Origin of the sequence: Caballeronia grimmiae (assembly GCF_000698555.1) — a bacterium.
Classification (GTDB): domain Bacteria; phylum Pseudomonadota; class Gammaproteobacteria; order Burkholderiales; family Burkholderiaceae; genus Caballeronia; species Caballeronia grimmiae.
Genome location: NZ_JFHE01000009.1, coordinates 57,672 through 115,342, shown reverse-complemented (window position 1 = coordinate 115,342; position 57,671 = coordinate 57,672). Strand labels below are relative to the sequence as shown.

Sequence of the window (57,671 nt, the reverse complement as noted above, 5' to 3'; positions counted from 1 at the left end):
TGCATGACGATGGTGACATGCTGCTTTGCCGCGCGCGCAAACCCGGCGCTCCGGGCTCCGTGCTAGCGCTTGTGGCTGCGAAGCCAGCGTCGCACAGCATCAGTCGGCTCGAACGCGAGTACGGCCTTGCATCGTTGCTCGATCCGGAGTGGGCTGCACAGCCGCTGGCACTCGACCTCAGCCATGTGCCGCCCGTGCTCATTCTCGACGACAGTGGCGGTGCGCCGTTGAGTCGCTTGCTCAATCGACCTTTAGCGCTTCCGCGGTTCCTGCGCATCGCCGCGAGCCTCGCACAAGCAATCGCGCGGGCGCACGCACGCGGCATCTTGCACAAAGACATCAAGCCCGCGAACGTGCTGGTCGATGCGAGCGACAACGTGCGTCTTACCGGTTTCGGGATTGCGGCTATGTCGCGGATTGAGCGTGATGCGGCCGTATCTTCCACGCTGATTCGGGGCACCCTGATGTACATGGCACCCGAACAGACTGGCCGTATGAACCGGCCTCCCGATGAACGAAGCGATCTATATTCGTTCGGCGTGGTCTGCTATGAGATGCTTACGGGCACGCCGCCATTCTCCGCGTCCGACCCTATCGAATGGATTCATTGTCATGTCGCTCGCCGTCCGGTGCCGCCGTCGGAGCGCGTGCAAGACTTGCCGTTAGTTGTCGAGCACATCGTAGAAAAGTTGCTGGCAAAGAACCCGGAGGACCGCTATCAGACAGCAACAGGGGTGCACGTCGATCTGCTACGTTGCCTATCGGAGTGGGAGACTCAGCATGCGATCGCACCGTTCGCGCTCGGCACGCGTGACGCATCGTACCGGATACGAATTCCAGAGAAACTTCATGGCCGGGATGCGCAGATCGACCAGCTCATCGGGACGTTCGACCAGGTAGCGACTCAGGGCGATACTCAAATCGTTTTCTTGTCGGGCTATGCAGGCGTCGGCAAGTCCTCGATGGTGAGCCATTTGCAGAGCGCGCTCGCGGGCGCACGCCCCGTGTTTGCATCTGGCAAGTTCGATCAGTACCGCGCCGACACGCCCTACGTGCCGCTCGTGCAAGCGTTTCAGTCGCTTGTGCGCAACCTGCTCGTTAGCGGCGACAGGGAACTCGAACAATGGCAGCACGCGCTGACGGAGGCGCTTGCGCCCAACGGCCGGCTGATGCTTGATCTCGTCCCCGAATTGGCGCTGATCATCGGGGAGCAGCCCGCGGTTCCGGACTTGTCACCGGACGATGCGCGCAACCGCCTGTATATCGCGTTTCGACGCTTCCTGGGCGTATTCGCGCAGCCTGGGCATCCTCTCGTGTTGTTCGTCGACGATCTGCAATGGCACGACGCTGCCACGCTCGATTTCTTCGTGCATTTGGCCACGCACCGCGACGTTCGGAACATGCTGCTGATTGGCGCTTATCGGGACAACGAGGCGGGTTCGCAAGTCCGGCTCGCAACGATGATCGATGACATCCGCAAAGCTGGCTCGAAACCGCATCTGTTAGAGCTGTTGCCGTTGAGCATGACAAGTGCTGCGGAGTTCGTTGGCGATTTGCTGCGCTGTCCGGCCGCAACGGCTGCGCCGCTTGCCGAGCTTGTCCACGAGAAGACGGGCGGCAACCCTTTTTACCTGGTTCAGTTTCTCACCGCGCTTGCCGACGACGGTCTCATCGTGTTCGATCATCAGGCCGGCATTTGGACATGGAGCCTGCCGCGAATTCGCGATAGAGAATTGACCGACAACGTCGCCGATCTGATGGCGGCCAAACTATACCGCTTGCCGCATGCCACGCGGGAGGTTCTAAGTCAGCTCGCCATACTGGGCAATATCGCGAACCTGGACGCGTTGGCACGGACACGTGATGAGCCAAGGGCATCCGTGGATATGAAGCTCTGGGATGCTGTGAATGCGGGCCTGCTGCACCGCGTCGGGGACGCGTTCATGTTCGCGCACGATCGCGTCCAGGAAGCCGCGTATGCGCTGATTCCGGAGGCAGACCGACCTGCGGCGCATTTACAGCTCGGCCGGGCCCTCGCATCCGAGGCACCGGCTGATGCGGCGGATCCGGCCATTTTCGATATCGTCAACCACCTGAATCGTGGTGCGTCGCTTATGACGGATGAAGCGGAGCGCCAGCACACTGTTGCCTTGAACTTCGCGGCAGGACGGCGGGCAATGAACTCCGCTGCTTTTGCGTCGGCGCGTAACTATCTCTCTAACGGCGTAGCTCTGATTGCCGAGAATGCCTGGTCGCGCGACTACGATGGCACCTTTGATCTGTATCTGGCGTTCGCCGAATGCCAGTTCGTTATGGCTGATTTTGCCGACGCGGATGCGTTGTTCGACACGATCCTGGGCCGCGCGCGTTCCAATCTGTATCGCGCACGGGTTCATGCCTTGCGCATGGAGCTGTACCAGGTTGCGGGGCGATACGATGAGAGCTTTGACGTGGCGCGCGAGGCGTTGCGCGAATTCGGCGTGCTGCTGCCGTCCGACGACGAAGGCGCCGCGCTGCAATTCGAGGCGGAGCTGCGTGACGTTGCTGCCAACCTGGCGGGACGCGCCATCGATCGGCTTGTCGATGCACCGGTCGCATCGGATGATGCGGCCCGAACCATCGTGGATCTTTTGGTCGAATCGATGCCTTGCGCTTTCATCGCCCGTCCGGCGTTCTATCCGCTCGTTACGCTGAAGGCGGTCAACCTGTCTCTACGTGCAGGTAACACCGACAAATCAAGCTTCGCGTACGGTAACTACGCGTTGATTTTGGTGTCGCGCATCGGTGACATCGTCTCGGCCGTGCAGTTCTCCGAGATGTCGTTGCGTCTCAATGAGAGATTCGACAATCGACGGTTCCAGGGCAAGCTGCTGCATTTGCACGGCAATCACATCAACTTTTGGCGGCGTCATTTATCGACCGACCTGGCGATTCTCGAGCGCGCTAGTGCCGCATGCCTCGATGTCGGCGACCTTGCCTTTGCCGGCTATCTAGCCTTCACCACCGTGTGGCAGACGATCGAGAAAGGCGCGCCGCTCGCCGACGTTCAACGCACTGCCCAAACGCACGCAGCATTTGCGCAGCAAAGCCACAACGATGCGGTCTACGAGACAATTCGCCTGCAACAGGGCTTCGTCGCCGCGTTGCAAGGCCACTCGGGTCATGCGCTCGATGACGATGCGTCGTTAGCAGTGGTCATGCGGGCGAATTTCGGCTGCGGCATCGCGTTCTGCCACATCATGCGAATGATCCACGCCTTCATGGATGGACGTTATCGTGCAGCCCTCGGGGCCGCACGCGAAGCGCAGTCGACGCTAAATGCCGTGATGGCGCTTCCAATCGAGCCTACGTTCCATTTCTTTCATGCATTGACGCTCGTCGCGCTCGATGCCTCGGAAAACGAAAACCAGCAAGCAGAATCGCGCCGCGTCGTTCATGCCGTATGTGACAAATTCGAGTTGTGGGCGAAGCATTGCCCCGCAAACTTTCAGCATCGGCATGCGCTTCTTCGCGCGGAAGTCGCGCGCGTCGAAGGCCGCGATTCGGAAGCGATGCTACTTTATGAAGAAGCGGTGCGCCTGGCCCGTGAGCACGGCTTTATCCACCTGCAGGGGCTCTCGCACGAGTTGGCCGGGCGCTTCTACGCAGAGCGTGGGCTCGGGACGATTGCGGATAGCTATATGCTGAACGCTCGCGCCTGCTACGAACGCTGGGGTGCAACCGGCAAGGTCGATCAACTGGTGCGGCGTTACACGGCCCTCCAACAGGACGCATTCAAATCCGACGGCGCCATCTCGACATCGAGTGAGCAGCTCGACCTTGCCACGGTCGTCAGCGTGTCGCGGTCGCTTTTTAGCGGCCTCGATATGAACGAACTTATACACACGCTGATGAGGCTCGCACTCGAACATGCGGGCGGAAGCCGTTGCGTGCTGATACTGAAACGCCCCAAGGGATTGGTTGTGGAAGCGGAAGCCGCGACGTGCGCTGACGGCGTGAACGTGCGGCTTCCGAAAATCCGTTTCGAGGAGGCGGATCTGCCCGAATCAGTGCTGCGCTATGTGATCCGTGCGTCCGACAGCCTCTTGCTCGACGATGCGTCCGCGGTCACGCCGTATTCCCTCGACGACTATATCCGGCGCCACGGGTCGCGATCCATCTTATGCCTCCCGCTGATCAAACAAGCGAGGCTGGTCGGCGTGCTGTACCTGGAGAACAACCTTGCGTCGAACGCGTTCACGCCGGCACGCACGGCGATGCTCCGATTGCTTGCTACGCAAGCGGCGATGTCGTTGGAAAGCGCGCGGCTCTATGCCGATCTTCAGAATGCCGAAGCGCTGCTTGCAGAAGCGCAGCGGCTGAGTAGCACGGGCAGTTTTGACTGGCACGTGCGAAGCGGCGAGCTTTTTTGGTCGAGAGAGAGCTTTCGGATCTTCGAGTACGATGGCACGACCACGCCGACCATTGCATTGATGCTTGCGCGCGTACACCCGGAGGACGCGGCCTATATGCGGCTTGTGCTCGACCGGGCGACCCGCGACCGGGAGCCACTCGATGTCGAGTGTCGGCTATTGCTGCCGGACGGCTCTGTGCGGCATCTTCAACTCATCGCGCGTGTGGTGGTCGATGCTGACGCGGGGATGCGCGTAGTCGGCGCGCTGAAGGACATTACGACGCGCAAGCGCGCGCATGCTGCGCTCGCGCGCAGCGAACATCGATATCGCACGCTGTTCTTCGATATGCCAGTTGGGCTATGGCAGGTTGATGCCCAACCGCTCATGACGTTGCTGGCGGAACTGCGGGCGGAGGGCGTGTACGACGTGTCCCGTTACATCGACGAACATCCTGGCTGGCTCGATAGCGCAATGGAGCTGCTGCGTGTGGATGAGGTCAATATTCACGCCGCGCAGATGTTCGGCGCACGCGATAGGACTGTGTTGCTCGGGCCCCTGCGTTGGCTATGGCGTGAGCGGCCGGACACCTTTCGGCGCGTCCTCGAAAGCCGATACGGCGGCGCATCGCTGTTTCAGGAACAAACCAAGCTTCCTACGCTCGACGGACGGATCATCGATGTACTGCTGACAGTTGCACATCCCGGTGGCGCCGAAGAATCAGGTATGGTGTTGATCAGTCTTGTCGATCTGACAGAGCGCATTCGTGCTGAGGAACTGCTGCAGCAACTGCAAGCGGAATTCGCCCACGCGGCCCGCGTTTCCATGCTCGGGGAACTGACGGCATCCATCGCGCACGAGCTGAAGCAGCCGCTGGCGGCTATTAGAATGAACAGCTCGCTCGGCAACCGATGGCTAGACCGGTCTGAACCGGACATCGCGGAAGCCCGGCTTGTCAATCAGCACATTACGGTCGATGCGCAGCGCGCCGTCGAGATCGTCGATCGCATTCACGCAATGGCGACGCGGCGTGAATTGAAGCGGGTCGCAGCCCCGCTCGATCCGCTCGTCGATGAGGCGCTGCTTTTCCTGCATCACGAGTTGCATAAGCGGGGCATCGCCATCGTGCGCAAACGCGCGGCTGGTGTGCCGGTGGTAATTGTGGACAGGGTGCAGTTGCAGCAGGTTGTCGTAAATCTCGTCGTCAACGCGATGCAGGCAATGGAGGCCGCAGCGGTCACGGGCGGCCAGATTACTGTCGCGACGCATGCTCTCGATACTTCGTCGGTCACGTGCTCCGTTGAGGACGGCGGGCCGGGCATCGACCTGGGAAACGTCAAGCGCGTTTTCGAGAGCTTCTACACGACGAAGGCGGGCGGCATGGGCATGGGACTCGCCATTTCGCGTTCGATCATCGAAATGCACGGTGGAACGATTGCCGCTGACAACGCGTCTGCGCATGGGGGCGCACGCTTTTTCTTCACACTTCCGCTTGCTGCGTCGTCGGCAGAAGTGAACGAGGGTGCTGTCTAGCGGGGTTCCTTTCGTACGCGGAAGTCATACGTATGGATAGCATCCCAATACCTCGCGACAATTGAAGCACAGCAAAAAAATGCCTGTAATAGAGCCTGATCTCCGACCTTGCGTGTTACGCCGGGTCGTCACCCTCAGGAGCCAAGGCATGCAAACGCGAGCGTTCATCTTTTCCATGGCGGCCGTGACGGCGTTCTCCGCGACGTTGCTGGCGGAAATGCCAACGGCCTTCGCCGCTGATCTTTCTACCACCGGCGTTGATGCGCCTACCAAGAAACAGATCCGCGCGGAAAATCGTGCGCTGAGCCACGCCGTCCGACAGTCCTTCACGCACACGCGCGGACTAGACGCTTCCCGCATTAACGTTGTCTCACGCGGCAGCACCGTCACGCTTGCCGGTAGCGCGCCGGATCAAGTCCAGATCGAGGCCGCCGGCGCTGCGGCGTCAAAGGTGTCCGGCGTGGGTCGTGTCGATAACCGGCTGACGGTGAGTGAGCCGGGTCATTAGTCCGATTCGCAATCAATAGCGTTTGAGCGACAGGCCGTTCTTCATCGACGCACAAGACAACGCAAGCAAGGAGTCAACGATGAACCAGCACAGTCTCGACATGAAGCTCGAGATCGTCGTCATCCCAGTGTCGGACACCGACCGCGCGAAGCAGTTCTATGGTGGTCTTGGATGGCGGCTCGACGTCGACTTCAAAACCGACGATGGCTATCGCGTCGTCCAGTTCACGCCGACCGGTTCGGAGTGCTCCGTTATCTTCGGCCAGAACGTGACCGACGCCGCTCCGGGCTCCGCGCGCGGACATTATTTAGTTGTTCCGGACATCGTTGCCGCTCGTATGGAACTCCTGAGTCGCGGAGTTGAAGTTAGCGAGCTGTTTCACGATGCAGGCGGTGTCTTTCACCGAGCCGACGGAAAGGGACGTTCAAGCGGCGCGAGTCCAGGTCGGAAAAGCTATGGCTCGTTCGCGATGTTCAGTGATCCGGACGGCAACCGCTGGGTCCTTCAGGAGGTCACGGCCCGCCTGTCGCCTGATGTCGAGCCGGGCGATCAACGATTCAGCAGTCAGATTGTCGAGGTGCTCCATCGTGCGAAGAGCGCGTGACGCTCAAACCGGAGAAAAGAATGGCCGATCTTTCTTATTGCGCTGAGCGCACAGGATTATTGCTGATCGATCCGTACAACGATTTTCTTTCTGACGGCGGCAAGATCTTTCCAATGGTCAAAGAGATTGCCGAAGACGTTGGCCTGCTGGACCATATGCGCGCGATTGTCGCCGCTACGCGCCGCGCGCGCGTGCAAGTACTGCACGTGCCGCATCGGCGATGGCGACCGGGCGATTACGAGAACTGGAATCATCCGAATCCGACGCAGCGGCGCATTCAGCAGCGCCATACGTTCGAAGAGGGAACGTGGGGCGGGCAATGGCACCCAGATTTTTTGCCAAGTGCCGATGACATCATCATAAAAGAACACTGGGCGCAGAGCGGCTTCGCTAACACGGACCTTGATTTTCAACTGAAACAGCAGGGCATCACGCATGTGATTCTGATCGGGCTGCTGGCCAACACCTGCGTTGAATGTACGGGCCGCTTCGCGATGGAACTGGGGTATCACGTCACGCTTGTGCGCGATGCGACCGCCGCCTTCACACGCGAGATGATGCGTGCCGCGCACGAACTCAACGGGCCGACGTTCGCACACGAGATTGTGACGACGGCGGAACTGATTGCGGCACTCGAAGCCACGCACGGCGCGTAATCGGTTGCTTACGGTCCTACACTGCAGCAAAGGAGCTTGCATGCTCGACGACAACTTCCTCCGAACCGCTTCACGCCGAGGCTTCATCGGTGCGGCAGCGGCTGTGCTCGCTGCGGGTGCATGGAGTCGCGGGGCGTTCGCTGGTACGACGGCCGCGCCCATGGTGCAAATCTCGCAATCCCCAGCCGACGACAAAGCCGGCCTCCGCAAGCTGCGCATTCACGCGAGCAACGCGGAGCTGGCCGACTTGCGACGCCGGGTTCAGGCGACACGGTGGCCGACGCGCGAAACGGTGAACGATTCTTCGCAGGGCGTTCAGATTGCGACGATGCAAAGTGTCGCGCGGTACTGGACGACAGCATATGACTGGCGCAAGGTCGAGGCGAGATTGAACGCATTGCCGCAGTTCGTTACCTCGATCGACGGGCTGGATATTCACTTCATTCACGTGCGTTCAAGACAGCCAAATTCATTGCCAATCATCATCACGCATGGATGGCCTGGCTCCATCGTCGAACAGTTGAAGATCATCGGGCCGCTGACCGATCCGCTCGCGCATGGCGGGGCGGCCGCCGATGCCTTCGACGTCGTGATCCCCTCGCTACCCGGCTACGGGTTTTCCGAGAAGCCGATCACGACGGGCTGGGACCCCGTGCGCATCGCGCGCGCGTGGGTCGTCCTGATGCAGCGCCTTGACTATTCGCGGTACGTTGCGCAAGGCGGAGACTGGGGCAATGCCGTCACCGAGCAGATGGCGCTGCTGAAGCCCCCTGGGCTGGTCGCAATCCACACGAACATGCCTGCTACGGTCCCCGACAATATCGCGAAGGCGCTGAAGTATGGAGAAGCTGCGCCGCCCGGTCTCTCGCCAGACGAGAAGCACGCGTTTGATCAGCTGGATTTCTTCTACAAGCACGGACTCGGCTATGCGCTCGAAATGGCGAATCGACCGCAGACACTCTACGGCATCGAAGATTCCCCAATTGGGCTGGCTGCATGGATGCTCGACCACGATGCTAGCAGTCAGGCCTTGATCGCCCGCGTGTTTGAGGGGCAGCAGGAAGGGCTTACGCGCGATGACATCCTCGATAACGTAACGCTGTACTGGCTTACGCGCACGGCGATCTCGTCCGCGCGCCTGTACTGGGAGAACAAGCTCAACTTCTTCGAGCCAAAGCATGTTTCGATTCCAGTAGCGGTCAGCGTCTTTCCAGACGAGATTTACGCGGCCCCGAAAAGCTGGACCGAGAATGCATACGTCAATCTGATTCACTACAACCGCCTGCCGAAGGGTGGTCACTTCGCGGCGTGGGAACAACCACAAACCTTCGCTGAGGAAATCCGCGCGAGCTTTCGGTCGGTGCGCTGACGGAAGTTCGCTTATGCAATGCGCTCATGCGTTGCGCTCATGCGTTGCGCGTGCGTCGCCAGGTCGTAACGAATGTCGATGGAGTAGGAGCACCACGGAGCGAATTATCGTTTCCGTGAAACTGGAGGAACTTGTGATGAAACTCGTCAAGAAATTCATTATCGCGGCGCTCATCGCCGCGCCCGCGCTTGCGTCGGCTCAAACGAGCGATCAACAAGCGGCGGGCAATTCCGGGTTAGGTTCTGTCGGCGGTGCGAGCGGCAGTATGCAAACGCCTTCGGGTTACTCCACTCCGGACGACTCCGTGATTGGACTGGGACCTATCTACAAGAATCCTTAATGAGCAATGCTCGGCCACAGTTGCACTGACGCAACGCAGCGCGCCCGCTGCAAGGAGAGTACGCATGGACTTCACTGGGAATCTGTTTATCGGCGGTGACGAAGTACGCGGGACGGCCGGGACGATGAAAGCCTTGAATCCAGCAACCAACGCGCACATCGAACCGTCATTTTCTCTTGGCGGTGCGGCTGAAGTTGACCGCGCCGCGCGGTGCGCCGATGAAGCATTTGACACGTACAACGCCACGACCCTCGAACGAAGAAGTTCGTTCCTCGCGCGCATCGCCGATGGGCTGGAGGCGATCAAGGAGGAATTGGCGCAACGCACGTCGCTTGAGACGGGCTTGCCAATCGCTCAGCTCGAAGCGGAAATTATCAAGTCTGCGACAGTCTTCCGCCAGTTCGGCGCGCTGGTCAGGCAAGGCCGGTTCCGTCAGGCGACGATCGATCCCGCGTTGCCCGAGCGTCAGCCGCGAGCGAGGATGGATCATCGCATGCAGAAGATCGCGCTCGGGCCGGTTGCCATTTTTGGCGCCAGCAATTTTCCAATCGCCTACTCGGTAGCAGGGGGGGATACGGCATCCGCCTTGGCCGCTGGCTGTCCGGTGATATTGAAAGCGCACAACGCGCATCCTGGCGCATCGGAACTCGAGAGTCGCGTGATTTTGCAGGCAGTCAAGGATGCGGGCCTGCACAGCGGCGTCTTCTCGATGGTGCGTGGCGGCGGCAACGAAATCGGCGAGGCGCTGGTGGATCATCCGCTCATCAAGGCGGTCACGTTCACTGGGTCAGAGGCTGGAGGCATGGCGCTATTCCAGCGCGCACAGCAACGTTCGGATCCTATCCCCGTCTTCACAGAAATGACGAGCGTCAATCCGACTTTCGTCTTGCCGGCGGCGCTTGCCGCGCGGGGGGCTGGCATCGGAGATGGCTTCGCCGAACGCATGCTCGTCAACGTCGGGCAAGCGTGCCTCAAGCCTGCAATCCTGCTTGCGATTGCCGGTGCCGGCTTCGACGAGTTGCGGAACGCGATGATAGCGCGCGTGCAGGCAATGCACGCGCGAACCATGCTGACACCAGCGATAAACGTGGCGTATCGGAAAGGCGTCGAGCGGCGCGCAGGAACTGGAGCAAAGCGCATCGCAACAGGTGGTGACGAACGAGGGCCGTGGGAAGGGGAAGCGGTTCTCTTTCAGGTCGAAGGAGCGCAATTGCTCGACGTGCCGTCGCTTTCGGAAGAATTGTTCGGCCCGGCAGCGCTTCTGGTTCGCTTAACGGATTTCGGGCAAATGGAAGAGATCGCTAAGCAGCTGCGTGGACAGTTGTCCGCGACCATGCACATCGAGCCCGCCGATTATGCGCTTGCCGCACGTCTTCTTCCGGTACTCGAACGACGGACAGGGCGTATTGTCGTCAATGCATTTTCGCATCCGCAAGAAGTGTCGTATGCCTCGATTCATGGAGGGCCTTTTCCGGCAACGTCGGATTCACGGTTCACGTCCGTCGGCATGAGCGCGATCGAGCGCTTTCTTCGGCCCGTGTGCTACCAGGGATTTCCGGACGAGCTGCTGCCGGAAGCCCTTAGAGCGGCGAACCCTGCACACGTGCCCCGGCTGATCGATGGGGAAGTCCGATAAATGTGGGATCACGTCACGCCTATTGCGAGAGTGACCTGAACCAGACGTTGCTGGCTGGACGGCTGATCTGTTCGGCGGTTGACCGGACCTTTGCATGAGCGGCACTTGGAAAGGCGCGCAGCCGTGTCAGATAGAACGGTGCGACGGTCATGGATGCATGGACGCCGATGCAATGGGCCTGCCCGTCCCGACCACCTAAGAACGCCCCAATGACGGCGGCTTCCCATGTTGATGGCGCTTAACGGGCGAATTGATGGCTGCGGCGGCGCAGGCATAGCGTCCCGCCTCAATGCCTGCCGAATCGGCTCACGCGCGTTCTAACGATTCTTGAATGAGGACTAGAGGATGCCAACAGGCACGAAGACGCGAGACCCTTGGTCGCGAACCATCGCGATGATGCGTGCATCGTGGGATGGCGCCGCGCTCACTGTATCTGTGAAGGCGAATCAACAAGGTCCGGGCGCGTTCGGCGATTCCCTTCTCATCAGCGTTGTGGACCGCCCGACAGCCAGCACCGCGACGCTCTACTGGCGAGATGCCACGCGTTGTTGTTATCCAGACCAGGCATGGAGGACAGCAGTTGCGCGCAGAACGGGGCATTGTGCGATGAGCGGGCTGCCGATAAGCCGAGGTGACGCCGTCTACGTGCCAAGACGAAGCGCCGACGTATCCAATGCAAACGCGATGATCCTGGCATCGGTGCTCGAGCGCCTCACGGTGGGAGTGATGGCCTCCCCTTAGGACGGTGCATGTCGTTTGTCGAACTGACACACAGAGGAGCGAAATACGATGCTAGTGCGATATCGGTCCATCAAGGTCGAGAACTTGTCGGTTTTTTATCGGGAGTCGGGCTGGGACAATCGGCGCGTATTGCTCCTGATGCACGGCTTTCCGTCATCGTCACGAATGTATGAGCCGCTGCTTCGAAGGTTGGGTGACGAATTCCACCTTATTGCCCCGGACTACCCGGGTTTTGGTCACAGTGACGCCCCCGATCCGCGCGAGTTCTCTTACACGTTCGATCATATCGCCGAGGTCATGAGGGGGTTCGTCCAGGCGCTCGGTCTGGGTTCGTACTCGCTCTATCTGCAGGACTACGGTGGACCAGTCGGGTTCCGGCTCGCCCTTGCTGATTCCAAGCGGGTGCAGTCGCTGATCGTTCAGAACGCGGTAGCCCACGAGGCCGGACTCGGGCCACTGTGGGAAACTCGCCGCGCGTTCTGGCGCGACCGGGCAGCGCACCAGGCTGCCATCGAACAGAACCTGATGTCGCTTTCGGCGGCACGGTATCGCCACGTTGGGACAAGCCCGAATGCCGAATTCTACGACCCCGACTTGTGGACCGACGAGTACGCCTTCCTATCGCGTCCGGGGCAGCTCTCAATACAGAGCGACCTCTTTTACGACTATCGGAACAACGTCGCGTCGTACCCAGCGTGGCAGGCATGGCTCAGGGCGCACCGCCCCCGTCTGCTTATTCTCTGGGGACAATACGATCCGTCTTTCATGTTAAGCGAAACGCAGGCGTATTGCGCCGATGTGCCGGACGCCGAAGTCAATGTTCTGGAAGCAGGGCATTTCGCGCTCGATGAAAAAGCGGACGAGATTGCGCGCTGCGTACGTGCATTCTTTCAACGTTGGCTGGAACAGTAAGGCATGCTGAATTGCTTCGAATCAGCTTGCCATTCCTATTGGAAACATTGCGAGAGTCTCCTGTTGCAGCGTATCGTTGATGCGGTTGCGCGCAGTGGCTCGTCGTTGTCGCAGCGATACTAAGCGTCATCAGAAGACTAACGCTGGTTGCTCGTCGCCACTGCGACCTTGCCATCGTGCTGACGCTGCGGGCGTGGTGGAGCGGACCTGCGTGGTAGCAGCAAGCCGTGAACGCGCATGATCCGATACACGCGTTTGGCGTTCACGGGGATGATGCCTCGGCCCTCCCGCTGACGACGTAACCTGCCCCAGACGCGGCGATAGCCTGCAAAACTCAAACCCGTCTTCAACTTATTGGGGAAGGTCTGCAATCGCGCTTTGTGTCCCCAACTGTTCAATCTCGACCCGCATGTCCAAGGCCTGCATACGGCGAGATCGACGCGAAGCACGCCCCGCGGGGGTCGCCCGGTGCGGCTCGCCGTGCATGCCGTGGCGAAGCCAGCATCGATGTTCTCCTTGCCGCGAGTGATGGCAGGCTCAACTCAACGAGGCGCGGTCCTCGCAGCGGCACGATGGCTCGATCTCGAAGCGACGATAGACAGGACGGCGGAAACGGTCAGACTGCCGCCGACGCACACCATTGCGACGACCAGTGCCCTGGCCAAGGTCAGCGCATCCGGTGACCTCCCTGCGACACTGAAAAAGACGCCGCCGATGACCGCGACACCCAGTGCTGCGCTGATTTGCAACGCCGAATTCGTGATGCCCGCGATCATCCCGGAACCGGTCGCCGGTGCGCGATTGATAACCGAGCGCACCAGCGTCGGCAGCGCCCAGCCCTGACCGAATCCCAGGATTGCTACCGCTCCGGTCAACGGAAACCGAGCCGGCATCTGTCCGGGCGCGCCGGCCACGAGGGCGGCGAGGAGTATGCAGCCGGCAACCTCGAGCATCATGCCGATGGCGGGGACGCGGTCGCCGAAGAGGCGGATCGCCAGTGGGGTCGTCAGCGGCCCAATGAAGGCGCCGACCCCGAACGGAAGGAAAACCAGCCCTGTCTCTAATGGGCTCATTCCCAGTGCCGCCTGGAGGTAGACGGAGAACGTCAGGAAGAAAGCAGAGACGACGTAGAAGAAGAGGACGCCCGTAAGCCCGCTCATCAGGCCAGGCCTCCGGATCAGTTCCACGCTGATCAGGGGCACGCCGCCTCGGCGGGCGTAGGCCACCTCGTATCGGCAGAAGCCTACTGCAGCGACGGGGCACGCGATCAGCATGGCGCAAGCCCACCACGGCCAATTCAGCTCGCGCCCTTCGACCAGCGGCACGATGAGCAAGCCCAGCGTGAGCGCGCAGAGCAGCACCCCGATCCGGTCCACAGGTGCCGGGCTGTCACCGCGGACGTCGGGTAGCAACGGCAGCCCGAAAATCAGGACGGCGGCGACGACGGGCAAGTTGATGAGAAAGACGACGCGCCACTCCAGGTGAAAGATGTCCGCAGAGATCAACGCACCCCCGAGCGCCTGCGCGGCTACGGCGGCCAGCCCCACCGCGGCGCCGTAGAGGCCCAAAGCGCGCGCGCGCTCCTTCTCCGGGAACAAGGCGTGAATGGAGGCCAGTCCTTGCGGCGCCATGGCGGCGGCGCTCAGGCCCTGCAGCACGCGCCCGAGGATCAGTATGGCGGGTGACGATGCGAGGCCGCAGATCACCGATGTGAGTCCGAAGCCCGTGACGCCGATCAGGAAGATCCTCCGCCGGCCGAAGAGATCGCCTAGCCGTCCTCCTGTGATAAGGAAGACCGCGTAGGCCGCGGCGTATCCGGAAATGACGAGTTGCAGCTCTGCAGCGCTCGTGTGGAGGGTGCTCTGGATCGACGGCAGCGCGACGTTCACGATGAAGAAGTCCAGCGGAGGCAGAAATGCTCCCACCAGCAATACCGCGAACGCCGACCATCGACGCGTAGAGGAGGTTGTCGTATGCATAGGTTTCGGCGGCGGCGGACCGCGTCAGGCCGGACGGCCGAAGCGTTCGGTTCCTGTGATGGGGTGCCAGTTCTGGAGCGGCGTGGCGTAGTGCATGGTGAAGGTGCGCTCCAGGAATGCCCAGCGGCCTTCGCGTCGCTGATAGACGTCGCGGTATTGGCCGCTCACCTGGAGGGTGCCCTTATCGACGTCGTAAAAAAGACAGTCCGCCGCCACCAGGCCGTGGCCGTTGTCACCGTCCACCGTGATCAGGGCATTCGCCATCCAGTGATGCATATGTGGCATGCGCTTCATGTTGATGCGTGCTTGCGCCAGGATGGCCTCCAGGCCGTCGGAGTTGCCGTTTGCGCCCAGGTGCAGTCGCGATTCGGGATGCCAGAGAGTGGCCAGCAGCTCGATGTTCATGGTGTCGAACGCCTCGGCGTAGTTAGCGATCAGCGCATCGATGGCGAAGCGGCTTTCGATGGCGTCAAGGCGTGCTTCGAGATCTTTGGACATTTGGTTTTTACGTACCGATTGGTATACAAATAGCGAAAAATGCGGGGTTCGTGTGGTGACCCCGCGCTGCTCTGGCTTTACATACCGAGTGGTACAAATATAAGCGCGCTTGAAAGGCCGTGTCAACTGCCCTTTTGTACGGCCCGGTGCCATGCGCGAGAGGTTGTAAGTCGCGACTTGCCCAAATATTGTGTATCGACTAGTATATAAACTTTGACTGACGGAGATGTTCATGGTTCAGCGGGGTCGGCCACGCACGTTCGACCGCGATGCGGCGATCATTTCGGCGATGCACCTGTTCTGGGAGCATGGCTATGAATCGACGTCCTTGTCGCAGTTGAAGGCGGCGATCGGCGGGGGCATTTCCGCGCCCAGCTTCTATGCGGCCTTCGAGTCCAAGGAGGCGCTGTACAAGGAGGCGCTGGAGCGATACATGGAGATTTACGGCAAGGTGACCCGTAGTCTCCATGACACGTCGATTCCGCCACGGGAGGGCGTGCTCCTGGCGCTGCTCCGGTCGGCAAGGATGCAGACTGAAAGCGGCCACCCGAAAGGCTGTATGGTCGCGCTGGGCGTTGTCGGGGCCAGTTCCACAGGCAGCGAAGCCGTCACCCAGTTGCTTCGTGAGGTGCGCAGTCGCACGCGCGCCGGCTTCCGCGCCTGCGTAGCACGGGGCATCAAGAGTGGGGAACTGCGCAGCAGCACGGATCCGGCATCACTGTCCATCGCGCTCGACTGCTTTTTCCAGGGACTGTCTGTACTCGCCCGCGATCGTGTCCGGCATGCCGTCATCGAGAAGGCCGTGACCGACGCGATGGGGATCTGGGATGCCGCAGCGGACCAGCCGATGTCTAAGGAAGTCTGAAGAACCTACTACGGACCTTCATTGCCTGAGGGCACCTGAGCCGCGAACATCGAGCCCATCAAGCAGATCAGCCTAAGGGCAATGTTGCGATATCCCTAGCCCTGAGGGTTGGCAGTCACGTCTTGGACGCCTTTCAGGTAGGCGTGTGGTTCGTGCCAACGAACGTAGCAGACACATGATGGCTGCGGCTCGTTCGAGTTATTGCGCGCACGTCGGTTCAGCCGCCAGTTCAACCGGTTTGTCGGGCGCTCGCCCGTCAACGAGGCGCGAGACAAGCGCGCCTCGTTTGCGCTGTCGGCCGGTGCGCGAATGACGGATTCAGCGCGTCTCGCTGAGTAGGCAGCGGGCTGCCTTCGAGGACGCGCTCATCGCCAGCGCCGCAGCCGCTTCGCTCGCAAGCGTGAGTGAGCATGGCGGCTGCTTCGCATGGCAGGCGATTCAGTCGCCGGAGCCGACGGAAGGCAGCGGCGCGAAGATCAGGGAGCCGTCGGCGACGATGCCAAGACTCACACCGACCATCCGGCATTCCGTAACGAGGCCGAGCGTCGACGTCTGATAAGTGCAGATCGAACGTTGATTCGGAAGACCGCCCAGCGGCGTGATAGTCGGGCTGCTGAAATCGAGGCCTGCCGAATCGTAATCGGGCGCGTCCTGTCCGGCGACGAGTTGCGTCGGGTCACCGTCCTTCTTCTGCGTCTTGTAGACGAAGAAAATGCCGTTTGCGAGCACGGAATACATCGTGCGCGCAAAGACGGTCGTTGCGCGATTAGCGGCCCAGTTGATCGCGGCACGGCCGAACTCGTTACGCACGACGGCGCCCGTCATCACGAATGAAAAGAATTCGCCGCGCACACTCATCTCAACGCCGTAAGCGGCGACTTCGCGCGCCGTCACGCTGAACATTGCGCGTGCGGCGAGCGCTTCCGGGCCGGCTGTGCCAAGGCTCACGGCAGTCAGGATAACCGTGCCTGCCGCCATCGCGATTTCCAGAGGATTCCCGACACCGCCCGAACCCAGCGTCTGCGTTTCCTCGATGTCATTCGATCCGACCTTCGTGCGGCTCAGCGTCCACGCGCTACCGGGCGGATCGGAGAGCACGTAGTGACGCTGGCTGAGCTTGTTGCCCGACTTGTCCGTGAGCGTGATGTCGAAGCCACGCGACGACGTCTGGTCTTTGCAGCCGCCCATCAGGTTCGCGGACGTCTCGCCCTTGAACATGACCATGTTGACTTTGGTCGTCTGCGTCGCAGGGCCCAGGTTGATGGACGTGTTCATCGGATAGGCAGTGATCGTCGCGAGGTCGGTCAAGCCAAACGAATTATTGAACGCCGTCATGTAGCTGAGGTAGCCCTTGTCGGAGACCGCGCTGCGGCGATAGTAGCCAAAGTACTCCTGCACGCGGCCATCGTCGTCACCCGTCGTGTCGTACCAGCAGGTGTTGTCGCCCGGTGTGAAGTTCACGGTGACGTTGTACGGCGAGAAGTTCGCGAAATGAACGACGGTATCCATGCCCGCATTCGCGCTCGAGGCGAAGGTCGCGGCCAGCACCGCCAAAGCAATCTTTTTCACAATCATTTCCTGTGATTCTTGTTGAGCGATCAGGACGCGTTGGCGACGAAGATGATGCCCGCGGGATACATCATCGTGTTGCCCGCGCTTCCGGCTACGCACGACGCGATGACGCCGCTTGCGTTGATCGAGCAGGCAGCAAGCGAGTTGTTCGCGAGGTTGGTCACATAGGCCGTGGTGCCGTTCACGCTGATGTCGATGGGGGCGGCCAGATTCGTGGTGTCCTGCGTCTTCGTGCATGCGCCAGGCGTGCCGTCGTTGCCGATCGCGCAGCTGGTGATCGAGTTGTCGCCCGTGTTGGTGACGAAGAGCCGTTTGTTCGCGACGGTGATGCCCGTCGGCGCGTTGAAGGTCTTGCCGCCGTCGCTCGTCGTGCAGCCGGAGAGCGAACCGTCCGAGCCGATGCTGCATGTTGCGACCGTGTCGTTCTGCTGGTTCGCGACATACACGTACTTCGCATCGGCGACCACGCCGACGGGACCGTTGAACGACCCGTTCGCGGCGGGCGCCTTGCAGCCGTTCAGCTGGCCGCTGTCCGCGCCGGAGCAGACGGCCACGGTGTTGTTCGCGTTGGTGAGGTACACATACGAGCCGGATACGGCCACGCCCATCGGGCGATTGAGCGCGCCGTTGCCTGCAAACGTGGTGCAGGCGGGCGTCCCGCTGTTCGGCCATGTGCAGGCCGCGACCGTATGGGTGCCGAGATTCGACACATAGAAGCGTCCATTCGCGGCGTCGATGCTGCCGGGAGCGGAAAGACCCGCAGCGATCTGTGCGACGCATCCGCCAACGGTGCCGTCCTTGTTGACCGTGCAGGATGCTAGTGAGCCGTCGCCGTTGGTGATGGTCAGCGTGCCGGCACGCGTGACAGGCGCGTCGACGACCGCGTTGGTGTTGTCGCTGCCGCAGGCGGCGAGCGTGGCCGCGAGCGCGAAGGCGACGCTAGCGCCCAGGGTGGCGCGCGCGAAACTGGCGTGCCGTCGACGCGCATTCGTCGATTGCTTGTTGTTCATTGCGTTGTGTCCTTTCTTGTTCCGATCTTTTTCCGATGCGCGCGTGCGTGTGCACCCGCTTGGCACCGTGGAGTGCCGGGATTGCATCGTGCTTGCGTTTGCATTACGGCTTGATGCCCAGGAACTTGAGGCGTCAATGCGTCACGTGCAGACACACGACGTTCAGAACGAACGCGTTGCCGGTGCCCCCACGTGAGATGGATGTGAAGCGCCGCCGTTGGGCGGCGCAGTTGGCGTGTTACCTGGCGGCCGTTGTGGAAGCGGTCGCGGCATCGAGCGTCTTTGTCGCGACGCGGTAGCACGTCGGCGTACCCGTTGCGCCGGAGACCTGATAGACGAGCTTGTGTCCCGCCGACGAATCACGCGACTGCTGCGAGCTCAAGGTGACCATCTTGCTGAACTGCCCCTGCTTCGTCGCTTCCTTGGTAATGATGAGGGGTGCGAGGTCGGGATCGCTGCGGGCAGAGTCGGCGTCGATAATGCGGCGCACATTCGACAGGCTCGTTACATACCAGTCCGCACCCAGCTTCGACGTCTTCTGAATGAACGGGCGATACGCGGGCCCCGCGAAGTGACTGTCGATGATCATCCACGGGTCCATGTCGGTCGTACCCAGTTGCGACAGATCGACCTTCGTCTTCGAACCGTCAGCGCGCTTGAAGTACTTCGCGAAGTCGCCGCCGAGACGGGAGCCGAGCTGACCGGCCGTCGCGGGATCGTAGTACTGACCTTCCGGTCCGTTACGCAGGTCGCTGAAACGCATCCCCGTCCATGTCACCACATGCGAGACTACGAATCCGGACGCCACGTTCGCAGGTGCAGATTTCGGCAGCGCGGATTCCGTGATGTACAACAGGTCGCCCGGTCGCAAGTGATCGACCAGTTGCTCGATGTTGTCCTGGTTGATGTCGAGGAGGACGCCCGCCTGATCGGTGACGGACACCAGCGGGTCGGTGCCGATCGAACATGCCTGCGTACCGATGCCGGTCTGCAGGTTTCCGGTTGCGTGCGTGACGCCCGCGAAGTTGTAGGCCCACGACGTGAAGTCCGAGCAATCGACGCCTTGCCATTTGGTATCGGCCTTCGCGAGGGGCGTGGTCGTCTGTACACCGTTGCTCTGACGATTCGGCGCGCAGGTCATCTTCGACGAGTGCAGCGTCGAGTTGAAGTACGAGGGCTGGCTGGCGGGCGGCACCCAGCCAGGAATGTGATGGTGGCAATAGTTGAGGTTCTGGTCGACCCAGTAGTTTTCGACGGCCATCAGCAGTTCGCGCTGGAAGGTGGGGCCGTCGGCGGCGCACGAACTGGTCGCGATGGCGCCGTATTGCGTGGCGCGCGGTCCCCACGAACCTGCGTCCGCGAAGCTCGCCCAGTTGTCCGACGTCAGGGTGCCACCCAACCGCGCCTGCACATCGTCGCGGCGGGCCGTGAAGAGCGCGCGCTGTTCGCTGTAGAGCGCGATGCGATCGTGGCACGCCTGGCTGCTCACCGTAATGTTGGCGGCCCTGCCCGGAATGATCTGCTTGAGCGCTGCGAGCGATGTGATGCCCGAACGATTGCGCGAATTGCCCATGAAATCCACCACGCCCGTGCTGAGCGCACAGTTGGCGCCGGCGGGCGCGGCGATCGTACCGTCATCCGACGGATTGCCCGCGCCTGCGTTGCATTCGGCGAGCGTGTCGCCGTTCGCGGACTGGCTTACGATGTTCTGCGTGCTGTCGGCGATGGAAACACCCGTCGACGTCCGGCTCTGCGATTCCGCGCCGAGCGCGAGCGCCATCTTCGCGCCGTTCGATACGCCAGCCGATCCGCTCGCCGCATTCGCCGTGACGAAGGAAGGAGCCGTCTGCTGCACGTCGATGTCGCCAGCGAAGGCATTCACGCGCGACATCGCAGCAGCGACGTTGCTGGCAGTGAGGCCACCCGCCGCACGCGCATCCGCGACCACGGCATTCGAATAGGCGGAGACGATCATCTGTGACGGCGTGCTGAGATACACGGCGTCGATCTCGCCCGGCATCGTGGCTGTTTCGCCCGTCGATTCTTCTTCATAGGCGCCGCCTGTCACCCGAATGAGCACGGGGTAGCGTAGATTGCCGAGAAGAGAAAACGTGCCGTCGCTGCGAGTCGTGCCCGTCGCGAGCGGCGTGTCGGCCACGGAGCCGTCCGGTGCGATTGCAAAGGCGCTCACGGAAGCATTGGCAACGGGTCCCAAATACACGGCGCCCGAAGTGGACGGTGAGGTGCTTCCGCCACAGGCGGACAGGAAGAGGGCGAGTGCCGCGCTTGTCGCGGCGGTAAGTTGGACTGGTTTCACCATAACCTTGCAGAAAGCGGGCTTAGGCTGTTGTTCATAACAGCGCGCGATTGACCGGTGCTGATTGCAACGACACGCACCGATACTCGCAGGTTAGGCGAAAGTGACAGGTCCCAAAGTTCCGATCATGTTGGGGAATAGTGGCCTTTTCGTTGAATTGACAAGGAAGGCACAGGCGAGGACAAGCAACACGAACGCGATAATCGAGTGGGTGACGAAGGCATGGCGGGGACCTGTGCGTTTCTACGTGCGCGCGTTTCGGCAACGGATGAACGCTGGAATGTCCGTTTATTTTTTCTCTAGCGCGTGTGTCCGGTCCATTGAATTCCTAATGCGTCCGCTCTGCAGCCTGCCATAGTGCTGACGTCCAAAGGAGCCTCGTCGACCGATTGATAAGTGCGAGGCGCCAGAGAAGTCGAGTTTTGCTTCTCGCCACGCAGCAATAACGGAGCGGCAACTTTTGCCGCCAACTTGAGACGCCCGTTCCCGGTCGTCTTGCCGACGGCGAACGCTAGCCACTTTTAGCGCGTCGCGTAATCAGCGCGCCTCGAATCGGCTCCCGGCCGCGCGGTTGAGTCAGCTACGCATGTCGGAATGCTTTGCCGACCAAGCTGTCATAGTCGGCCGGGTCGGTCCGAACGATGGTTACGACCATCTGGGCAACCGCGGAATCGGGTATCAACTCGCTTGCCAATACACGTGCGGTATGCAGCGAAACGACGTTGCGTACGGGCTGCGTATTCAGCTCGTCGCTGATCGAAAATATGAATCGAAGAAGCTCGCCCGACTCCGGTTCTACGGCTTCGTGAGCGAGGATCGTCGCTAACACCTGCATCGTGACTCCTCTGAACCCTTGAAATCGACACAGCCGCAGCATAGACGATTGTTGGACATCACGCATTTTGACGAGCAACCGGTCGATGCAGTGCCTCTCGCGACCGCGTTCCGCAATGTCGGTGACAGCACGGAAGCGGGCCGATCCTTCTGATGCGGTGACACGGAGCCGTGGATGCATACGAGCGTCGAGGCATACGGGGCTAGTCGCTGTCAGCGTGTCTCCGAACAGAGACACCCCCTTGGAAGAGGCAAGACATTTTCCTTACTTCACAGGCTCTCGCGGTGTCTATACGAATGCCAGGTACGTTGACCGAGCCGCTTAGCCCCTTTACACCGTCTCCGCAGCAAGTCGTCCAAAACATGCGCCGTCAACACGTAGCGTCAAAAGAGTCCGATGGACATGCACAGCAGTGCTTAGGACAGCCGAAGCTCATGGAAGAGACTTGCTGAAGGAGTCGCGATGTTGCGCGTAGTGGGCTCAGTGAGAATGCTTTGGGCGAGCCGTGCGGTACTGCACACGATTATCTCGGCGAAGCCTCGCGGACGAGACGGACAGCACTTAGACGAATGCGTGGGCGAAGTACCGATGCATTGGATTCACAATGTGGTTGGCACGCGTGGATAGCCAGACATAGCACGTCGCGAATAGTGAAAGTGTTAAGCCCATGCTCGAACACGACGCCTGTCCGCTGGCGTCCAGCGCATGGACGCGCCCCACAGGTTAGGGGGCGTCCTACAACCCTACACAAGAGCGGTCATACTTAGTAGAGGACAATGCGATGCTTATCTTGCAACTTGCCATGGCAGGACGTATTCAGATTGTCAGAAAAAACGTGCGTCCCGTGCCGGAGGAGCATCTCCGTGTGGGAGAAAGGACTCCACATGATGCAACGTAATAGGCGTGACCAACCTACCGCCGCGGAAACATCTGGTGCCGAGCTTGGACTTGATCGCTTCGAGGGATTCAGCGACGCGGTCTTCGTAATTGCGCTGACCCTGCTGATGGTCGAGGTCAAGGCACGGGCGATCGTGGAGATCGCGAAGCAGCGTTCCGAGCAGGGAATCGCCGCCCGACATGCGATCGTGACGAAGATCGCTGAGTGAATTCGACGCCAAGAAGCTCCAGTCCCGAAGCGGGGTGACCAAGTCGGCGTACCACGCGTCCTTACCTTCGCGAAGCGCCGCTCAGTCGGCGTTTGGCGGGTAAAGCTTCTCGACGTGGATGAAGTCCACGATCACGATACAGTCGTCATGGACCTCACTCCTCAAAATCTCAAAAGCCGGACAGCACAATCTTGCCGCGCGCCTTGCCGCTCTCGATCAAGGCATGGGCGCGGCCAAGATTGGCCGCGTTAATGGTGCCGAAATGGTCCGCCAACGTCGTGCGCAGCACGCCGGCGTCGACCAACTCGGCGACCCGGACCAGAATATCGTGCTGTTCGATCATGTCCGGGGTCTGGTACATCGAGCGGGTGTACATCAACTCCCAGCGCAGCGAGATGCTTTTGGGCTTGAGGATCGGCACGTCGAGCGACACGGGGTCATCGATCAGCCCAAGCTTCCCCTGCGGCGCCAGCATCTCGGCGATTTCAACCAGGTGCTTGTCGGTATGGGTCAGGCTCGCCACGTAATCGACCCCGTCAATGCCAAGGCCGCGCAGTTGCGCCGGCATCGGCTTGGTGTGGTCGATCACATGGTGGGCACCAAGCTCGCGTACCCACTCCTGGGTTTCCGGCCGCGACGCCGTGGCGACCACGGTAAGGCCGGTCAGCTGGCGCGCCAGCTGGATCAGTATGGAGCCGACGCCGCCGGCACCGCCAATGACCAGCAGCTTTCCGATAGGGTCTTTGCCTTCGGGCACTTGCAAACGGTCGAATAGCAATTCCCACGCCGTAATCGAAGTCAGCGGCAGCGCGGCCGCTTCCTCGAAGCTGAGGCTCTTCGGCATCGGGCCGACGATGCGCTCGTCGACCAGGTGCAGCTCGCTGTTGGTACCCGCCCGCAGCAGCGAACCGGCGTACATGACGGGATCGCCGGGCTTGAACAGGGTTACTTTGTCGCCCACGGCCCGCACCACGCCGGACGCATCCCAGCCCAGCACCTTCGGTACCACCGGGGGCGGCAGCACGCCGCCACGGATCTTGGTATCGACCGGGTTCACCGAGACCGAATGAACTTCCACCAACAGGTCGTATCCGGTGGGCTCGGCCTCGGGCAACGTGGTGTCGGTCAGGGCATCCGGCGATCCGAGCGGAACCGACTCGTTATAGACAACAGCTTTCATATGCACTCCATAAAAATGACAGCTTCAGTTACAGCGGCAAGGGTTGTTGGAATCACCAATAAGTCAGCAACGCATATGCCCCTTGCCGTATCTGTTAGTGGCGCAGGTTGACCATCGTATAGGTGAGTGTCCTGGAGGTGGAGTAGACCGACTCAGGCGCTGCACGGGCTATGTTTCTCGCTAAACATAGGTATCGGATAGTATGCTCGAATTGAGCGTTCACGGTTCCACCGTGCGCGGCGGCGACGGGTTTGTTAAGTATGGCGCGAGGACATGCCGCGCCATCTGATGTCTTCACGTGGCGAAGAACTGCCTGATCGGGCCATAACATGAGGGAGACACCTGCGTGCGACGTGCATCGCGAAAGTCACACATGCCGTTTTCGCCTGCGAGTCGGCTGATGGCTTCTATGAGCGGGTAGCAAGGGGTCGATTCCCCTTGACGCTGGCCTTTCAAATGGCGACATTTATATACGCTGTGCGAATGCCGCCCGCCGGATGACCGCCGTCGATGGAAACTCCGCCACACTTCCAGCGTGTAGTAACACGCGCTCGCGCCCCGAAGGCCAATCAAACGTGCCGTCTGCCCAGACGCATGACTCTCAGGGCAAACGGCACATCAGCACGAGATCGTCCGTCAACTATCAACGGTCGACGAGGCGACCTGCGGCGAGCTTGACGGTGGCCGCCCTAAGTCAAGCGTCTCCCATCATTTCCGGATCCTGTGCGAAGCGGGCTTGGTGCGCACGCGCGTAGCCGGCACCGTGCATCAAAATTCACTGCGTCGCGCTGAGTTGGATGCCCGCTTTCCCGGCTTGATGGAGGCCGTCATCAAGCAGATCATCAACAACCAGCATTGAGCGAATCGGCGTGAAAGTCGGCTGAAGGTCGGTGGACGAGCCGCAAGCGCAGACTGCGCCTCACGGATATGGGTTTCATGGCACTATTGAGCGCACTTAACATCCATATCAGGAGCGCAGCGCGATGGCGACTTACATTGTATTTACAAGGGAAAGCACGCAAGATCAGCGGGAGCTCGATGCGTACCAAAGCAAGGTAAGCGACACCTTCCAAGGTCATCCTGTCAAGATCCTGGCTGCTTACGGACCACAGCAGGTGCTGGAAGGGGATGCGCCGGAAGGGGTCGTAATCGTGGAGTTCCCGTCTACCGCCGCCGCGCGTGCGTGGTACGACAGCCCGGCCTATCAAGAGGTTGCGCAGCACCGGTTCCGGGGTGCGCAATATCGCGCCGTTCTCGTCGAAGGCGTGTGACGCAAGCCGTCAACGCCACGAGACGACTCGGTCGCCGGATGGAGCGATGCCGGCCACTTGCTGCCTCTCACGGGTAGCGGTAAGCGGCCGTTCCGCTGACTCCCGCCGCCGGTCAATTCGCTTTTCACTTCCCGAGCCCTTGGTTAGACCGCGACGGACGTGCGACTCTACTCGTTGACGTAGTCATGCGAAATTCTTCCATACTGAAGCGTGATGTCGGCAATGAGATGGACGGCTCGCAAGACTCACCTCACGGGCAAATCAGCCACCGGCGCGTTGACGTGCGGAACAAGAACTAAGCGCGCCGGGCCGGACCATGCTCCCTTCACTTGAATGTCCGACAGGTTATAGCGGCTGTCGGAAGTGGCAGATCGTCCATTAGCACCATCTCTTCGCAACAGGCCCTGATAGCACAGCCACGCATCGTGACTAAAGAACTTGCGGTGTGGCTCATGGCTAGTCTCCCGCGATAGCGCTGTCGTGCGGGGGGTCGTGACGCTGACGTGGGACGTTCAGGTATCTGAGACTGAGGAAAGCATAACAAATCACCGCAGCGGTAAGACCGCCTAAGATGTAACCGGTTCTGGGCAATAGGAGGGCAAACCCGGTCAACACGAAGACGATCAGGGTGTTGACGACCAGTTGGCGCCGCAACTCGGGCCGCTCCATGAAATAGCCGTACTGCTTGCCAATAAAAAAGCAGACCGCGCCGATGACTGACAGTACCCGGAAATCGGATACCACCATGTCGTCCAGCGTCGCGTGCCGGATCAGGCTCGCTTCAATCGACAGGCTGATGAAGACGAAAAAGTGCGAGTACAGGACCGAATGGCCGGTCGTGAGCTTCTGTTTGGTCAACAGGTGAAAACTGTCAAAGTAGACCCACCAGATGCCCGATATCATCACGAAGCCGGTGGCGGCCGTCAGCAGCTTCTCTACAGTCCAACTGATGTTGGCCAGTCCCGTGGACAGGCTGCTAACGGACTCTCCCAGCATGATGATCGTGAGCAGGCCCACACGCTCGATCAGGTGCTCGGTATGCACTGGGATGACCTGGAGACGACGCGGCAGAAAAAGGATGAACGCAGCCAGATCGAACACTATTCCAAGGTAAAACACGACATATCGCTGTGGCTCCGGGAACAGGATCGAAGCGAGGCTGATGGTGGTGCCAGCGACGATTACCCAGCCAACTGTCGTTGTGAGTGCCTCGCTTTTCTTATGCCGGTTTTTCGACACGAAATACATTATGGCGATGATGTATTTGGAAGCGGCGTAGCAGACGATGATCGCCTCAAAACTGGCTAGGAATCGTCGGTCGATCAGGCCCGAGATGATAATCAGCAGGAACATGATGAACAGGGTTGCCAGCCGATGCTTCCGGTCATCCGCGTCGAACCGGTTGGCATACATCGTGTGGCTGACCCAGATCCACCACAAAGGGATGAAAATCAGGACGAATTTCCAGAACTGGAGTGGGTCAAGATGACCCTCGTGCGTGTGGCTCAAGATATGCGTTACGTCAGCGATCGTCACAGCAAAAATCAGGTCGAAGAACGCCTCGAGCCAGGTCGTATGGCGATTGGAATCGAAATACTTTATGTTGAGCATACGGCCTCATTGTCGTGTTTGCGCCGGGGGCACGTCCACGCGTTGCGTCGCGATACAAATGGCAGGACGAGGCGGCTCATATCTATATAGGATTGCTTATATAATGATCGAATTGAAGTGCCGGCAACAGTTTCCTGTGCCTGCGTCAGCCCATTCCTAGCTACACGCCATTTCGATGCCCTACAGGCGGCCCCCACCACGCCGGACGCATCCCTGACCAGCACTTGGTGCTACTGGGGCAGCAGCATGCCGCCACGGATCTTGGAATCTACCTGGTTCACCGGGACCGAATGTACTTCCGCCAACAGGTCATACCCGGCTGGTTCTGCCCCGGGCAACGTAGTGTCGGACAGGGCATCCGGCGAACCGAGCGGGACCGGTTCGTTATAGACAATGACTTTCATACGTACGCCATACAAATGACGTTTCAGTTACAGCCCGCGATGGTTGTTCAACAGACTAGTATTGTCAGGACGCGTATAGCAATGATGTTCCTTTTCTGGGCGCCTCGCGTCATGGTTGAACCACGTGCTTTGCACTGACGCACAGTAGTACTGGCGCAGGTTGAACATCGTCTAGGAAATTGTCGTGGATGCGTAGTGGATCGGCACAGGCGCTACATAGGCGGGAATCGGTGCAAAAAGGCACGCGCCTATATGACCGGGGACTTGCGCCGTTGTGGCGCTTGCAGTTCAGCGCCGAAGGAGCGTCGCTTTGGTGATTATCTGCTGATGCGCCGCAGTCGTGACGAGAATGCGAGCATGCGTATTCCGTCGTCTACGCGCCCCGCAGCAAGATCACCCCCGGACTTTGCTCGACGTCGCTGGCAGGCGATGGGCGATCGAAGTCGGCTTTGAGGCCGCCCAGGGTGAATGCGGCCTCGACCAATATGAGGTGAGTCGCTGGCAGGGCTGGTATCGCCACGTCACTCTGGCGTCGCGCTGTGCCCCTGGTTGGACAAGCGAACGTGTAAGAGGTCGGTCGGAAGCGTCGGCGACTCTTACGACGACGCTCTGGCCGAAACGATCAACGGCTTGTACAAGGGCGAAGTTGTGCATCGGCCTTCATGGCGTACGCTCCAGGATGTCGAACTCTCCCCGCTCGAATGGGTGCACTGATACTAGCGCTATCGGTTGCTCGCCCCGCCCGGGTGAGTGTCGCCGGAGGAAGCTTACGATCGGAACCCGGTGCGTTCCGCTCGCGCGGCGTAGCGCCAAACCCGGCGGTCACCAACAAAGCGGGGGCGGTTCAACCGCGGCATTCACGCAGCGCTGGAAACTTACTCAGGTCGATGCCAAACCCATTGAGGCGCACCATTTTCGACCGCAGTCAGCGTGCGTTATAGGTTCGGACACTGCCTTGCATCGACGACGCTTTGCTATAGGCGATTGGCTCCTGCCGGAGGAGGTCCGCCTGCCTGCCTGTGCCTCCCACTGCGCTTTCGAAGTCGCGATACGACCCCGTCCCATCGTGAGCAAAATGCTTCAGGTCACTCCAGCTAGCCACAGCGCGACGTTGACAGAGTAGCGGTGCGCGTCCCGAAGGGCTTGCTGCTCGGTCTGCATTCCGTTCCCGGGAGGTTCAGTCACAAAGCTCGGACAGCCAAGTCGCGTATCCCAGTTGTAGTCGGCAAAGTGGTGAAATGTGCTTTGAGCGACTGCGGGGCCGCCTCCGATGGAGGGTTCGAAAGCGACTGCAAGATTGAAACTCCTTCCTGTCACCTTGCTTTTACCTCGCGCGATCACTCGAGCTGGTTCATCGTTAGGAGCATCAACGGCGCCCTCGTGCGGGTGTGCTGGCAGGAACCGAATTGCGCCAGTGGGAGAGTCAGGGTCCGCCAATACTGGATGTGTGGGAGCGACGATCGCGACTGCCTGAAAGTCTCCGTTTGCGCCCGAGTGAAAATTGGGCCAAGAGATGTTGGTTGAGAAGGGGTCGTCAGTCACACGTCTGGATTGGTCAGGGTCTGGATTGCGCGTGTGAAAGTAGTGTGCCTTGCCCACCCCGCCCAGGCTGCACAGCGAACTGCCCACATCCATGTGATCCCTCGTGACGAATAGGCCGCGGCCTGCCTGTCGGAATCGCGTTATTCCCCCGCAGTCCTCGGGGGTCAGACCGTCCCCATCGTCAACCGCAAACAGCCACAACTCGTCGAACTCCGTTTCATCGAGACGAGAAAGAATCGAGTCTGGCTGCCCGAGCCGCTCGCGGTCCCGAGCAACGACGTTGAACGTCACGCCCCCGTCAGAAGTTCGATGTGTCCGCAGTAATTCCGCCAAGCGGCTAAACCGCGCTATCGACCAATTGTCGCTCATAGGCGGAATGGTCGTTTGAAGCAGGATCTGGATAGGATGCACGATGGTCAGCTAGTCGCGTCAGTCAACTACTAAGCGGAAGGCGCCGGGACGTTTCCAACATAGCTAAATGCCTGAGATTGTCAAACCCGGCGTACGGTGCGAGCAGTGTCATAAGATGGCACGCGGTTGTTGGACCTGTGCGCTGTCGTTCACCCAGACGCCGTTTCTGAGAGGATTACCGTCGACGGGAAGCGTGGTCTTGTCGGCGTCGCAGATGCGGAGTCATGGATTCTCCGCCGACGAGATGGGTTCGAGCGTAGTGCCGTCGGGCGCAGCGAATGCATCGATGAGCCCCGCTATTCGTAGGAGCGTGCCGGTGCCCGACAACCAGCGCCTGTTCAGTACGGATTCTCAGCTACGCGTGAACTGTGACGACTGACCCAGACGGCTAGTCGGACCGTGGCACGTCTTAGGCGGTCCGCGCGCCCTGCGCCGAACGCGAGCGATCACGCGTTCTAACCGCGATCACCGACGTGCCCGCTAGGAAGCTTGCGAGCACGTCGCACGTCATTGCCTCGACCACGAACAAGGCATCGATCGCGTCCCGCGCAATGTTTGCCCTTATTCGATGCGAGGCAGTTCACCGAAATGTTTCTTGTGCGACGCACCGTGCACTGATTTAGGCGATTCATGCGTTCACTCATCCAAGCCGATGCATGAGTTGAATGCCATCAAGAATGATGCGTTTAAGGCCGTAAAAAACTTGCATTCGCTGCGGAAAAAGCTACCTTGATTTAACGAAAATCTTCTTCTGGCTCGGCACCGGAGAGCCACATGCCTGCTACACGTATGATGATCGCGCGTCGTGCGGGCGTCAGCGTAGCCACGGTCGATCGTGTGTTGCGCGACGATCAGGCTGTGCGTCCGGAGACTGCAGATCGTGTCCATCTTGCGCTGGCAGCCCTGCGCGACGAACGGGCTAGTCGCGGCCGCCCAGCCAAGATAAACACGTATCGCGTGGCGTTTGTTCTGCCTCAGGTCAACTCCCGTTTCATCGATCACGTCGAGCGCAATATCGCGCTGTCCGCGAGCTTCTTTCGCGAGCACCGCATCATTCCGTCGCTCTACCGCTGCGATTTCACGACTCATCGAGACACCATTGCCTTCGCTGAACAGATGATCGACTACGATGCACTCGTGCTTGTGCCGCTCGACTACCCAGCAGTCGAACGCCTTGTTGAGGATATGAGCGATGCGGGCGTGCCTGTTGTCACCGTGTTCTCCGATCTGCCCGCCAGTCGCCGCGCAGCGTATGTCGGCGTCGATAACCGGATTGCTGGACGCACCGCAGGACTTTTGATGGGTCGCTTTCTCGGCGCGCGAATCGGCACGGTCGCCATTTTGTCGGCCTCGTCGCGCCTGCACGATCAACTGGAACGACGCACCGGCTTATCGCAGGTGCTGGAAGAGGACTTTCGCAATCTGCGGTGGATTGCCGAACCAGACTTCGCCGAAGATGACGATGGCGCAGGTCTTGCCGTGCAGGGCCTCCTTGCACGTTACCAGGATCTAGTCGGGGTCTATGTGACAGGTGGCGGCATCTCAGGCATCGCAACGGCATTGCAGGAATCGGGCGACAAGGCACGCCTGGTACTGATCGGGCATGAATGCACCGCGGAGACTCGCGCACAACTGTCCGAGCGCGCGATCGACGTAATCCTCGATCAGGATGTGCGCGGCATCGTTCATTGGGCAGGCCTCGCCGCCATCAATTTTCTTAACGACGTACGTGGCGCGCTCGCCATCCCAACGCCGGAAACCCGGATTTATCTTCGTGAGAATGCGCATGCCTGAAGCTCGCGACACGCGGACTTGCGTTTAAAGCCGCTGGAGCCGATACACAGCACCCGGCGCATGGGCGCTGTTTCACATCAGGTTGGTGACCCGAAAAAGACAAGGAGAAGACAAATGTTACGTCTTAAGTCAGCAAGGGTAATCGCGGCGGCCACGGTATCGTTGGGACTCGGCATGGCAGAGGGCGCGCAAGCACAGGAAAAGCAGTTGACCTTATGTTGGGCGGCATGGGACCCGGCCAATGCACTCGTCGAGCTATCCAAGGATTTCACGACCAAAACCGGCATCAAGATGAAGTTCGAATTCGTGCCGTGGACGAGTTACGCCGATCGTTTTCTCAACGAACTTAATTCGCATGGCAAACTATGTGACCTGATCATTGGGGACAGCCAGTGGATAGGCGGCGCAGCGGTCAACGGGCACTACGTCAAGCTCAATGATTTCTTCGCGAAGACCAAGATATCGATGAACGACTTCGTGCCGGCGACCGTCGTCGGTTATGCGGAGTGGCCAAAGAATACGCCGAACTACTGGGCGTTGCCGGCAATGGCCGACGCAGTCGGCTGGACCTATCGCAAGGATTGGTTCGCGCGCCCTGAGTTACGCGCCGAGTTCAAGCAGAAATATAAGCGTGAACTCGAACCGCCAACCACGCTGGACGAACTCAAGCAAACCGCGGAGTTCTTCCAGGGCCGCAAGATCGATGGAAAGACCGTATACGGTGTCTATATCTTTACCGAGCGCGGGTCTGAAGGCATCACAATGGGAGTGACCAATGCGCTTTACAACTTCGGCTTCGAATATCAAGACCCCAAGAAACCCTATCACCTGGATGGCTTCGTCAACTCGCCGGGCGCGGTCAAGGGGCTGGAGTACTACAAGGCGCTTTACAAGTGCTGCACGGCGCCGGGCATGACCAACGCGTACATGCAGGAAGGTCTGGATGCCTTCAAGTCGGGCCAGGTGGCGATGCAGATGAACTGGTTTGCATTCTTCCCAGGACTCTACAAAGACCCGAACGTCGGCGGCGACAAGATCGGCTTTTTCGTGAATCCGCGTGAGATCAAGCAGTTCACGCAGCTCGGCGGACAGGGCATCTCGGTCGTGTCGTACTCGGACCACAAGGAAGACGCACTTGAATACATCAAGTGGTTTGCGCAACCCGATGTGCAGAAGAAGTGGTGGCAGTTAGGCGGCTATTCGGCGGCGAAGTCGGTGGTGGATGCGCCCGACTTTCCCAAGAGTGCACCTTTTGCGCCGGCATTTCTGAAGTCGATGTCGATCGTGAAAGACTTCTGGGCTGAACCCGCTTATGCAGAACTGCTGCTCGACATGCAAAAGCGCGTGCATGACTATGTCGTGGCCGACAAGGGCACGGCCAAGGAGGCGCTCGATCTGCTGGTTAAAGACTGGAACAAGGTCTTCAAGAACGAAGGGAAGAACTAGCGTGCATCCAGGACTGGACCGGCGCCCCCTGCACGGATGCCGCCGGTCCGCATAAAGGAGCGAGGCATGTTGGCACACAAGCCTTTTTCATCGGCGGGGCTGGAGTCGCGAGCGTCGGCGCGTGGGCGCACACGTCTGGCCGGGTTATCGGACAGAACCATTGCGTGGCTGTTCATCCTTCCAACCATCCTGCTGCTGCTGGCGATCAACATCTTTCCGTTGATCTGGGCGTTACGTCTGTCGTTCACGAACTTCAAGTCGAATATGCCGAGTGTGCCGGCGCGTTTTGTCGGTATCGACAATTACGTCGACATTCTCACCGACGAAGACGTCTGGTACGCAATGCAGGTGACGGCGCGTTTCGTGTTCTGGTCGGTCGGGCTAGAGGTTCTACTGGGTTTCGGCCTCGCGTTGCTGATCAACCGGCAGTTTCGCGGTCATAGCTTCTGGACCACGCTGATCCTGCTGCCGATGATGCTGTCGCCGGCAGTCGTGGGCAACTTCTGGACCTTTCTGCTGCAACCGCAAACGGGGCTCTTCAACGATATCGTCGGCTTCCTCACTGGGATTGCGCCCGGCTCATTTCAGATGATCGGCGACGTGTCGCTCGCACCGTGGACCATCGTGATGGTCGATACGTGGATGTGGACCCCCTACGTGATGCTCATCTGCCTCGCGGGCCTGCGGTCGATTCCCGACTACATCTACGAAGCGGCCGAAGTGGATCGCGCCACGCCGTGGCGGCAGTTCTGGTCGATCACATTGCCGATGACCTTGCCGTTCCTGATGCTCGCCGTGCTGTTTCGCGGCATCGAGAACTTCAAGATGTTCGACATGGTGAACCTGCTGACTTCGGGCGGCCCGGGCTCGGTCACCGAAACCGTGTCGATCACCTTGAAGCGTGCCGCGTTCGAGAAATGGCAGACCGGCTATTCATCGGCTTTGGCGATCATTCTGTTCGTGACGGTGTTCGGTGCGGCGAACATCTACGTCAAGGCGCTCAACCGGGTGAAACAGCGATGAGACCGACGGCTACTCAACACTCGGTGGTGGCGTCGTCGCCGCGCGGCAAGCGCTTCGCGGCGGCGGTTGTCATTACTTACGCGCTGGTTGCAACCTTGCCGATGGTGTGGATCTTCCTGACGAGTTTCAAGACGCAGGAAGACGCGATTGCCTATCCGCCCGTCGTGCTGTTTCAGCCGTCGATGGAAGGCTATGTGAACCTGTTCACGATTCGTTCGCGGCAGACGCCCGAGTTCATCGCCGGTCTGCCGCCCGCGCGGACCTGGTATGAGCGTGATGTGCGCAAGCGCAACATGGTCATCGCGGGACCCTCGAAGGTCCTGCCGCGCTTCGTGAATTCGCTCGTGATCGGTTTCGGTTCGACCTTTCTCGCAGTATTTCTCGGCACGCTGGCGGCTTATGCGTTCTCGCGTTTCAAGGTGCCGCTCTCCGACGACCTGCTTTTCTTCATCCTGTCGACGCGCATGATGCCGCCGATCGCGGTCGCCATTCCGATCTACCTGATGTACCGGGCACTGGGCCTGAGCGACAGCTATGTCGGCATGATCGTGCTGTATACGGCGGTAAATGTGTCGCTAGCGGTATGGCTGCTGAAGGGGTTCATGGACGAGATCCCGCGCGAATACGAGGAGGCGGCGCTCGTCGACGGGTACACGCGCCTGCAGGCCTTCGTCAAGGTGGTGCTGCCGCAGGCGATCACCGGCATCGCCGCGACCGCAATCTTCTGCCTGATCTTCGCGTGGAACGAGTACGCATTCGCGTCACTGCTTACAAGCGGCGATGCGCAGACGATGCCGCCGTTCATTCCGTTCATCATCGGCGAAGGCGGGCAGGACTGGCCGGCCGTCGCTGCGGCGACGACGCTTTTCGTGCTGCCTATCCTTATCTTCACTGTGGTGCTGCGCAACATTTATTGCGCGGCATCACTTTCGGAGCGGTGCGCAAATGAAACGAGACTTCGTTTTGCCGAAAAAACATTATCTTCGCCGTGGCTACAGCGAAGCGGTGTCGACTGCACTGATTGGTCTCGGCGTGGCGATGCTGGTGCAGCCGTTTTCACTGACGTTGTTCACATGGTCGTTTCCGGTCATCCTGGTAGGCGCGCTCGCGTTCGTCGTGACCAGCCATTTCCCGGACTGACACCATGTCCACGATCGTTCTTGCCAACCTTCACAAGCGCTTCGACGACTTTGTCGCGGTGCGCGACACCAGTCTGACGATCGGCGCCGGACGCTTTGTCGTGTTGCTCGGCCCATCGGGTTGCGGCAAGACCACGACGCTGCGGATGATTGCCGGCCTCGAGTTGCCGACCTCCGGTCAGATTCTCATAGACGGTGAGGACGTGACCGCATTGCGCGCACGTCAGCGCGATATCGCGTTCGTCTTCCAGATGTTCGCGCTATATCCCCATATGACGGTGCGCAATAACATCGCGTTTCCGCTGAAGAACGAGCATGTGTCGCGCGATGAGATCGCGGCACGAGTGGCTGCGGCCGCGCGCATGCTGCGTATCGAGAACATTCTCGATCGCAAGACCGGTGGGCTGTCTGGCGGCGACCGGCAGCGCGTAGCGCTGGGCCGCGCGATCGTGCGGCAGCCGAAGGCGTTTCTGATGGACGAACCACTCGGCACGCTCGATGCGGATTTCCGCGAGCTGATGTGTCTCGAGTTGCGCAAGCTGCATAACGCGCTTGCCGCCACGACCGTCTATGTTACGCACGATCAGAGCGAAGCGATGGCGATGGCCGACGACATCGTGGTGATGAACAAGGGTGAGTTGCTGCAGGCCGGTCCGCCGCAGGAAATCTATTACTTTCCGGCGACGGTGTTCGTCGGCAACTTCATCGGCAGTCCGCCGATGAATTTCCTGCCAGTCGATGGCGGCGTGGACGCGGGCCACGAAGAAGTCCGCCTGCACGGCGCACCGGTCGCGGTGCCGCGCTGCGGAGCCGCCGCAGCGCGCGTGTTGTTGGGCATTCGTCCCGAGCATGTGGCGATCGATCAGCACGGTCCGTTGCGCGGCAAGGTCATTGCCGATGAATATCTTGGTTCGCATCAGGTGCTGGTGGTCGAAACCGCGCTGGGCGTGGTGAGGGTGCGGGTGGGAAAAGACGATGGTTTGCCTGCCGGATCGCCGGTCGGTTTGTCGTTTCGCAAGGAACGCACGCTGTTGTACGACGCGCAGAGCGGCCGGCTGCTGCCGCGCACCGTTCGCACCATGCCTGCACACGGAGAAGCTAATGGCTGAAATCCAGTTGCGCAATGTGTCCAAACGGTTTGGTGACATCGCCGCAGTCGACGATCTTTCTATCGATGTGAGGGACGGCGAGTTCGTGGTACTGCTCGGGCCGAGCGGCGCGGGCAAGACCACGACGCTGCGTCTGATCGCCGGGCTGGAGCGGCCGGATGCGGGCGACGTGCTGATCGACGGTGGCATTGCGACCGGAGTGCATCCGTCGGATCGCGACGTCGCGTTTATCTTCCAGCAGTATTCGCTGTATCCGCATCTGACCGTGTTCGGCAACCTGGCGTTTCCGTTGCGCTCGCCACGAAGGCGCAGCAGCGAGGCGGACGTGCGTGCCCGCGTTCACGCGGTCGCGCAGATGCTGCACATGGAATCAAAGCTCGACAACATGGCGACGCATCTGTCCGGCGGCGAAATGCAGCGCGTGGCGATAGGGCGCGCGCTCGTGCGGCAACCTAAGGTGTTTCTGATGGACGAGCCGCTGTCGTCCCTCGATGCGAAGCTGCGTGAAGAGTTGCGCATCGAACTCAAACACCTGCATCGTACGATCGGCGCGACGATCATCTACGTCACGCACGATCAGGTCGAAGCCACCACGCTCGCGGATCGCATCGGCATTCTTGACCAGGGGCGTCTCGTGCAACTCGGCACGCCGCGCGAGGTGTATGGAAATCCGGTGTCGCTGAGCGCTGCGCAGCGGCTCGGCTCTCCGCCAATCAACCTGCTGCCACACACTCTGCTCGATTTGGCTCACATGCCGGCGGGAACGACGACTGTCGGCATCCGTCCTGAGGATATCGTGCTGCATGACCCCGATGTGTGCGACGCGCGTGGCGTACAGGGCGCACTTAGTCTGACTGTGCTCGAATATTCGCCGCTACGCCATCTGCTGATACTCGATCGCGCGGGAACCGCCGTTGTGGCAACGACCGTTGCGGAGCGCAATTTCTCGCCGGGACAATCGGTCGGCGTGTCGATGCCGGCGCGCAGCCTTCTATATTTCAGTGCCGACGGCAGGAGAATCCCGACATGAACGGCAAAACGGTCATGGCGTGCATCGACGCTGCCTATGCGGCGTTGAAGGAGCATACCGACGAGATCGCATCACTCGACCAGCAGATCGGCGATGGCGATCACATCTTCAATCTGCTGCGCGGCATGGAAGCCCTGCTTGCGGTGCGCGCGGAGATCGAGGCCGAAGCTTTCGGCCCCGCGCTCGACATCGCGGCTACCAAGGTGCTGTCGACGGTGGGCGGATCGTCGGGGCCTTTATTCTTCTCGTTGCTGAACGGCATGGCGAAGGCGTCCGTGACCAATGCAATGGATGTGGGCGGCTTCGCCCAGATCTTCGCGGCGGGCGTCGAGGCCGTCCGGCAACGCGGCAAGACCGGCGTCGGCAGCAAGACGATGATGGACGTGTTGATTCCGGTCGCGAAGCGCTTCGCAGAACTTGCCGCAGAAAGCGCCGCGGCGCGCGTGGTACTCGACACGCTGCCGCAAATCGCCGAGGAAAACATGCTTGCGACTCGCGACATGTTGGCGACCAAGGGAAGGGCGTCGTTTCTCGGCGAGCGTTCGCGCGGACATATCGATCCCGGCGCGCGCTCCAGCCAGATCATGATTGCTTCGGTATGCGCGCGGCTCGCGCAACGCAACGGATAAAGGAGCGGGAGACCGTGAAAAAATTCATCAATCATGTGGACGACTTTCTCGCCGAGAGTCTCGCGGGATTCGCCGCAGCCCATGCCGACCTGGTCGTGCTCAATAGCGAACCGGTGTTCGTGCGGCGCAGGAATCTGAAGCCTGGCAAGGTCGCGCTGATATCGGGCGGCGGCTCGGGGCACGAACCGCTCCATTCAGGGTTTGTCGGCCATGGCATGCTCGACGCCGCCTGCCCGGGCCAGATCTTCACGTCACCGACGCCCGACCAGATGATGGCCGCCGCCAGGGCCGTCGATACCGGTGCGGGCGTGCTCTTCATCGTGAAGAATTACTCGGGCGATCTGATGAACTTCGAAATGGCGTCGGAGATGTCCGAGGTGCCGAATGCCATGGTCCTCATCAACGATGACGTCGCGGTAGAGAACTCCAGCTATACGACCGGACGGCGCGGGGTTGCGGGCGCCGTGATCGTCGAGAAGCTGGTAGGCGGCCTGGCTGAAAGCGGGGCGACCCTCGATGAGTGCAAGATGTTTGGCGACCGGATCAACAAGCGCACGGCTTCGATGGGTGTCGCATTCTCCAGTTGCACGGTGCCGGCAGCTGGCACGCTGACGTTCAAGATCGGCGACGATGAGATCGAAGTCGGCGTCGGCATTCATGGCGAGCCGGGCAGGCGGCGCGCGAAATTTGCATCGGCCGATACGATTGCGGGGGAGTTGCTCACGGCTATCGTCGACGATCTCAAGCCACCTGCGGGGGCTAGCTTGCTGGTGCTTGTGAACGGCCTTGGCGGCACGCCGCTTGGCGAGCTTTATCTTCTTTTCAACTCAACGCGCGCCTGGCTCCAAAAGCGCGATCTGACGATTGCGCGTGTGCAGGTGGGCGCGCTGACCACTTCACTCGAGATGGCGGGCGCTTCGATCACACTTTGCATCCTCGACCAAGAAATGACGAAGCATTGGGACAGCTCGGTCCACACGCCGGCGCTACGGTGGGGTGTATAGCACCGAGGCGACGATGCGACGATGTGCCGGTGCGAAGCAAGCGTTCGCCGGTCGACAGCGCATGGTCGGGAGAGGGGCTTATCAAAGCGGCGTCACTGTCTGCAAGGTCCGATTGTGCGAAAACTTCATGAGGCCGAAAGGCGGTGGCTCGAATCCTGGTAAGCGAACGTCACGCATCGATCGGAGAGCCGACACTCGCGGTGATGGTCCGTCCGGCCGCTCCGGGTCGTGAGTGCTAGTTCGCTGATGCAAGCTGTTGCGGTCCTGCTGCGCGACGTCGCCACGGTCAGCAGACCGCGCCGCTGCTGACGTTCAAAAGAAACTGCCTCAATGTCGGCTCAGGCCAAAGCACAGACCGCCGGATGCACGACAGTACGGCCGCGTGTTTCACGTGAGTGAGATTGGAGTCGCTGCTTGCGCCACAAAAGCTATTCTTTCAGTACGCGCGTCGTCGGCCAAATATGAACGACGTGGCGCTGTCGAAGAAGAACGGCCCTCATAGAAGGCGTAAACGTTCGATCCGCGTAGCTGTTGCGCTTTGACGTGCGCTCAAACATTGAAGCTTCTGTGCTTCCTTCTCGGTCGTCCGCAGCTTGCGCATTGGAGTCATGCCTCTCCATGACGCGTCGCATTCGAGCGTGCGGGCACTGCGCTTGAAACTCGCGCGTCACTGAAGCGAGGCGACGCGTCGTCGTCGTAAAGCGAAGTAGACGCCAGCCACGGCGAACGACGTGACGAAGTACGCGACGACGAGCACCAGGGTTCTCGGTCCGACGAACTCCGCCGCAACGACCAGTGCAATCCCGATGTGTCGCGCCGAACAGGCGATAGCCAGTGCAGCGCGGTCGTTCGGGTCGGGGCCGCCGAGGATGTGGCCGATGACCAGCCCGGCGATCATCAGCGCCACGAGCGCGCCGATGCCCTGCCAGGTGAGTCCCGCGAGATGGTCCCGATGAAGGATGAGCAGAAGAATGCCGGAGACCGCTAGCACGATCCATGCGGCCGACATCACCCGGTTCGACCATCGTTCCGATGTCGCCGGGAAAGCGAAGCGCAGGCCCATGCCCAGCAGAATGGGCAGCAGAACGGTTTTGCCGATGTTCGCGGTCACGGAACGTAGCGACAGTTCCACCGCGACGTCGAAATAGGCGCTCAATGCGGCCGCCCACAGCGGCACTGCGACGATGGCCATGAGCGATGACGTCATCAGTAGGCTGAAGATGTACGGATGGCTGTCGAGCTTGTCGAGGCGCCGCGGAAGCAAAGGCGCGCCCGCCGATACGGCGAGCGTGAGCAGGGTCGCTTTCACGCCTCGATCGATGGGCGCCGCCAGCACGATACAGCATGCGACCAGCGGCACGAGCAGATACATTGCCGTCAGAGAGCGAAACATTAGCCCTGGTCGTTTCCATAGATAGCCTATTTCGGACACGGAAGTACCCGCGCCGACACAGGCGATCAGCACTGCAATCGATAGTTTGAGCAGGAACAATACGGTTTCAGCCACGATACCGGCATCCTTCAAGGTAAAGCGCGCGCCTTACATGTGCCTGCGTGCGGCTAGAGCAACCTTACGATGATGCTGAGAAACAGAAAGCTGCCGCAGAAAGCCATGACCAGGGCCACGAAAAAGGTGGGCCTGTACGGACTGACGAACTGATGCTCGCGCATCGCCATGATCATCAGCCAGTATTCGATCGTGCCCATCACCATCGACACCGTGCCCATGCCGATCAGGAACAGGCCGATGGTTCGGGGGCTATGCGGATGCGCAAGGTGAACGCCGGCTTCCCTGAAGCCTTCAAGCACCTTGTAGATCGTGAAGCCGAAGCTGATCATCGAGAGCGCCGTACGCGTCCACGCCATCAGCGTGCGATCGGCCGCCATCAATGTGCGGGTCGTCGCGAGATCGGTCCGCGCTTCGGCCAGCTGGTTCGCCGAGCGTGCTTCCACGTTAGCCACGCCAACCTCCGCATCGGTTCGTCGGCTCTGTGAGCTCTGTCGGCTCGATCCGCAGCAGTGCATCGAGGGCGATATTGCAGACTCACATCATGGCGCTGTCGGGCGTCAACGTTAATCTAGTGCATCGGACGCGCGATTGCGAGAAACACCGGCTCAATGTTTGCACGTTCACGCCCTCGAACCATGCACGCTTCGGCCGCTATGCGCAGTGCACTTAAATAGGGCTAGCGAAATTGCGTTTGATTTCCGCGCACAAGCTGTCTTAAATACGAAACACGTTTGTGCCCGCGATTCTCTGCTTTCAGTCTTTTCCAATTAGACCCGAGCCACCTTCGGGCGACGTCGAAGCGCCTGCGCGATGACGTCAGGCAATCCTTTCGGCTTTCTTAACATCAAGGGGTATGACGGCGATGGAAGCCTCGTTGCGCACACGCGCTTCATCATCGAGCGGCGAAGAAGCGAAGCTGGACCGCAGCCGGCTCGCGGACGCGCCGCCGCGCTTTCACTTGCTGGCCAAGCCGAGTGGATCGACCTGTAATATCGATTGCAAATACTGCTTTTTCCTGTCGAAAGAGGCGCTTTATCCGAACGAAAAGCATCGCATGTCTAATGAGACGCTGGAGACTTACATTCGCCAGTTGCTCGAGTCGCATCGCACGCCGGAAGTCACCGTCGCGTGGCAAGGCGGCGAGCCGACGCTCATGAGAGTCGAGTTCTTCAGGAAGGCGGTTGAAATCGTCGAGCAGTATCGAAAGCCGGGACAGACCGTAAAGCACACGTTCCAGACTAACGGCATTCTGCTCGACGACGAATGGTGTGAGTTTTTCAGGCAGCATCACTTTCTCGTCGGTCTGAGCGTGGACGGACCGCGCGAGCTTCACGACACCTTTCGCGTCGATCGACGCGGGCAGGGCACCTTCGATCTCGTCATGAACGGATGGAGGCAACTGCGCAAGCATGGCGTCGATTTCAACGTCCTGTGTACCGTCAATGCCGCGAACCAGCACCACGGCCGATCGGTGTATCGCTTCTTTCGCGATGAGCTTGGCGCGCGATGGATTCAGTTCATTCCGATCATCGAGCGCGCCACCGAGCAAACCATTCAACTGGCCAATCGCGGCTGGAGCGAACAGGCGGGCCATAAGCGCGTGTTGTACACGCAGACGGGCAATCGCGTCACCGATCGCTCGGTCGGCGCGAAGGAGTACGGTCTCTTTCTCATCGACGTGTTCGAAGAGTGGGTGCGCCGCGATGTCGGCCGCGTCTTCGTGCAATTGTTCGATGTGACGCTGGAAGCGTTATTCGGTCGTCACCTGTTGTGCATTCATGCCCCGACCTGCGGCCTCGGTCCGGCGCTCGAATATAACGGCGACCTCTACGCGTGCGATCACTTCGTGGAGCCGGGATATCGGCTGGGCAATATCCACGAGACGCACATGCTCGAACTGATGGCGTCGCCCGCACAACGCAGGTTCGGCATGGACAAGCGTGACTCGCTCACCGCTCAGTGCGGGCGATGCGAAGTAAGGGCGCTGTGCAACGGTGGATGTCCGAAAGACCGCTTTTCGCTTTCACGAGACGGCGAAGCGGGGCATAACTATCTGTGCGCAGGTCTGGAGCTGTTCTTCATGCAGTCGCGCCCCGCGATGGAAACGATGGCGAAGCTTGTTCGCAATGGCCGGCCGGCTTCCGACGTGATGGCGATCACCGCGAGCGATGATAAACGGCGCGGTCCTTATGCGCCTTGTCCATGCGGCAGCGGCAGGAAGTTCAAGTTCTGCCACGGCAACCACGCGCCGCGTCATTCGTTCGACTCGGGGAGCAGTAAGGCGCGGCGCACTTCCTGACAGGAACGTGGTGCCCGAAGACGCCGGTAGCGGTGACGAGTTCATCGAGCAGGGACCGGCGAGCGGCATGCTGGCTCAGTTCGGTGATTGATGAACCTTCTTCGCCCGGCCTGGTGCAGGCCCGGCCGGGCGCAACCTGACAGGAGTGGAAGCAATCATGGCGACAAAGCAACCGAATATCCTGATTCTCTGGGGCGATGATATCGGGTGGTGGAACATCAGCTTCAATAGCCGTGGACAGATGGGTTATCGCACGCCCAACATCGACCGGATTGCGAACGAAGGCGTGGCCTTCACGGACTACTACGCCCAGCAAAGCTGCACGGCGGGCCGCGCCGCATTCATCACCGGACAGAATCCGATCCGCACGGGGCTGACCAAGGTCGGCATGCCGGGCGCCGACGTGGGCTTGTCGGCGGAGGATCCGACCATCGCGGAATTGCTCAAGCCGCTTGGTTATACCACCGGGCAATTCGGCAAGAATCATCTGGGCGACAAGGACGAATTTCTGCCCACCATGCACGGCTTCGACGAGTTCTTCGGCAATCTCTATCACCTGAATGCGGAGGAGGAGCCGGAGGACCCCGATTATCCGAAAGACCCTGCGTTCAGGAAGCGTTTCGGTCCGAGAGGCGTGCTCCATTGCCGCGCCGATGGCAAGGGCGGACAGCGAATCGAAGACACCGGTGCGCTGAACAAAAAGCGCATGGAAACGATCGACGAAGAAACGACCGCGCTCGCATGCGCGTTCATCGACAAGGCGCATAGCGAAGGCAAGCCGTTCTTCGTCTGGTACAACACGACGGCCATGCATTTCCGCACGCACTGTGCCGAGAAGCACAAAGGCAAGAGCGGACAGGGCGACTATAACGATGTGATGGTCGCGCACGACGAAAACATCGGCACGATGCTGGCCAAGCTTGACGAGCTGGGCATTGCCGAAGACACCATCGTCATGTACTCGACGGATAACGGCCCGCACTTCAATAGCTGGCCCGACGCGGGCATCACGCCATTCCGGTCGGAGAAGAATACCAACTGGGAAGGCGGGTGGCGCGTGCCGGCCTTCGTCCGATGGCCGGCGAAAATTCCTGCGGGCACGGTGCTCAACGGAATCGTCACGCATCAGGACTGGATGACGACCTTGCTCGCGGCGGCGGGCGAACCGGATGTGAAAGAGAAACTGCTTCAGGGATACAAGGCGGGCGAGAAAACGTACAAGGTACATCTGGACGGTTTCAACATGCTTCCTTATCTCACCGGGGAAGTGAAGGACAGTCCGCGCGATTCGTTTTTCTATATCAGCGACGACGGCGACATCATGGCGATCCGCGTGCGCGACTGGAAGATGGTGTTGCTGGAGCAGCGCGCGAAGCAACTCGCGTGCTGGGCTGAGCCTTTCATCCGGCTGCGTATCCCGAAGATGTTCCACCTCCGGCGCGATCCGTTCGAGCGCGCGGACGAGAACTCGAATACATACTACGACTGGATGATCTCGCACGCCTACTTGCTCTATGCGATGCAGGCGGTCGTGGCCGCGCAGATCGAGAACTTCAAGGCTTATCCGCCGCGTCAGAAGCCGGCATCGTTCAATCTCGACGCCGTGCTGCGGCAACTCGACGATGCGGGTGGCGGTGCGCATCACTGACATCACTGACATCTCCTTAAGCAGAAGAGAAGCCGTCCGGCGAGCCGCCAGTTCGCCGGGCGGTTGCAATGAGCCGCGCGTAGCGAACCGGAAGTCGAGGCAATGCCATCCATGTCTGGCCTGACGTGAAGCGGCCAGCTGTTCCGCATTGGAAGGAGGTGTCAAGTGACCGCAGAGCACGTCCGGCTCGATGAAGCCCGGCAGGGCATCGCGCCCTGGAAGAAGTGGGGACCGTATCTGTCCGAACGCCAGTGGGGCACGGTGCGCGAAGACTATAGCGAGTCCGGCGACGCCTGGAACTACTTCAATCACGATCAGGCGCGCTCGCGGGCGTACCGATGGGGCGAAGACGGGCTCGCAGGAATTTGCGACGACCAGCAGCTGCTTTGCTTCGCCGTAAGTTTGTGGAACGGTCACGATTCCATCCTGAAAGAAAGGATGTTCGGCCTGACCAACGGGGAAGGAAATCACGGCGAGGACGTTAAGGAATACTACTTCTATCTGGATTCGACGCCGACGCATTCCTGCATGAAGTATCTGTACAAGTACCCGCAGGCCGCTTATCCCTACGACGATCTGGTCGCGACGAATCGCCGGCGCAGCCGTCAGGAACTCGAATACGAGGCGATCGATACCGGCATATTCGACGAAGACCGCTATTTCGATGTATTCGTCGAGTACGTGAAGGCTGCGCCGGAAGACATACTGATTCAGATCACGGCGTTCAATCGCGGTCCCGATCCGGCCGCATTGCATGTCCTGCCGACGCTATGGTTTCGCAACGTCTGGTCGTGGGGCGAGGAGGTCGCGCGACCGTCGCTTCGTCAGGCATGGGCGGGCCGCGCAGGCGCCGTCATCGCGGCATCGCATGGCGAGCTGGGCAGTTGGCGGCTCTATTGCGAGGGCGACGTGGCGCTGCTCTTCACCGAGAATGAAACGAATAGCGAGCGCCTTTACGGTACGGCGAACCGCACGCCCTACGTGAAGGACGGCATCGACCGCCATATCGTTCATGGAGAAGCGGCGGCCGTGAATCCGCAGATGCGCGGGACGAAAGCCGCCGCGCATTACGCCGTGGAGATTGGCGCGGGCCAGTCCCATGTCTTGCGCTTGCGACTCGTCAGGGACACGCCCGAGCGCGAAACATCGGCGGAAGAAGGATGCAGCACTGCGTTCGGCGGTTACGCAGAAACGATGACGGCGCGCCGGAACGAGGCGGACGAATTCTATGCCGCGGTCATTCCCGCATCGCTGGACGCGGACGCCGCGAACGTCATGCGACAGGCGCTCGCCGGCATGATGTGGTCGAAGCAGTTCTATTACTACGACGTCGACAAATGGCTCACCGAGCGCGGCTCCGATCCGTTCGATCCGGCGCGGCGCTCGCCGCGCAATGATCACTGGCACCACATGTTCAACGCGGACATCGTTTCGATGCCCGACAAATGGGAGTACCCGTGGTACGCGGCCTGGGATCTCGCGTTCCATGTGCTCGCCCTGACGCTCGTGGACGAAGATTTCGGCAAGCAGCAACTCGACCTGATGCTACGCGAACGCTATCTGCATCCGAGTGGGCAGCTTCCGGCCTACGAGTGGAACTTTGGTGACGTCAATCCGCCTGTGCATGCGTGGGCGACGATCTTCGCCTATCGTCTCGATCAGCACCGCCACGGTCACGGGGATCTCGCCTGGCTGGAGCGGTCGTTTCATAAGTTGCTGATGAACTTCACGTGGTGGGTCAACCGCAAGGACCGGACCGGCAACAACGTATTCGAAGGCGGATTTCTGGGGCTCGACAACATCGGCGTATTCGACCGGAGCGCACCGCTGCCCACGGGCGGGTATCTGGAACAGGCCGATGGCACTGCCTGGATGGCGCTGTTCTGTCAGAACATGCTCGAGATCTCCGTGCAGCTCGCCTTGCACAATCCCGCGTATGTAGACATGTGCGTGAAGTTCGTGTCCCACTTTCTGTGGATTGCATCGTCGATGCTGCGTACCGGAGAAGGCTGCGGCATGTGGGATGAAGAGGACGGCTTCTTCTACGATGTGCTGAGACTGCCGGACGGGCGCGCCGAACGGCTGAAAGTGCGCTCGATGGTGGGACTGCTGCCGCTGTGCGCCGTCACTTCGTTCGAGGGTGCGCTGGTGGATCGCTATCCCGATGCCTTCGAAGACCTCAAGCCGTTCTTCGCAGCGCGCCCCGAGATCATGGCGTCCATCCACGATATGACGTCGCTGGGCGTCGGCAATCGCCGGCTGGCCTCGATCCTCAACGAATCGAATCTGCGCCGCGTGCTCTCGAAGATGCTGGACGAGAACGAGTTTCTGAGTCCCTACGGCATTCGCTCGCTGTCGCGATACCACGCGGACCACCCTTACATCTATCGCGCGGGCGGCCAGGAGTACCGCGTTTCATACCTGCCGGCGGAATCCGACACGGGCATGTTCGGCGGCAACTCGAACTGGCGTGGTCCGATATGGATGCCGGTGAACGGGCTCATTATCCGCGCGCTGTTGCAGTACTTCAGCTACTACGGGAACACTTTCAAAGTGGAGTGCCCGACCGGTTCCGGACATGACATGACGCTCTACGAAGTAGCCGCGGAAATCACCCGCCGGCTGACGAGCCTCTTCGTGCGGGGCAGCGACGGCCGGCGGCCGGTTCACGGCGGCAACCGGAAGTTTCAGGAGGACCCGCACTGGCGCGATTACGTGCTCTTCTACGAATATTTTCATGGCGATAACGGCGCAGGGCTCGGCGCCAGCCACCAGACCGGATGGACCGGCATCATCAGCCGCGCGATGCATCTGTTCGCCACCACCACGCCGGAGGAGTTCTTGCACGCGGGGCGAGCTGCGGCCTTCAAGGACCATTGATCTGCACATCATGAGGGGAGCACATGCAGCCCGAATCGCGGAAGGCGAAAGCGATGTGGATGAGCGGCGCGATGATGTGCGCACTCGCGCTGGACAGCAACGCCCAGGAGCAGGCTGTATCGAAGGGTCAGGACGCATGGCAGTTTTCAGTGACGCCATATCTCTGGGTGGCGGGGCAAAGCGGCAGCGTTCGTATCGGACGAGTCATTCCGGCGCAGAACGTGAACGTGCATTTCTCCAATGTGCTGAGCAATCTGGACTTCGGCGTGATGGGTACGCTCGAAGCACGCAAGGGCCGCTGGTCGATCATTCTTGACGGGTTCTACATCAGCATGGGCCGCGATTCGGATCCGATCCTCGGTGGCGATCTTGGTACCGCGAGGCTGAAGCTCCAAAACAGTATCGTGCAGCTTGCGGGCGCCTACCGCATTTTGCCGAGCGACGCCGTACCGGTGGACCTTTACGCGGGCGTTCGATACACGAACCTCAACGCGAAGCTGACTTTTTCGACGAGCCGTCTGTTGCCGTCGGGCGCGGCGCGCGGCACGAGTGTGGATTGGGTCGATGGTCTGGTGGGCGTGCGCGCCACGTACCGGTTCGCGGACAGATGGTCGGTCTGGGGATCGGCGGATGCCGGCGCAGGAGGCAGCAACTATTCGTGGCAACTCATCGCCACCGTGCTGTTCGATGCAACGAAGAACATCAGCATGAGCGGCGGATTCCGAATACTCGCGCAGGACTACAACACCTCGTCCTTCTACTACAACGTCAGGACTGCCGGCCCGTTCATCGGCGCGCGGATACGCTTCTGAGGCCGCTGATAGCGTGCGCTTTGGGAAAGCGCGTTCTTGTTCGGCGGAGAGCACCAGACTTCGAACAGGGGAGACTCGTCGTGCCGCTCAGGCCAGTAAGGCCGTCGATCGCACGGTCGAACGGCTTCACGCGACGCTTCGGGAAAAAATAATTCGCGCTTGACCGGATTGGAGCCCCGAACGGCGCAACGTTCCTCTGCGGTATCAACTCGCTGAAGGATTCGGCGGCGGCCGACAACTCGCGCCTTGCATAAGGGCAGGGTGGGGACCGATCGCAACGCGAAAGGAGGGTTGCGACCGCCCTTCTGCGGCTCGCTCATATTCAGAACAAAGCATCCGTTACGTCTTTGTCGGTGAAGTGAGCATCCTGTCCGGACGCGGGCGGCTCAGCAGCTTCCTTCGGGCCACCACGAACCTCTGTTGCACATCAACCTGCCTGACGGACTACAGATGAAAGCGCCGCTCGAATAAACCTGTCCGTTCCAAACACATTCGCCTTCTAACGGGGTCGATTCGACCGCGTACGGGGACAGTTCTATTGGCGAATTCTGCTTGCTCGGATCCTGCGCCTCTACGTTGGGGGTTTCTTCTGCCATGTTAGTCACCTTATCCATTCCGTTGTTGCCTAGTCAGCGTGCAGCAAACCATATTCCGCGTAAGACCGCGGCCCCGTCGCAGGAGTCGCGTTTTAGACCGACGCCTTTTCATAGGATCCGTCGGCACCACAGCTTTTTGGCCGGTCTACGCTAGTCGGGGCATTGTCGCCTTACCAGTGCGACTGCGTGGACGCATGAGGTCCTATGAAGATGAAGACGGTAGCAGCGGTAGTGACGGCAGGCGATCAAGAAGTCGCGGCCGACTATGACGTGTCGGCCGGTCGAATCCGTATCACGAGCGATGGAGCGGTCGTAGAAGACATTGGTCCTCCTGATTCATGGATCGCTTTAAGTTCGGTGGCAGAAGGAAGCGAATGGGGCACGCATCCAACGCCTGATGACCTTCAGCGCTTCTTGAAAAGATATGTGGCCGAGCGAGGAGACTATGTTCATGCGCGACCCGGCGAACGGGAGCAGGGCAAGCATGGCCGAATGCGTGTATTAGGAGCGGTGCGCCGGTGGCTCACTTTCCGAAAGTGCGGTACGCATTGAAGCGGCGGATCTAGTGGCCGACTAGCCAATGCATCGAGCCACAAGCGGCTCCAAGGAAGCGTCGGCAAGCGCTGATGCGCCATCCCGCTGTAGACGCTCCGTCGACTGCATCAAGTTCGCGTGAGCAACATGACGTGGCTGCGAAGACGGCACGACGAATGCGAGACCGTCCGCGTCATGCGAGCCGTGGCCGGCAGGGACAGCGACACACGGAGGCAAGAATGAAACGCGCGACCGCCAGAACGTTTGGCTTCGGCGCTCGCAATGGCGTAGCTGCAGCACAGTCCTTTGTCTAACGAGAAGCCACGCGACGGTACTGCGAACACATGTGCGGGACCGTGGCTAATTTTGAAGGAGGTTTTATGTTAGCCACGAATTTTCGCGGACCGTACCGGATCCGGGTGTCGCAAAAACCGGATCCCCTGATCGAACACCCGGGCGACGCCATCGTCCGCGTGACGCGCGCCTGCATCTGCGGCTCGGATCTGCACCTGTACCATGGACTGGTGCCCGACACGCGCATTGGGCACACCTTCGGCCATGAGATCGTCGGCATTGTCGAAGAGGTGGGCTCCGCGGTCGAGACCCTCAAGCCGGGCGATCGCGTGCTGGTGCCGTTCAACCTGTTCTGCGGCTCGTGCTTTTTCTGCCAGCGCGAGCTGTACAGCAACTGCCACAACACCAACCCCGAAGCGACCGCAGTGGGCGGCATCTACGGTTACTCGCACACCACCGGCGGTTACGATGGCGGCCAAGCCGAGTTCGTGCGCGTGCCGATGGCGGACGTGGGACCGTACAAGGTGCCCGAAGATATCGTCGACGACGACGCAGTGCTGCTGACCGACGCGCTGCCGACCGGCTACCAGGCCGCCGAGATGGGCGACATCCATGAGGGCGATACCGTGGTGGTGTTCGGCGCAGGGCCGGTGGGCATCTTCGCCGCCAGGTCGGCCTGGCTGTTCGGCGCCGGTCGCGTCATCGTGGTCGACCATATCGATTACCGGCTCGACTTCGTACGCCGCTACGCTCCCTGCGAAGTCGTCAATTTCCGGGAGGTGAGCGACATGGCCGTGCACATCAAGAAGATGACGGACTGGCTGGGCGCGGACGTGTGCATCGATGCGGTCGGCTGCGAGGCGGCGGGCAGTCTGACCCAAACCATCACCGGGCGCTGGACCATGCTGCAGGCGGGTTCGGCGACCGCGCTGTTCTGGGCCATCAACTCGGTGCGCAAGGCCGGTAACGTGTCGATCGTCGGCGTCTACGGACCGACCTTCAACGCGGTCCCGATCGGCAACGCGCTGAACAAGGGCATCACGATGCGCATGAACCAGGCGGCGGTCAAGCGCCATGTCCCGCACCTGATCGAGCACATCCGCCAAGGGCATTTGAACCCGAAAGCGATCATTACCCACCGTGTGCCGCTGGAAGAGGCGTCGGACGCGTACCACGTCTTCGCGAGCAAGTATGACAACTGCATCAAACCGGTGCTGATTCCTCCGCGTGCCGGCTCCGCGCGCTCGATGGCGACCAGCGTCGTTCACTGAAGGAGCAGCCATGGATAACGAAATCGCCCGCCGCGATCTTGCCGAGCAGCGGCGGAACCCGCAACACCACGGCCACGTCGACTGCGAGCGTCAGATGGACTACGACCTTAACCGGCACAGTCCTCCCCGCGAAGAACTGCAGCGCATCCCGGGCTGGGGCTCGGACCTCGATCACAAGAACCGTCCAGCCATCCCGATGGAGCGCACCCCGCCACGCTTCATTCACGTGCCGCACGGACAGCCGGTACAGCAGGCGCAGACTGTCGAAGTGTTCTGTTCGCCGGAGCGGCCGGGCATCACGCCGCTTTTCGGCACGGCCCAGCCGCCGAAATGGCTGTCCGGCGCGATTCGGCGCGTTGCCTACAAGCTGCCGGAGAACGACCTTCGCCACTGGCTGATGCTGATCGCCGCCGACCGCGTCAACGTGGTCGAAGGCATCGTCGACGACCTGCGGCGCGGCTACGTACCCAATGTGCTCGGCGAAATGGGCATCCGGTCCGAACTGCGCCACAACCCTGCCGGGCTGGTGCGCAAGGCGCTTATCGCCACCGCGGTTGTTGGCGGAATCGCGTTGCTTCGGAAGCGCCGCACGCAGTACTGATCGTGTAGCGCGGGTTGGCACTTGTTCTGAGCGCAGTCGGGTCATGACACTCGCGGACCGTGAGGTGTCTGCCCGGCGGCGCGGCCGGCGATCACAAACGCCCAACGTCTGGGCGGTCGGTCAGCATTCGCTTCTTGCCGCGACGGTGGCCACTTGCGATTGGTCGCCGGTGCCGGTTCCTATGCATGCGGGAGTGCCTGGTTGCGTGGACCCGCTCGTAGTGGGCGCCCTTTCGGACGTGCCGAGTATGTCGGGAGGCCAGGTTGTTATCGCTACTTCTGTCGGTAGTCGATAGCGGGAACTGCCAGATCCTTAACTTCGCGGCTTGCTGGTAACTGCATTGCGGGTTTCGGCGTGGTCTTGTTGACCACCAACCTTCGATCCTCCGCAAAAGACGTCCGGCCCGGCAATCGGTGGGTCGTTGAAGACTGATTCGAAGTTCGAAAAAGCCAACATCCAACTGCGCCGCGTCGCCAACGACGGCAAAGCGATACGAACCGCCCCGACGGCAGCCGGACGCCGAACTTTCAGCTGTCGCCCGGTCCGGATGCATTGGCCTCGCAGCCTGCCGATAGGCTAGCTTCAGTTCTGGCGTGATCCTCGGCAGACTGGCATCGCGGCTGCTGCACAGCCAGGCGTGGCGGCTTGCGCGCGAGGCTTCGAGACATCGCCGGGGCGCGGTGCCGGTCAATGGGCCGCCGCATTGGTCCCGGTCAACGCGCCTGTAGGCTTCGCCTTTCTTGCGAACGCGCCTATGATGAACAGGCCGGCGAGTAAGAGCCGCGTCGCCTTCTGGGCGCCATCAAATGGAGGCCGTCATGAAGAAGATCTGTGACTGCGCGCAGCTTCGCGCCACGCTAATTGCGTTGACTGGCGTTACCGTCCTGTGCTTCGCCAAGGCTGCTATCGCAGAGAGTCAGGCGGCGAAGAAGCTTGGGCAGATCACCGTCATCAATCAGATGCTTCAGCCGAAACCGCTGAAGCAGAATTCCGCGGCGCCCGCAAACAACAACAATGTTGCTACGTCAAACGCCACTACGCCTGCCCCGAGCGTCAGTCCAAACCACAACGCTGCTCCGACCTACAACTGGAACGCCATCAACGCGGCAAATGCGGCGAACGCGGCGAATGCAGCGCGCGTTAACGCGATCCCCGGAGCGCCTCCGCCCGCTCGCAGCAAGTAGTAATTCGCTGAATACGCTGCTGCGAGAGATGATGGGCGTGTTTGAGAGTGGGGTCGAGCCCAGCCAAGTATGGCGGGCGACCGGTATGCTGCTTTCCGCAGGGTGATCGGAGCAGTGCACACGATGCTGCATTCCGATACCTTCCCTCGGTGGTCTGCTGGATTGCAGCACCCGGATCAGCGCCCGCTTCGCCGTTTCTTTTCTCCTGATGATTTCCGCTCACGTTCCAGCGAAGGCGATCGCTCGGTCAGGGGAGCCGCGTCGTCGTGACCAGTAGGCGCCGCCGTCGCGAACTGCCGCCGATATTCGGCCGGTGTCGTTTGCCTGGCGGCCTTGAATTGCCGATTGAAATTGGCGACGTTCGCGAAACCCGATCGGGCAGCGATGACGGCAACGGGCAACGAGGTGTCGGCTAGCATCCGGCACGCGTGCCCGATACGAACTCGGGCGATATACCGTCCGACGCTCTCGCCGATATGCTGGACGAAATATCGCGTGAGCGTGCGCTCCGACAGGCTGGCCGCCGCGCACAGTTCTGACAGCCGCAGCGGTTCGGCAAAGCGCGCATCGATCATCGAAAGCACACGGTTGATCCGCTCGGGCTCATGACCGGACGGGCCCGTCGTCGCCTGATGGAAGGCGCTCGGTGAAGCGAGCGGCTGGCCGGGCGCGTCGGCGAGAGCGCACAGAATATCGAGTGTCGCACTCAACCGTTCGCGCGCCGCGTTCGAAAGCAACTGGTCTAGACGGCCGCGCATCCATTCACCGGCGGGCGCCTCGAACGCCAGCCCGCACGCCGCTCTGCGCAAGAGCCTGCGCAGCGGTTCATATTCGCGGCAGCAATCAGCCATGCGACGTGCCCAGTCGCCGTCGAACCAAATCACGATGGCCACCTGCGGCGAAGACGGCTCGATAGAGCGGTTGGACGCCCACGTATGCGGCAAATCGGGCGGCACAAGGACGAGATCTTCCGCTTCGTAGTCCTTGACCGAGTCGCCGATGTAGCGCTTGCCATGACTGTTCATGGTCAGCGTCAACTCGTACTCGGGGTGGTGATGCCATTCGAACGGAATACGCGGAAGCCGACGATGGTAAACCCGGACCGAACAGTCCTCGCCGAACTTCACATGCTCGTACGCAGGTTTCATGGCCGAAACTACAAATAAATTGACTGGATCGTATCACGCAATGCCGTGTACAAGTCATATGCTAGCGCCACGATAATCTGCATGGAGACAATCATGGCGCTGAAAATCGACGACTTGCCGGGGGCCATCCGGCAGGCAAAAAAGGAGCTGCGCGCGGCGTTGCCGAACTACCGGGAGGTCTTCGCCGAAGTCGAAAAAGCGATCGGCGGAGCGGCAAACCAAATCGCAGCGCAGCGCGATCGCGGAGAAAACGTCATCCCGGAGATTCAGTTCTCCGACATCACCGAACAGCGCGTGACGGCCGAACAGATCGCGCTCCTTAAAGCGCGGGGCGCGTGCGTTATTCGCAACGTCTTTCCGCGCGAGCAGGTGCGGCAGTGGGACGACGACATCGCGCATTACGTCGAACGGAATCATCTCGACAAGCGCCTCGAGAACCGCGCCGAGGACAAGTACTTCGGCCAGTTGGCGTCGAGCAAGCCGCAGATCTATGGCGTCTATTGGTCGAAGCCTCAGGTGTTGGCGCGCCAGTCGGAATCGCTGACGACGGCGCGAGTCTTCCTCAACAAACTCTGGCGCAACGAGAGCGAAGGGCGAATTCACTTCGACCCCGAACATGTGCCCGTCTATGCCGACCGTCTGCGCCGGCGGCCACCCGGTTCTGCGTCGCTCGGGTTGTCGGCGCATTGCGACGGCGGCTCGGTCGAACGCTGGATCGAAAGCAATTTTCGCAAGGTATATCGCCATGTGTTCTCCGGCAACTGGCGCGAATACGATGCCTTTGACGCGGCTTTCCGCACGGACGTGGATGAGATCGCTTCGCCCGCCGTCTGCTCGATGTTCCGCACCTTCCAGGGCTGGACCGCTTTGACGCCGCAAGGCCCTGGCGACGGAACGCTGCAACTCGTGCCCATCGCCAACTCGATGGTGTACATCCTGTTGCGCGCGCTTCAGGACGATGTCGCCGATGATGACCTGTGCGGCGCGATGCCCGGTCGCGCGCTCTCGATCAAGCCGGAGTTTCATGCGCCGCTGTTCGAGGCGTTGTCGTCGATTCCGAAAATGGCAGCGGGCGACACTGTGTTCTGGCACAGCGACGTCATTCATGCCGTCGAAGACGAGCATAAGGGCGCGGGCTACAGCAATGTGATGTATATCGCCTCGGCGCCGGCGTGCGCCAAGAACGACGCGTATCTGAAGCGTCAGCTGCCGAGCTTCCTGAAAGGCGAAAGCCCGCCTGACTTCCCGACCGACCACTTCGAAGTTGATTTCACCGGCCGCGCAACCGCTGACGACCTGACGCCGCTTGGCAAGGCTCAACTCGGTTTTGATCTGTAGCTTGAAAACGGGCACGCATGCGCGTCGCGCTGATCGCGCACGCGTCGCTCCATCCATAACGATAAATTCGGAGACTGCAATGAAACAAACACTGACGCGGGTTGCGACGGCTGTCGCGCTGCTTGTCTCGGGTACTCATGCTGTTCTCGCTGCAGAACAGATTTCGGTACTTCACTGGTGGACCTCCGGCGGCGAATCGAAAGCCATTCGAGTGCTCAAGGAGGACATGAACAAACAGGGCTACGAGTGGAAAGACTTCGCGATTGCAGGAGGGGCCGGCGCGGCGGCCATGACGGCTCTAAAGACGCAGGTGATCTCAGGTAATGCACCGTCGGCCGCGCAGATCAAAGGGCCGCTGATTCAGGACTGGGCCGAGCAGGGGGTGCTGGCCACGGTCGATGCGCCTGCGGCGGACTGGAAAGCGCACACGCCGGCGCAAATCGACAGTGGTGTGAAGGCGGGCGGTCACTACGTGGCCGCGCCTTTCTCTGTCCACAGGATCAACTGGCTATGGATCAACAAGGCGGAGCTTGAGAAGGTCGGCGGCACACCGCCGACCACATGGCCCGAGTTCTTTGCGCTCGCCGACAAGTTTCGCGCCGCGGGTATCACGCCTGTCGCACATGGCGGCCAGCCGTGGCAAGACATGACGATCTGGGAGACGGTCGTGCTGTCACAGGGCGCGGACTTCTACCGGAAAGCCCTTGTCGATCTCGACCAGAAGACGCTGACGTCGCCGGAGATGATTCAGGTGTTCGAGACCGTCCAGAAGATCCGCTCCTATTTCGGCAAGGGCTACCAGGGCCGCGACTGGAATCTCGCCACCGCGATGGTGATTTCCGGCTCGGGCGGCATGCAGTTCATGGGCGACTGGGCGAAGGGCGAATTCGCCAACGCGAACAAGAAGGCGGACGTCGACTATATCTGCGCGGCCGCCCCTGGGACGTCGAATGCCTACACGTACACGGCGGATGCCTTCGTGTTCTTCCAGCAAAACGGCAAAAAGGATGCGACACCCGGACAGATCGCGCTGGCAAAAACGATCATGTCCGTCGATTTCCAGCAGCAGTTCAGTCTCTACAAAGGCTCCATTCCTGTCAGGCTGGATGTGCCGATGGACAAGTTCGACAGTTGCGCCAAGAAGTCGCGCGCAGACGAGCAGGCGACGATCAGGACGGGCGGGTTCCTACCGTCGCTCGCGTTCGGTGAACTTCAGTCGCCGGTCACGGCTGGCGCAATCACCGATGTGGTGACGAACTTCATGAACTCCAAAGAGGATGCGAAAGAGGGCGTGCGCAAGCTTGCGGCTGCTGCGAAGGTCAGGTGACGGCGCATGCCAGCCGATCTGGCTACGCGCAACTTCACTCACAAAAAGGGGGGAAGATGGATCCGGTAGCAAAGCGAAAATGGCCGCGTTCAGGCCTCGAAACGACGGTGATGGGCTTCGGCGCCGCACCGATTGGCAACATTTTCAAGCCGATCAGCGAGGAGCATTCGGCGGCCTTGATCAAGGCGGCATGGGACGCGGGCGTACGTTACTTCGACACAGCGCCGATGTACGGTCATGGCTTGAGCGAAGCGCGCTGCGGGCAGGGGCTGCGCTGGTATCCGCGTGATCAGTTCGTGCTGTCGACCAAGGTCGGGCGCCTGCTCAAGCCGGGCAAGCGCGCCGACATCGCATTCGAACCGTGGGTTGACGGGCTGCCATTTGAGGTCGTTTTCGACTACAGCTACGACGGAACGATGCGTTCGATCGAGGACAGTCTGCAACGTCTGGCGCTGGAGCACATCGATATTGCGTTGATCCACGACATCGATGTGTTCACGCACGGAGAGCGCCAGCCGGAGATGTTCGAAGCGGCGATGGCGGGCGCATCGAAAGCATTACTGAAGCTTCGCGACGAAGGCGTCGTGAAAGCGGTCGGGCTGGGCGTCAACGAGTGGCAGGTCGCTCACGAAGCGATCCGCCGGCAGGATTTCGACTGCCTGCTGCTGGCTGGCCGATACACACTGCTTGAACAGGACGCGCTGGACGGTTTTCTGCCGCTGTGTGAGGCAAGACAGGTGTCGGTTGTTCTCGGTGGCGGCTTCAATAGCGGCATTCTCGCCACGGGCGCGGTACCGGGCGCCAAATACAACTACGCGCCCGCGCCCGAAGCCATTCTTGAGCGCGTACGCGAGATGGAGCAGGTATGCCGGGATTTCTCGGTGCCGCTCAAGGCCGCTGCACTGCAATTCGTCCTTGGCCATCCTGCAATCCCGACCAGCATCCCGGGGGTGCGTGCGGTCGCACAACTCGAAGACAACATGCGGACCTTCCGTACTGAGATACCCGGGGAATTCTGGGCCGAGCTGAAACGACGTCACTTGATCCGTCACGACGCGCCGACACCGCGATAGCGGTCAACGTCCGGGTGCGCGGCCAGACTGGATGGCTCTCGATCATCGTCGCAGCCAGGTAGTTCTAGCCGCGTGACGCGCTGGCTGTTGGCATAACCGGAATGAAACGGGACTGATCATAATTTGGTCAGTACTAGAAAAAATTCCGATACGCCAACGCAGTTGTGGGTGTGGCTCCGTACGTCCAGGGTGGCCCACCATCCTTAAACAAGCGCGAAAACCTCCAGGAATGGCTGCACCGCGCTAATACCGGCCTATCAAAGCGCACCGGGCTCGACCGGCAGAAACGGGTCGGGTATAGCAGCTCCAGAGGGCGCGCGCGACGTGCTCGACCCTCCCAAGTCGATCTTCGGCAATCGGCCAACAAGCGACATTTGAAGGCAACGAAGCTCTTGGCCACTCAGGCGACTGTTGTTCCGCTCTATCGGGCCAATCATGCGGTACGGGGCAGTTCGGATGAGTCAGGTTTTCTGGGGATTGTTGAAACGTCTCTTTCCGCCTCGTCAGGGACCGACTGTGTACGCCGGATCATCTCGCCCTAATTGCATGTATGCTGCCTTCGGAGCATCATCGGTGGAGCAAACGTACCGCAGATTGCCGCAGCTTCATTGACACAGATGTTGTCCGCTACCGAACTCGCCGCGGTTGGGAACGGATGCTTCTGAGAAGGCGAGCCGCTCCAAAGTCGTCA

Annotated in this window: 44 protein-coding genes and 5 pseudogenes (1 of these 49 only partly in view); 35 read left to right on the top strand and 14 right to left on the bottom strand. The window is 60.6% G+C overall.

What is annotated here, in order from left to right:
* From BG57_RS12540 to BG57_RS12505, 9 genes are all read left to right on the top strand, one after another.
* Positions 1–5,924 carry the 3' portion of an AAA family ATPase gene (locus BG57_RS12540; protein WP_035963426.1) on the top strand. 31 nt of this gene lie to the left of the window's left edge, so the window shows 5,924 of its 5,955 coding nt (coding positions 32–5,955); the start codon falls outside the window, past its left edge; its stop codon occupies positions 5,922–5,924.
* 148 nt (positions 5,925–6,072) lie between these two features.
* Entirely contained in the window at positions 6,073–6,432 is a 360-nt protein-coding gene (locus tag BG57_RS12535) for a BON domain-containing protein (protein ID WP_035963580.1), read from the top strand.
* A 79-nt stretch (positions 6,433–6,511) separates the two neighbouring features.
* Complete coding sequence (locus tag BG57_RS12530) at positions 6,512–7,036, top strand: VOC family protein (RefSeq protein WP_035963578.1); 525 nt, start codon at positions 6,512–6,514, stop codon at positions 7,034–7,036.
* Positions 7,037–7,056: 20 nt separating this feature from the next.
* A complete protein-coding gene (locus tag BG57_RS12525; RefSeq protein WP_035963576.1) occupies positions 7,057–7,692 on the top strand; it encodes a cysteine hydrolase family protein in 636 nt (211 codons plus the stop codon).
* 40 nt (positions 7,693–7,732) lie between these two features.
* A complete protein-coding gene (locus tag BG57_RS12520) occupies positions 7,733–9,061 on the top strand; it encodes an epoxide hydrolase family protein (protein WP_035963424.1) in 1,329 nt (442 codons plus the stop codon).
* Between the two features lie 136 nt (positions 9,062–9,197).
* Positions 9,198–9,401, top strand: a complete 204-nt coding sequence (locus BG57_RS12515) for a hypothetical protein (protein WP_035963422.1) — start codon at positions 9,198–9,200, stop codon at positions 9,399–9,401.
* Between the two features lie 64 nt (positions 9,402–9,465).
* Positions 9,466–11,037 carry an aldehyde dehydrogenase (NADP(+)) gene (locus BG57_RS12510; RefSeq protein ID WP_035963421.1) on the top strand — a complete coding sequence of 524 codons (1,572 nt, stop codon included), beginning with the start codon at positions 9,466–9,468 and terminating at the stop codon, positions 11,035–11,037.
* A 345-nt stretch (positions 11,038–11,382) separates the two neighbouring features.
* A complete protein-coding gene (locus BG57_RS31540; protein WP_075583125.1) occupies positions 11,383–11,778 on the top strand; it encodes a DUF3331 domain-containing protein in 396 nt (131 codons plus the stop codon).
* 48 nt (positions 11,779–11,826) lie between these two features.
* Positions 11,827–12,690 carry an alpha/beta fold hydrolase gene (locus BG57_RS12505; protein WP_035963420.1) on the top strand — a complete coding sequence of 288 codons (864 nt, stop codon included), beginning with the start codon at positions 11,827–11,829 and terminating at the stop codon, positions 12,688–12,690.
* A gap of 59 nt (positions 12,691–12,749) precedes the next feature.
* On the opposite strand, the pseudogene BG57_RS32995 reads toward BG57_RS12505, so the two are convergent.
* From BG57_RS32995 to BG57_RS12495, 3 genes and pseudogenes are all read right to left on the bottom strand, one after another.
* Positions 12,750–13,016: pseudogene (locus BG57_RS32995) on the bottom strand (IS3 family transposase); the annotation flags it as partial.
* Between the two features lie 216 nt (positions 13,017–13,232).
* Entirely contained in the window at positions 13,233–14,669 is a 1,437-nt protein-coding gene (locus tag BG57_RS12500) for an MFS transporter (RefSeq protein ID WP_035963419.1), read from the bottom strand.
* A gap of 24 nt (positions 14,670–14,693) precedes the next feature.
* Positions 14,694–15,167: a nuclear transport factor 2 family protein gene (locus BG57_RS12495; RefSeq protein WP_035963417.1), complete on the bottom strand. Its 474-nt coding sequence runs from the start codon at positions 15,165–15,167 to the stop codon at positions 14,694–14,696.
* Between the two features lie 232 nt (positions 15,168–15,399).
* On the opposite strand from BG57_RS12495, the gene BG57_RS12490 reads away from it, so the two are divergent.
* The gene (locus BG57_RS12490; RefSeq protein ID WP_035963574.1) at positions 15,400–16,032 is read left to right on the top strand and encodes a TetR/AcrR family transcriptional regulator; all 633 of its coding nucleotides are present in this window, start codon (positions 15,400–15,402) and stop codon (positions 16,030–16,032) included.
* A gap of 438 nt (positions 16,033–16,470) precedes the next feature.
* On the opposite strand, the gene BG57_RS12485 is transcribed toward BG57_RS12490, so the two are convergent.
* The 4 genes from BG57_RS12485 to BG57_RS32545 form a co-directional block, all read right to left on the bottom strand.
* Complete coding sequence (locus BG57_RS12485) at positions 16,471–17,601, bottom strand: hypothetical protein (RefSeq protein ID WP_152562578.1); 1,131 nt, start codon at positions 17,599–17,601, stop codon at positions 16,471–16,473.
* Between the two features lie 29 nt (positions 17,602–17,630).
* The gene (locus tag BG57_RS12480) at positions 17,631–18,614 is read right to left on the bottom strand and encodes a lactonase family protein (RefSeq protein WP_035963413.1); all 984 of its coding nucleotides are present in this window, start codon (positions 18,612–18,614) and stop codon (positions 17,631–17,633) included.
* 238 nt (positions 18,615–18,852) lie between these two features.
* Positions 18,853–20,934, bottom strand: coding sequence for a hypothetical protein (locus tag BG57_RS12475; protein ID WP_371875873.1), 2,082 nt, complete (start codon positions 20,932–20,934; stop codon positions 18,853–18,855).
* Positions 20,935–21,511: 577 nt separating this feature from the next.
* Positions 21,512–21,946, bottom strand: coding sequence for a hypothetical protein (locus BG57_RS32545; RefSeq protein WP_152562577.1), 435 nt, complete (start codon positions 21,944–21,946; stop codon positions 21,512–21,514).
* Positions 21,947–22,650: 704 nt separating this feature from the next.
* Here BG57_RS32545 and BG57_RS33755 point away from each other — a divergent pair.
* Positions 22,651–22,872, top strand: a complete 222-nt coding sequence (locus BG57_RS33755) for a hypothetical protein (protein ID WP_035963410.1) — start codon at positions 22,651–22,653, stop codon at positions 22,870–22,872.
* Between the two features lie 169 nt (positions 22,873–23,041).
* Here the strand turns inward: BG57_RS33755 and BG57_RS12460 are convergent, their stop codons facing one another.
* Positions 23,042–24,052, bottom strand: a complete 1,011-nt coding sequence (locus BG57_RS12460; protein ID WP_035963408.1) for a zinc-binding alcohol dehydrogenase family protein — start codon at positions 24,050–24,052, stop codon at positions 23,042–23,044.
* A 625-nt stretch (positions 24,053–24,677) separates the two neighbouring features.
* Here BG57_RS12460 and BG57_RS34315 point away from each other — a divergent pair.
* Positions 24,678–24,925: pseudogene (locus BG57_RS34315) on the top strand (ArsR/SmtB family transcription factor); the annotation flags it as partial.
* Positions 24,926–25,035: 110 nt separating this feature from the next.
* Positions 25,036–25,323, top strand: a complete 288-nt coding sequence (locus tag BG57_RS12450) for a DUF1330 domain-containing protein (protein WP_035963406.1) — start codon at positions 25,036–25,038, stop codon at positions 25,321–25,323.
* A 245-nt stretch (positions 25,324–25,568) separates the two neighbouring features.
* On the opposite strand, the gene BG57_RS34310 is transcribed toward BG57_RS12450, so the two are convergent.
* From BG57_RS34310 to BG57_RS32535, 3 genes are all read right to left on the bottom strand, one after another.
* Positions 25,569–25,721: an acetoacetate decarboxylase family protein gene (locus BG57_RS34310; protein WP_371875872.1), complete on the bottom strand. Its 153-nt coding sequence runs from the start codon at positions 25,719–25,721 to the stop codon at positions 25,569–25,571.
* A 58-nt stretch (positions 25,722–25,779) separates the two neighbouring features.
* A complete protein-coding gene (locus BG57_RS12445) occupies positions 25,780–26,934 on the bottom strand; it encodes a low temperature requirement protein A (RefSeq protein ID WP_035963405.1) in 1,155 nt (384 codons plus the stop codon).
* A gap of 230 nt (positions 26,935–27,164) precedes the next feature.
* Entirely contained in the window at positions 27,165–27,338 is a 174-nt protein-coding gene (locus tag BG57_RS32535) for a hypothetical protein (RefSeq protein ID WP_174447217.1), read from the bottom strand.
* A gap of 418 nt (positions 27,339–27,756) precedes the next feature.
* On the opposite strand from BG57_RS32535, the pseudogene BG57_RS32530 reads away from it, so the two are divergent.
* The 11 genes and pseudogenes from BG57_RS32530 to dhaK form a co-directional block, all read left to right on the top strand.
* Positions 27,757–27,870, top strand: a pseudogene (locus BG57_RS32530) (IS701 family transposase); the annotation flags it as partial.
* A gap of 41 nt (positions 27,871–27,911) precedes the next feature.
* A pseudogene (locus BG57_RS32525) lies at positions 27,912–28,052 on the top strand (IS3 family transposase); the annotation flags it as partial.
* A 2,013-nt stretch (positions 28,053–30,065) separates the two neighbouring features.
* Entirely contained in the window at positions 30,066–31,085 is a 1,020-nt protein-coding gene (locus tag BG57_RS12430) for a LacI family DNA-binding transcriptional regulator (protein ID WP_174447216.1), read from the top strand.
* A gap of 114 nt (positions 31,086–31,199) precedes the next feature.
* Positions 31,200–32,531 carry an ABC transporter substrate-binding protein gene (locus BG57_RS12425; RefSeq protein ID WP_035963399.1) on the top strand — a complete coding sequence of 444 codons (1,332 nt, stop codon included), beginning with the start codon at positions 31,200–31,202 and terminating at the stop codon, positions 32,529–32,531.
* Positions 32,532–32,597: 66 nt separating this feature from the next.
* Positions 32,598–33,554 (top strand): carbohydrate ABC transporter permease, encoded by a 957-nt coding sequence (locus tag BG57_RS12420; protein WP_035963569.1) that lies wholly within the window; start codon positions 32,598–32,600, stop codon positions 33,552–33,554.
* Positions 33,551–34,503, top strand: a pseudogene (locus tag BG57_RS34230) (carbohydrate ABC transporter permease). Before BG57_RS12420 ends, BG57_RS34230 begins: the two are co-directional and overlap by 4 nt.
* Positions 34,500–34,694, top strand: coding sequence for a hypothetical protein (locus BG57_RS12410; protein WP_035963398.1), 195 nt, complete (start codon positions 34,500–34,502; stop codon positions 34,692–34,694). Before BG57_RS34230 ends, BG57_RS12410 begins: the two are co-directional and overlap by 4 nt.
* Before the next feature lie 4 nt (positions 34,695–34,698).
* The gene (locus tag BG57_RS12405) at positions 34,699–35,802 is read left to right on the top strand and encodes an ABC transporter ATP-binding protein (RefSeq protein ID WP_035963397.1); all 1,104 of its coding nucleotides are present in this window, start codon (positions 34,699–34,701) and stop codon (positions 35,800–35,802) included.
* On the top strand, positions 35,795–36,832 hold the full coding sequence (locus tag BG57_RS12400; RefSeq protein WP_035963395.1) for an ABC transporter ATP-binding protein: 1,038 nt from the start codon (positions 35,795–35,797) through the stop codon (positions 36,830–36,832). Before BG57_RS12405 ends, BG57_RS12400 begins: the two co-directional genes overlap by 8 nt.
* On the top strand, positions 36,829–37,461 hold the full coding sequence (dhaL, locus tag BG57_RS12395) for a dihydroxyacetone kinase subunit DhaL (protein ID WP_035963394.1): 633 nt from the start codon (positions 36,829–36,831) through the stop codon (positions 37,459–37,461). The genes BG57_RS12400 and dhaL overlap by 4 nt, the downstream gene beginning before the upstream one ends.
* A 14-nt stretch (positions 37,462–37,475) precedes the next feature.
* Entirely contained in the window at positions 37,476–38,465 is a 990-nt protein-coding gene (gene dhaK / locus BG57_RS12390; RefSeq protein WP_035963568.1) for a dihydroxyacetone kinase subunit DhaK, read from the top strand.
* A gap of 667 nt (positions 38,466–39,132) precedes the next feature.
* Here dhaK and BG57_RS12385 read toward each other — a convergent pair.
* Both BG57_RS12385 and BG57_RS12380 read right to left on the bottom strand, forming a co-directional pair.
* Positions 39,133–39,990: a bile acid:sodium symporter family protein gene (locus BG57_RS12385; protein WP_075583123.1), complete on the bottom strand. Its 858-nt coding sequence runs from the start codon at positions 39,988–39,990 to the stop codon at positions 39,133–39,135.
* 35 nt (positions 39,991–40,025) lie between these two features.
* Positions 40,026–40,427 carry a YidH family protein gene (locus tag BG57_RS12380; protein ID WP_206539429.1) on the bottom strand — a complete coding sequence of 134 codons (402 nt, stop codon included), beginning with the start codon at positions 40,425–40,427 and terminating at the stop codon, positions 40,026–40,028.
* A 410-nt stretch (positions 40,428–40,837) separates the two neighbouring features.
* Here BG57_RS12380 and BG57_RS12375 point away from each other — a divergent pair, with 410 nt between their 5' ends.
* The 8 genes from BG57_RS12375 (at position 40,838) to BG57_RS12345 (ending at position 52,094) form a co-directional block, all read left to right on the top strand.
* On the top strand, positions 40,838–42,274 hold the full coding sequence (locus BG57_RS12375) for an anaerobic sulfatase maturase (protein WP_052005783.1): 1,437 nt from the start codon (positions 40,838–40,840) through the stop codon (positions 42,272–42,274).
* A gap of 157 nt (positions 42,275–42,431) precedes the next feature.
* Positions 42,432–43,922, top strand: a complete 1,491-nt coding sequence (locus tag BG57_RS12370) for an arylsulfatase (RefSeq protein ID WP_035963390.1) — start codon at positions 42,432–42,434, stop codon at positions 43,920–43,922.
* 165 nt (positions 43,923–44,087) lie between these two features.
* Entirely contained in the window at positions 44,088–46,802 is a 2,715-nt protein-coding gene (locus BG57_RS12365; protein WP_035963389.1) for an MGH1-like glycoside hydrolase domain-containing protein, read from the top strand.
* A gap of 23 nt (positions 46,803–46,825) precedes the next feature.
* Positions 46,826–47,614, top strand: coding sequence for a hypothetical protein (locus tag BG57_RS12360; protein WP_035963387.1), 789 nt, complete (start codon positions 46,826–46,828; stop codon positions 47,612–47,614).
* Positions 47,615–48,414: 800 nt separating this feature from the next.
* A complete protein-coding gene (locus tag BG57_RS32520) occupies positions 48,415–48,762 on the top strand; it encodes a hypothetical protein (RefSeq protein WP_152562576.1) in 348 nt (115 codons plus the stop codon).
* Between the two features lie 362 nt (positions 48,763–49,124).
* A complete protein-coding gene (locus BG57_RS12355; RefSeq protein ID WP_035963386.1) occupies positions 49,125–50,309 on the top strand; it encodes a zinc-dependent alcohol dehydrogenase in 1,185 nt (394 codons plus the stop codon).
* A gap of 10 nt (positions 50,310–50,319) precedes the next feature.
* Positions 50,320–50,910, top strand: a complete 591-nt coding sequence (locus tag BG57_RS12350) for a hypothetical protein (RefSeq protein ID WP_229754055.1) — start codon at positions 50,320–50,322, stop codon at positions 50,908–50,910.
* A gap of 818 nt (positions 50,911–51,728) precedes the next feature.
* Entirely contained in the window at positions 51,729–52,094 is a 366-nt protein-coding gene (locus BG57_RS12345; protein ID WP_035963560.1) for a hypothetical protein, read from the top strand.
* Between the two features lie 176 nt (positions 52,095–52,270).
* On the opposite strand, the gene BG57_RS12340 is transcribed toward BG57_RS12345, so the two are convergent.
* Entirely contained in the window at positions 52,271–53,242 is a 972-nt protein-coding gene (locus BG57_RS12340; protein WP_035963385.1) for a helix-turn-helix domain-containing protein, read from the bottom strand.
* Between the two features lie 93 nt (positions 53,243–53,335).
* Between BG57_RS12340 and BG57_RS12335 the strand changes: the two genes are divergently transcribed.
* From BG57_RS12335 to BG57_RS12325, 3 genes are all read left to right on the top strand, one after another.
* Entirely contained in the window at positions 53,336–54,580 is a 1,245-nt protein-coding gene (locus tag BG57_RS12335) for a DUF1479 domain-containing protein (protein ID WP_035963383.1), read from the top strand.
* Between the two features lie 79 nt (positions 54,581–54,659).
* Positions 54,660–55,907: an ABC transporter substrate-binding protein gene (locus BG57_RS12330; RefSeq protein ID WP_052005763.1), complete on the top strand. Its 1,248-nt coding sequence runs from the start codon at positions 54,660–54,662 to the stop codon at positions 55,905–55,907.
* Between the two features lie 56 nt (positions 55,908–55,963).
* Complete coding sequence (locus tag BG57_RS12325; protein WP_035963382.1) at positions 55,964–56,980, top strand: aldo/keto reductase; 1,017 nt, start codon at positions 55,964–55,966, stop codon at positions 56,978–56,980.
* The last annotated feature ends 691 nt before the right edge of the window (positions 56,981–57,671 follow it).

Excerpts from the sequence above, each read along its gene's own strand:
- BG57_RS12535 (WP_035963580.1), top strand. The coding sequence starts at position 6,073 with ATGCAAACGCGAGCGTTCATCTTTTCCATGGCGGCCGTGACGGCGTTC.
- BG57_RS12530 (WP_035963578.1), top strand. The coding sequence starts at position 6,512 with ATGAACCAGCACAGTCTCGACATGAAGCTCGAGATCGTCGTCATCCCA.
- BG57_RS12525 (WP_035963576.1), top strand. The coding sequence starts at position 7,057 with ATGGCCGATCTTTCTTATTGCGCTGAGCGCACAGGATTATTGCTGATC.
- BG57_RS12520 (WP_035963424.1), top strand. The coding sequence starts at position 7,733 with ATGCTCGACGACAACTTCCTCCGAACCGCTTCACGCCGAGGCTTCATC.
- BG57_RS12515 (WP_035963422.1), top strand. The coding sequence starts at position 9,198 with ATGAAACTCGTCAAGAAATTCATTATCGCGGCGCTCATCGCCGCGCCC.
- BG57_RS12510 (WP_035963421.1), top strand. The coding sequence starts at position 9,466 with ATGGACTTCACTGGGAATCTGTTTATCGGCGGTGACGAAGTACGCGGG.
- BG57_RS31540 (WP_075583125.1), top strand. The coding sequence starts at position 11,383 with ATGCCAACAGGCACGAAGACGCGAGACCCTTGGTCGCGAACCATCGCG.
- BG57_RS12505 (WP_035963420.1), top strand. The coding sequence starts at position 11,827 with ATGCTAGTGCGATATCGGTCCATCAAGGTCGAGAACTTGTCGGTTTTT.
- BG57_RS12500 (WP_035963419.1), bottom strand. The coding sequence starts at position 14,669 with ATGCATACGACAACCTCCTCTACGCGTCGATGGTCGGCGTTCGCGGTA.
- BG57_RS12495 (WP_035963417.1), bottom strand. The coding sequence starts at position 15,167 with ATGTCCAAAGATCTCGAAGCACGCCTTGACGCCATCGAAAGCCGCTTC.
- BG57_RS12490 (WP_035963574.1), top strand. The coding sequence starts at position 15,400 with ATGGTTCAGCGGGGTCGGCCACGCACGTTCGACCGCGATGCGGCGATC.
- BG57_RS12480 (WP_035963413.1), bottom strand. The coding sequence starts at position 18,614 with ATGAACAACAAGCAATCGACGAATGCGCGTCGACGGCACGCCAGTTTC.
- BG57_RS12475 (WP_371875873.1), bottom strand. The coding sequence starts at position 20,934 with ATGGTGAAACCAGTCCAACTTACCGCCGCGACAAGCGCGGCACTCGCC.
- BG57_RS32545 (WP_152562577.1), bottom strand. The coding sequence starts at position 21,946 with ATGCATCCACGGCTCCGTGTCACCGCATCAGAAGGATCGGCCCGCTTC.
- BG57_RS33755 (WP_035963410.1), top strand. The coding sequence starts at position 22,651 with ATGATGCAACGTAATAGGCGTGACCAACCTACCGCCGCGGAAACATCT.
- BG57_RS12460 (WP_035963408.1), bottom strand. The coding sequence starts at position 24,052 with ATGAAAGCTGTTGTCTATAACGAGTCGGTTCCGCTCGGATCGCCGGAT.
- BG57_RS12450 (WP_035963406.1), top strand. The coding sequence starts at position 25,036 with ATGGCGACTTACATTGTATTTACAAGGGAAAGCACGCAAGATCAGCGG.
- BG57_RS12445 (WP_035963405.1), bottom strand. The coding sequence starts at position 26,934 with ATGCTCAACATAAAGTATTTCGATTCCAATCGCCATACGACCTGGCTC.
- BG57_RS32535 (WP_174447217.1), bottom strand. The coding sequence starts at position 27,338 with ATGAAAGTCATTGTCTATAACGAACCGGTCCCGCTCGGTTCGCCGGAT.
- BG57_RS12430 (WP_174447216.1), top strand. The coding sequence starts at position 30,066 with ATGCCTGCTACACGTATGATGATCGCGCGTCGTGCGGGCGTCAGCGTA.
- BG57_RS12425 (WP_035963399.1), top strand. The coding sequence starts at position 31,200 with ATGTTACGTCTTAAGTCAGCAAGGGTAATCGCGGCGGCCACGGTATCG.
- BG57_RS12420 (WP_035963569.1), top strand. The coding sequence starts at position 32,598 with ATGTTGGCACACAAGCCTTTTTCATCGGCGGGGCTGGAGTCGCGAGCG.
- BG57_RS12410 (WP_035963398.1), top strand. The coding sequence starts at position 34,500 with ATGAAACGAGACTTCGTTTTGCCGAAAAAACATTATCTTCGCCGTGGC.
- BG57_RS12405 (WP_035963397.1), top strand. The coding sequence starts at position 34,699 with ATGTCCACGATCGTTCTTGCCAACCTTCACAAGCGCTTCGACGACTTT.
- BG57_RS12400 (WP_035963395.1), top strand. The coding sequence starts at position 35,795 with ATGGCTGAAATCCAGTTGCGCAATGTGTCCAAACGGTTTGGTGACATC.
- dhaL (WP_035963394.1), top strand. The coding sequence starts at position 36,829 with ATGAACGGCAAAACGGTCATGGCGTGCATCGACGCTGCCTATGCGGCG.
- BG57_RS12375 (WP_052005783.1), top strand. The coding sequence starts at position 40,838 with ATGGAAGCCTCGTTGCGCACACGCGCTTCATCATCGAGCGGCGAAGAA.
- BG57_RS12370 (WP_035963390.1), top strand. The coding sequence starts at position 42,432 with ATGGCGACAAAGCAACCGAATATCCTGATTCTCTGGGGCGATGATATC.
- BG57_RS12360 (WP_035963387.1), top strand. The coding sequence starts at position 46,826 with ATGCAGCCCGAATCGCGGAAGGCGAAAGCGATGTGGATGAGCGGCGCG.
- BG57_RS32520 (WP_152562576.1), top strand. The coding sequence starts at position 48,415 with ATGAAGATGAAGACGGTAGCAGCGGTAGTGACGGCAGGCGATCAAGAA.
- BG57_RS12355 (WP_035963386.1), top strand. The coding sequence starts at position 49,125 with ATGTTAGCCACGAATTTTCGCGGACCGTACCGGATCCGGGTGTCGCAA.
- BG57_RS12350 (WP_229754055.1), top strand. The coding sequence starts at position 50,320 with ATGGATAACGAAATCGCCCGCCGCGATCTTGCCGAGCAGCGGCGGAAC.
- BG57_RS12345 (WP_035963560.1), top strand. The coding sequence starts at position 51,729 with ATGAAGAAGATCTGTGACTGCGCGCAGCTTCGCGCCACGCTAATTGCG.
- BG57_RS12340 (WP_035963385.1), bottom strand. The coding sequence starts at position 53,242 with ATGAAACCTGCGTACGAGCATGTGAAGTTCGGCGAGGACTGTTCGGTC.
- BG57_RS12335 (WP_035963383.1), top strand. The coding sequence starts at position 53,336 with ATGGCGCTGAAAATCGACGACTTGCCGGGGGCCATCCGGCAGGCAAAA.
- BG57_RS12330 (WP_052005763.1), top strand. The coding sequence starts at position 54,660 with ATGAAACAAACACTGACGCGGGTTGCGACGGCTGTCGCGCTGCTTGTC.
- BG57_RS12325 (WP_035963382.1), top strand. The coding sequence starts at position 55,964 with ATGGATCCGGTAGCAAAGCGAAAATGGCCGCGTTCAGGCCTCGAAACG.